Origin of the sequence: Pseudomonas sp. FW305-25, assembly GCF_017351415.1 — a bacterium.
In the GTDB taxonomy this organism is placed as follows: domain Bacteria; phylum Pseudomonadota; class Gammaproteobacteria; order Pseudomonadales; family Pseudomonadaceae; genus Aquipseudomonas; species Aquipseudomonas chlororaphis.
Map to the genome: position 1 here is coordinate 1 of NZ_JACNDE010000021.1, position 57,671 is coordinate 57,671.

Below are 57,671 nucleotides of genomic sequence, written 5' to 3' on the forward strand. Positions count from 1 at the left end.
GCCACAAACACTGATGTTAATCGCCGACTCCTTAGAGAGATTGAAGTCGGGGCTCAAACGGCGCTCCTGCGCCTTGGGCAGCCCGTCATGCAGGTACATGTCATGCATCAGGCCCATTGCAGTATCAAATACGCCAGAGTGTTGCCTGACCACCTTGTCAATCGCATCCGCTATTTTTTTATCGGCTTTATTTGCAGATATTCTGGTTACATCGCATGTCGATTCGTAACGATTCACCCCCTTACGCTCATAGGCCAGCGTTGCGTTTTGGAGTTCTTTGAGCGCCTCCTTAAACGAAGGATCTTGAGAGCTCCCAATCTCTTTACCCAGTACGAAAAGATTGACTGCATACTCTCTCAGCTTCGCTCCGTCGCCAGTCTTATCCGCCAGTACAAAATTCGCGTTATCCCCAAGGAGCTCCTTGCACGCCTGCTGCTCAAGGTGGCGAAGCGCGTCCTTCGATTCATGAGGCCTGTCCGCACAGGAAATCTTAGCCAGGCTTACATCTGCCTTGTTCTTACCCTCTAGCAGAAAACCCGTAATGCTTCTGACATTACCATTGCCCCCCCGGAGGATCGCCACCGGGATTCCACTTGGACTTACACCATTTAGACTCATTTCAAACCACCTTGCCGGTAGCCACAACGAACACAGGCGTCCGCTGCCCACCCTGTAAGCAATACGTTTATCGACAACAATCGCGCACCTCGAAACCGATGGGCCCGCACCTCTGTTAAGGCACGGGTTCCCATCAGCTCAATGCCAGGCGACTGATTTTGTTTTGCCAAAGAAAACGAGTGCGTCAGGCAATTCCGCTCGCGATCGCCTTGAGCATTTCCGCGTACTGGCTCAATTGCGAGGAGAGGATCTTGTTGAAGTTCTCGTGGTAGGAGTTGGCGCTACCGTACTTGGTCGTGAATAGCTGCAGCTGGTTCTTCAGATCGCCTTCCTGACTGTTGAAGCCGGTTTGCCAGGCCTGGAACTTTGCGGAGTCCCAGGTCGTCGTACCACTGGGGGCCGCGCTAACCATCGCCTGCAGAGGCGACAGGTCCATCATCACCCGGCAACTGCCGTCAGCAAGCACCCGAACACATGTATCAGGCAAACCCATGGCCTTGGCCCACTTCTCTGCGTTCTCCTTCGTCGTACAGGTCCAACCGTCAGTGGGGTACAGAACACCATCCGGGGCCTTTTGATACTTACTCAGCAAGGTCTGTAAAGCATTGCGCAGCCCCGAATTGACTTCAACTTTCTTGCCATCCTCCTTACCTTCTATCCACCCCCCCATCTTCGCCATGATGGTTTCGTTGAACTCCTTGTAGAAGTCCGAGTACTTGGTCAGCAGACTCTCATAGACCGACAGATAATCGTCCTTGATAAAACCGATCATATCCGTCAACTGCTGAAAGAATTCAGCGTTGCCATTGGCTTGACCCTGGCCACTCTGAATACTCTGCGGCGCACCTTGCAGCCCGCGCAGTTGTTTGCCTGCCTTATCGGCGAACGAAAGGTTCGACTGCTTGAACTCAGGGGCGCTACTAGCCTCAAGGGCTGCCAACTTGCGTAATTCGGCTTCCACCCGATGTGCCGGCACCTTGCTGGCCTCGAGCTTTTCCAGCAGCCCTTGCACGGCCTGTTGCGTCTTGATGCCGTCGGCATGGCGCGCCTTGAAACCATCGCCCAGACTATCGGCTGGTGCAGCAACAGTTGATGAACTCACCGCCTTCGCCGCGACACTGACCTCGTCGAGACGGGCATTCAGGCCGTCCAGCCGGGACACCACCGAGCGCACCGATTGCTCTAGTGCCGATGGGAGATGACGCTGATTGACCTCAGTACCATGGACCTGGGTATCCGTCACCTGAGCAGGGCGCGGGGTGCTGGAGAGCTGGGGCCGGACGCTGGTGCTGATATTCGGTTGAATCGACATGACTCACCTCCCGATCAGGCACGCGCAGAGGCGATGCTGTTCATGGTCGAGCCACGGCTGTCGACCATCTGCTGGATAGCGTCGAGCATTTTGCTGACCAGCGCTGTGTCTTCGCTGACACTCTGGCTAGCAACATCGCTGACCGCCTTGTTCAGGTTCTGCTCGGACTGATGCAGCACCTCGCTCTGGCGCTGCGAATACTCTTGCAGACGCAGGATGGAGGACAACCCGGAGCTGGTGATCATTGCCATAGAGCTGATGGCACCGCCAAGGGTCAGGTTGCGTTCGTAGGTTTTTGCCTGCAGCGCACTTTTCATACGCGCTTCCTTGGCCTCCTTGACCGCTTCACGGATGTTCGCCTCAAGGGTTGTACGCTCACTCGAACTAAGCTGGCCGTTGCCGCTTTGCAGCTCTACCGTGACGGTTTCGCCCTTGGCATTGGTGCCCGTCACCTGTTTTGGACCCGACGCAATCTTGACTGCCGGCTTCGTGTTCAGCTTGACCTGCATCTGCTCGACGTCCACATCGAGCTTGGCCGCTTTGGTCTGATTGGTCTTGATATCGGTGTGCTTCTGGCTCTGCCCACGTACGGACAACGCGGCACCGGCGATGGACATGGTGGCCGCGACAACCGCGCCACTGACCGAGGCCCACATGGCGGCCTCGCCCCCAGCCATGATTGCGACACCTTGCGCAATGGCAGCCTCATAGGCCATCTGGGTGAACTTGCCACTGATTTCAGCACTGGACTTGCGTGCGATATTGACCGCGACAATGGCCGCCACCAACACACCAATGTGCTTTTCCCAGGCCCCGGGATCGAACGACATCAGATCCTTCACCGGATCTTTTTCCGCGACCCCAGACTCCGCCTTCTCCTGCTGGACCACAGCGGCCAGAAACAAACCCATCATCGCCTGGCTTTCGCTCTCGCTGAAGCCGCTGGTGTCCAGGTACTGATTCAGCTGTTGTGGCGTCATCGTTTCGATGGACTGCGTGGCACGAGACATCAACACTTGCGCATCGAGTCGCCCACCGACACTGCTGAGGGACAATGGCTGTTTTTGATCGACGATAACCTTGCCGGCCACCTCTGCAACCTGACTGCCGATGATTGCTGCAGAACGACTTTTAATTGAAAGATCCATACTATCTAACCCTGTTGAATTGATTTAAATGTTGCGTGCCATGCTCAGATTGCTGCTGTCGATACCGTCCTGAATGCTGAAGGCCTTCTTGATCGCGTTATCCTTGGCTTGCATGGACTGATCGAAGAGTTGAACCATCTCGCCCAGATAGCTCTTCAGCGACTCGGAGATAACCTTGGCGAATTCAAGGTCGGCCAGATGCTCGGCCGCATTGCGCTGATGAATGCCAGACTTGATCCCCAAGGCAGACTGGGCAGCCGCGCCCGCGGCCTCGGTGACAGCCACCCCGCCCCCCAGCATTGACGCGTACTTGGCCAGTGAGTTGGGGTCCGACTTGAGACCTATGCTGCTACGAGCCTTGGTCATGGCCTTGGTAAAGCCCTCGCTGATCTTGCTGGCAGCGCGCGAGGCCATCTTGACCAGCTGCGGCGCTATCTTGCTGGCCACCTTGCCGAGGACCTTGCCCATTGCCTCAGCGACCTTTGCCGCCGCAGACTTACCAACGACCGCGACCACCACCACGACCGCAACCATGGCCACGGCAGCGATAATCGCGCCCAGGATCATGCCGGCCATCTGGGCCGATGCGTCGTCGACGCCGGCCTTTTTCAGAAGCTCCGTGATCGCCTTGCCGATGGCCTGAATCAACGGATTGAGGATGTTGTCCATCAGCGGCTTCATGGCCTCCTCCATGAACGACACCCCTGTCAGCTCCTTGACCAGCATGTCCGCGGCCATCAACGCGACACCCACCGCCGCCAGCGCCAGGCTGGCCCCGCCGGTAAAGGCAGCCCCGACAACACTGACCACGGTCAGCACCGCACCGAGAATCTTGCCGATACAGCCCATGGTTTTGCTGGCGGCTTCGGATTGGCGCACTTGCTCCAGGTATTCTTCGGACTTTTTCTCCATGAACTCCTGACGCGCGGCCTGCATGCTGCGAAACAGCTCCTGCTCCGCCTCCATCTTGTTTTCCGCGCTTTGGCCCATCAGCTCGGCAAAACGCGTCATCAGCAACACCATGGTCGCCGCTGCGTTCAGCTGAGTCTTGATGCCATCGAGCACCGGCTGGTCGCTTAACCCCGCGTTTTCCACCTGCCTGGCCAGCGCTTCAGCTTTTTTGCCAGCCTCATCAGCCACCTTGATTGCCGCCCTATGCTCCGCCTCGGCCTTGGTCAGTTGCTGCTGCGCGCCAGCCACCTTCCCCTGCGCCAGATCGCGAGCCTCCAGGGCCTTGGCATGCGCGGGAGTACCTGGCTCGGTTTTACCCAGCGCAGCTTCCGCATCGACCAGCTCCTTTTGCGCACTATCGACATTGGCCTTGGCTGCTGCGAGCTTCTCCTGGGAGCTACTCGCCGAGGCGGTTGCCGCATCAAACTCCGCCACCGCATTCTGGTAGCTGTCCGACAGTGCTTTATTGCCTTCAGCAGCGGCTTTGGCTGCTGACTTGAGGATCTCCATGCGCGACTTGAGCGACTCCATGCTGACATCACCCAGCAAGGTGATGAGCGAGGCCATCAGCAAGGTGAATTTGTCTTCAGCACCCTTTTTCGCCCCTGCGGTGCCTGGCGGCGGCGCAGCCAGAGATGGCCTGCCCAGCGCAGCCGCCCCCCCCCCCTGCGACTGGCTCGCGTACTTCACACCTTGCAGGTTGGCCAGCGCCGTGTCAGCAGCGCGCTGATAGGCCTTGGTGTTGGCCGCCTTAGCCGCCGCCTCGGCATAGTTTTCATTGCCGGCCTTACGAGCCAGCGCACTTAAGTTCAGCGCTTCAATACCCATTACAACTACTCCTCCGAATGATCGGCATCGACACTGCTTAACGCATCCAGATAAGCCCGAGCCTGCGCCCTCATTCCCGACTCTTGAACACGCTCAACGACATACTCAAAACACAGCTTGGCCTTACCGACCTTTCCCAGCGCAAGCTGGCACTGGCCGGTGTAGAGCATCGGCCGGTAATCCTGCTTGCCCTGGGCAAACGCCACGGCGTACAGATCAACCGCCTTCTGATAGTTCTGCTTGAGCTGGTGCACCGCCGCCAAACCCATCCAGTACTGCGCGTTATAGAAGTCGTAGATGCACAGGAAGTGGAAAAACTTTTCTGCGTCGTCCAGACGCCCCTGCTCATAGAACTCATAGGCAAAGGCGTAGAGGCTATCCATCTGCTCAGCACTGACACCGCGCAGATCCTTGAGCGACGCACCATCGAGTACGGCCTGTATCACCTCCTCAGCAATCCGCGCCTCTTCCTGCTCTGTGTGCTTTCGACTGTTCATGACTACTTACTCCTGAATGTTTCTTCAGCGGTGCTGACAAGGCTATTGAGCCAGTTAAAGGCAAGGGGGCACCGTCACAAAGCGCTCATTGCGGGGTTCATGAATCGCTTATGCCAGCCAGTGGTTTTGCCGGGAGCTCATCAGGCCTGCTCGACCTGCTCCAGCCAGACCAGCAGGCGCAGAACGTTTTCGATTTCCTGCAACTGGATGAAGGTGTAGCGCTGATGGGTCTTGAAAATGCGCCTGGCCAGGGCAATGTCATTGACCACCGGCACACCAACTTCAGCCGCATACTGGCGCACGGCCAATGCCCGCTGGTTGGTTTCCATCAGCGAGATAAACGGCATCAGCGTGACTTCCGGGCGGAAGTAAATTCCCACGGCGATGTGCGTGGGGTTGGCGACAATCACTCGCGAACCACGAATGTCGGATTTGATCTGCTCAGACAGCAGCTCCTGATGCAGCTCGTGCCGCCGGCCCTTGATTTCCGGGTTGCCTTCCTGCTCTTTGTGCTCGCGCTTGACCGCCTGCTTGTCCATCTTCAAATCCTTGATGTACAGCCAGTACTCACACAGCGCATCGAGAATGACGACCAGCAATATGCAGCCCAGAAAAGCCAGCACCAGTACCAGCAACAGATGGGCCCAGATCGGAAACAGGTCGACAGGTCGCGCATGCAGTTGCGCAAACAGCAAATGCCGCTGAGTCGCCCAGACCATCCAGAATGCGACCCCGAAACAACCCAAGTACAACAGGGCCTTAACGGTATCCTTGAGCGTTCTAAGGCTGAACAGCTTTTTGAAGCCGTTAACCGGATTCAACGCCCCGAAGTTCAGCTTGAGGGCTTCACTGGCGATGGCCAGGCCGGTTTGCAACAAGGTGGGCAAGGCGCTGGCGAGAAAGCACACAAGGATCAACGGGGCCACGACCTTGAGCATCAACACACCGAGTTCGGCGGCATAACGCTGCTGATCGGCAGCGAACCCCGAAGCGATGATGCGTCGATAAACCTCCATCACCTCCAGCAAGGTTCCACTGCTCGCCAGGTAGATGATTGCGCACAGCATCAGGCAGGAACTGGAAAGGTCCTTGGCCTTGAAGGTCTGGCCCTTTTTCGCTGCGTCGCGGCGCTTCTTGGGGGTGGGTTTTTCAGTTTTCGAGGCGCTGGACATATCAGCGGGCCTCCGGCTGGACGACCCAGGTCGCAAACTGATCCGGCTTATTGGCCATGCGCAAGATTTCGTCAGGCGCGTGCGCGCCGAAATACAGGATCAACACCAGTAATGCGATGGCTCCCTTGACGGTGAGCGACACCGAAAACGCGTTCATTTGCGGCGCAAAACGCGCCAACAGACCGAGCAGCGCCTCGCTGAGCAACAAGGTCGCCACCACCGGCGCGCTGATAATCAGGGTTTTGCTGATCAACGGATCGAGCAGCCCGAGCAACGGCTGGATCCGTAGTTCACACCCATGTACCGGCGAGCAGAGTTGATAGCTGCGGCTCAGGGTTTGCGCCACCAGTTTCATGCCTCCTCCCTCCAGGTAGATCACCGCAGCGAACAGCTGGAGAAAATTGGCCAACTCCGAGGTGTCGTCGCCGTTGGCCGGATCGACCGTACTGCTGAGCATCGCGCCGCGTTGGTTATCGATCAGGTTGCCCATGGCGTGCAACACCCAGAACGGCCAGGACAACAGACAGCCGAGAATCACCCCCACCCCAGCCTCCCGCAACAACAGCGCATAGAAGCCAAGCGAATCCAGGCGAGGCAGCGTGCCAGCGGTATACGGCCAGAGCGCCATGCCGACCAGCACGATCACGGCGTTTCGCGGTGCGCCAGTCAGTGCGCGACTATTGAGAAACGGCAACATGAAAAAAACCGGTGCCAGACGGGCGAAACAAACCATCGCACCGGCCATCCAGCCATGCAGGTCGAAAAATAGGCCGATATTCATGGAGCCTCACTTCAGGGCCAGGCGCATGACTTCCCGACTGAAACTCAGCAACGTCTCGCCGTACCAGCCAGAGAGCAGAAACAGACAGATCGACACCGCCAGCAGCTTGAAACCGAAGGGCAAGGTTTGCTCCTGCAGCTGGGTCACGGTCTGAAACAGACCGATGAGCAACCCCACCAGCGTGGCGACGATGATCGGCCAGGCCACCAGGATCAATATCAGGTACAGGGTTTTGTTGCCGGCAAACACCAGATCATTCATTGCGGTTTCTCATTGCGCCAGAGACAGGTATTGCCCGACCAGCCCGGTGGAAAGCAGGGACCAGCCATCCAGCGCCACGAACAGCACCAGCTTGATCGGTACGGAGATGATCACCGGGCTCATCATCATCATGCCCAGGGCCAGCAGGATGCTGGAGACCACCAGGTCGACGATGACAAAGGGCAGGTAAAGGTAGAAACCGATCTTGAAGGCGGCTTTGATTTCGCTCAGCGCATAGGCGGGCAGCAACGCGAACAGCGAGGGCTCCAGCTTCTCATCGGGATCGATATCGTTGGCCTGTGGATGCTCCCGCGCGATCTGTGCCCGCTCGAAGAACTGTGCCAGGTCCGGGTCGGTGTACTTGATCAGGTACTCGCGGTAGCTGCCCAGCCCGTTATCGAGGAACTCCACCACTGCATCGATACTGGTGAACTCCACATGGTTTTCCTTGTAATAGTCATACCCTTGATGCACCACGGGACTCATGACGAACATCGCCAGCAACAGCGCAACGGCGTTGAGGGTCATGTTCGACGGCACCTGCTGCAACCCCAGGGCGTTACGCACGATAACGAAGACAATCGAGAACTTGATGTAACAAGTTCCGGCAGCAATCAGGAATGGCAGCAGCGATGCCACTGCCAACAGCCCGATCATTGAAACGTCATTCATTACCGATGCCCCGACCAACCTCACGCAGCTCGACACCCAGGCGGTCGCCCAGCTGGACTAGCTCACCCACGGCAATGCACTTGCCACCGGCACGCACTTCAACCTGACTCACGGCCGTAGCCTCCAGGGGCAGAACCTGACGCTCGATGAGCTCGTTGAGCTGAGCCATGCTCAGGGTGAGTTCGCCCAGCACGAATTCAAGCTTGACCGGTAGCTCCGATAGCGCACAGGGAACGCTCGGTGAAAGGTTATCCGGGGGAGTGAGTTGCATATGCAGACCTTCCTTGACAAAGGTGAACTGGCCGATGCATCGATCGGCCATAAAGAGTTTTCGGGTTTGCTCAGCAATGACCAGTACATCGCCCTTCGCCAGCTGCCGATGGGGCAATCGGCCCAGCTCGCTGCTGCCGAGTACGATTCGCAAAACCTGCGACACCGCCTGCACCCACGACTGCAGTGGGCGTGACGGCGGCTTGCGTTGACTCGGCCCTTCCATTACCCACAGCTCACTCTGAGGCGTGCTAATACATGGCAGACATACCCCTTGCAGCGACTCTCCTTGAATGAGCCCGAAGCCAAACAAGCGCTGGTAGTCCAGCAGATCAGGCGTGATTTCGACAGGCCGGCTCACCGCTGAGAACAGAGCAAGAATCTCCTGTTCTGCATCCTCCCGATGCAGCCATTGCGACCACTGCAAACATACGGTCTGCAGCCACTCACGGGCCCCGACCATGCCTCGCCAGAGACCGTGACAGCCTTGTGCCCAGAAGGTTATGTAACGTGTCTGCGGCGACGGCTGGCTCAGTTGCATAAGGTGTCCGTCACGCTGCCAGCAGGCCACCGCATGGCGCCGCTCATAGTCAAATGGCGCAACGCGGCGCAAGAGTAGAGTAGAGGTCACGTCTGCTGCCCCCCGTGCTCAGACTTGTCGCGAAGCACCTGACGGCGCTCCTCTTCGGCCTCTTCATCCGCTCGCCCCTGGCCATGACCCTGACGCGGTTCATTCCCCTGCTGATCCGTCAGACGCCAGCGTGGATCCGGCGCCTGCGCCAGGTTGTCGCTCAAATGACTGAAAACCAAGGCACTGCTTGGATTGAGCAGCAACTGCTCGGGACGTTCGGCCCCCGCCTTGCTGATCGTGATCAGGCCAACGGCATCACCTTTGCTGAAGGGCACCTGAAGGTAGTTCTTGCCCTCCTTGGCGATGCTGGCTTCAGGCGCGGGCTTCGGCTCACGGGTAGCTTTAGCAGGCGCCGCTGATTTCTCTACATGATGCGAATGCGAGGCCTTGTCCAGCAAAGGCAATGGCTGCGCCGGTAATGCTTGTGGGGTTTCCTGCTTGACCAGCCTATCGGCGACGGCTTGATCGGGAGCGGTGAGCGCACTGGCAACAGGTGCCTGAACGAGCGCCTGCGCGGCGACCGGTAACTGCGTAGCCGACGATGCGACTTTCTGCTGGACCGATGCATCAGCGGCGGTTTGGTCGGACGCAGCGGGCGCTCTGACAACAGGTGCCTGACCGAGCACGGCAGCGAAAGGCTGCACCGGAGCTGAGGTTGGAATCTGAACAGGCACTTTAGCCTGGGTAGCCGACAACAGTGCTTTGTGCTTGAGCAATACATCGGCGGCCCGATCAGGCATGGCAGGCACACTGGAAGCAGGCGCCTGAGCAAGCACTCGAGCCGGTGCAGTGGCCAACGGCCGCGTAGCCGGCAATGCCAACCGGGCATCGCCCGGTGCTGGCGATGAAGACGCGAGCGGCTGTTTCACTGAAGGCTGCACTGCCTGATCTACCGATGCCTTGGCCACCCTGGGCTCAGCCCCCCCCCCCACACGCAGCGCTGCCAGCGACAACTTCGACGAGACCTCACGCAGTGGCTGCAACTGCGTCAACAACACGAGCACGCCCTGCGGCATCTCGTCCAGTTCATGACGGTCTTCAGAGACCAATGGTTGGTTTTTATGGTCGGGCTCGTCACCGGGCAAAAGATCCTTGACCGGACGGGCTGCCGCTACAGGAGGGCTCACTATGCTCATTTCCAATTCACCAATAGTTCATCAATGTCATTTTCTTCCTGGCGCCACAGACGTGAACGACGCTCGACCAGCAAACGTTGCTCCAGGCTCTGGTACTTCAAATGCTTCTTTTGCAGAACCTTACGATGCCGTTGCAAACGCTCGAGCCCCTGGGCCAGCTCCTGCTGCTCGTCCATCACGCGGGCACGCTCCAATGCCAGGTTGCCGATCTGCCGCCGAATGACCGCCTGACGCCGTAACAGCGCCAGCAACTGCGCATGGCTCAAGCGCTGGTCCTCGGCACGCTGGCTTATCAGGAGCTCATTGAGCCCCTGGGCCTGTTGCTCGATCTCGTACAACTCACGCTCAAGCAGGCCCAATGAGCGCAAGGCCTTATCCAGCCCTCGCTCGCACTCATGCTGCCGGTGATCGCTGAACTCCAGCAGGCGCCGGACATTAGCCAAGGAGACCATGCAAGCTCTCCAGCGCAACCTGAGGCGCACACCCTTCGTTCAGATCCTGGCGCAGCCACTCCGTCAGCGCTTCGCGGCAGGCCATGGCCTGATCGTTGGCGGCGTTTTCCCCTGGCCGGTATTCACCCAGATCGAGAAACACCTGCAGCTCCTCGATGCGGGCCAGCACCCCCCGGGTACTGGCCGCCAGCTGCTGAACATCGTGCCCGGTGACCTGATGAGCCACCCGACTGGCGCTACGGAGCACATCAATCGCTGGAAAATGACCGCCGGCAGCCAACTTGCGGCTCAGGTAGATATGCCCATCGAGAATGGAGCGAATCTCCTCGGCGATAGGGTCCGGCTCATCGTCGCTTTCCAGCAGTACGGTGTAGAACGCCGTAATACTCCCGGTGGCCGTCACGCCCGGACGCTCCAGCAAACGCGGCAGGGAATCGAACACCGATGCCGGAAAACCACGCCGCGCCGGCGCTTCCCCCGCTGCCAGCGCGAGGTCGCGACGGGCACGGGCATAACGGGTCATGGAGTCAAGCATCAGCACCACCTGCTGGCCTTGATCGCGGAAATACTCAGCAATTGCCGTTGCCTGTAGCGCCGCATTGCACCGGTCGATCGAGGAGAAATCCGAAGTCGCGTAGACCACCACGCAACGCGAGCATTTATCCGAATCGCGCAACGCCTCGACAAACTCCGTGACTTCCCGGCCCCGCTCACCGATCAGCCCGATAACGAACACGTCCGCTTCGCTGTGGGCGATCAGCATGTTCATCAATGAAGTCTTGCCTGATCCCGCTGCGGCAAAAATGCCGATGCGCTGGCCGATGCCGCACGTGAGCAGTCCATCGATCACTCGCACGCCAGTGGCCAGCGGCTGGCTCACCGGACGGCGCTGGTCGTAGCTCGGCGGAGCGGCATCCACCGGACAGTCGCGGCCCTCGAAGGCATCGCCGGGGGCCAAACGTTCGACTATCCGCCCCTGGGGGTCGATCACGCTCCCCAGCATGGCAGTGCTGCAATGGAGGCTGAGCAACGCACCCGTGGGCACGATCAACGACTCACGGGACAACCCTCGCGCATCGCCCAACAAGCTGAGCAACACCGCATCGGGGCTGAAGCCGATCACTTGCGCTCGAGCACTCACCGTGGCGTCCCGCCAGTTGCCTCGCACCTCGCACACTTCGCCGATAACCACATCGTGCAGCGCCGCTTCAAGCAGCGGCCCATTCAAGCGCAACGGGTGGGCGCCGCGGCGCTCCAGCAATGCCTGGCTCATTGGCGAACGAGATCGCACAGCGTGGTCAACGCCGCCAGATAAGCATCCACCGTATCCGCCAACGACTCCGCGTTCGCATAGGCCGAGTCAGCCAGCAGTACCCGCACTTCCAGCATGCCGTTGGCCTCCACCAGTTGCATCTGCTCGGTCCGGGCGAACACACAACCGCGCATCAAGAAACGCAACAGGTCCTCGGAACGATGTGCCAACAGCATGTTGCTGCTCTCGATCAGCCCACTCCAGAACCATAGGCCGTCATCGACCACGCCAATGTTGATGGCGGGTAAATTGGCCAGCTCCAGCTCAATCGTGCTGTGGCCGTCAAAATTACCAATCTGCTTGTCGTTGCAACCGCTGAGCGTCAGCGCATCTCTGAGCAACGAGGCGATATCGATGTTTTGCATAGAGGACTCTCCTAAAGGGTCTTGATCACATTCACTGAAATGGCATCGGAAATCTCGCCAAACGAAACCACGTCCAGCTCCCGAAAACGGCCCTCGATCAGTTTCTTGATGTAGCGCCGCACATCCACCGAGGCCAGGACGACCATGTCCTTCTGAGGGATGTGCAGGTTATCGAGCCCGACCGCCAGCCGATCCATAAGGTCTTCGCTGGCCGAGGGCTCCAGGTTGAGGAAGCTGCCCGCAGAGGTCTGACGGATGCCCTTGCGCACCACGTCTTCGAACTCCGGCGAAAGCAGCAACACTCGCAGGTCATTGCCGTTGGCAAACTTATTACTGATGTAGCGCGCCAGACCGCCACGCACGTGCTCGACCAAGGCGATCACGTCTTTTTCGCGCGAGGCCCAGTGAGCGAGCGTTTCAAGGATCAGTTTCATGTTGCGCACCGAGATACGTTCGGCGATCAGGCGCTGCAGGATCTCGGCGACTTTCTGCACCGTGGCATGGCGATAGACTTCCTTGACCAGGTCCGGGTAGCGAGCTTCCATCTCATCGAGCAGGACCTTGCTCTCCTGCACGCCGAGAAACTCCGAAATATTGCGCGCCAGCAAGGTCACCAGGCAGCGATAGAATTCGTCATAAGCCGGGCGCAACTGATACCCCAGGCTCTGCAGCTTTTCGCGCTCGGTGCTGTGCACCCAGACGCTGGCTTGCTTGTTGCTGTCCGCCCCCCTGGTCAGATCCAGCCCCAGATGCTCAAGCTCCGGCTTGTAATCGACAACACGCAGAAGATCGAAGTGGATATCGAACTGATCCGCACGAACCTCATTGATCAGCACCGCGACCTGCCCCTGCGGCAGCGAGTCGGCACCGCGCAACCGAGGCTCGGGAATCCGGATGCCGTAATCGATGAAAAACTGACTGCGAAAACGTTCGCATAGCTGGGTCTCACGCAGCTCTTCGACCCGAGCGCTGGGCACCAGCAGCATAAGGGCGATGGTTTCGGTGGCCATGTCATCGACGCTTTCGATCAGGCCCAACTCACTCTCAGGCTCGCCCTCTTCCCCCGCCAGAGGCGCGATGGCGGTAGTAGCCGAGGCTTTTTTCTTCAGCCGATGACGGAAGAACAGCAACGCCACCAGCGCGCTGGCGATGATCAGAAATACCGCGGCCGGGAACCCCGGCAGCATCGCCACACCAACGGCCAGCAAGGCAGTGATACCCAGCACAAAAGGATGACCCAGCAGTTGGGTCATCATGTTGCGCCCCAGGTTGGCCTCGTCGCCGTTGACCCGGGTCACGATGAAACCCGCACCGATGGCGATCAACAGCGCAGGAATCTGCGCCACCAGACCGTCACCGATCGTCAGCAACGTGTAGGTCGACAGCGCCTGGGACATGTCCATGCCCAGTTGCCCGACACCGATCGCGATGCCGCCCAGAAAGTTGACGAAGATGATGATGATCCCGGCGATCGCATCCCCCTTGATGAACTTCATGGCGCCATCGAAGGATCCGTACAACTGACTTTCGCGCTCCAGCGTACTGCGCCGCTCGCGGGCCTCCTTGGCATCGATGACGCCAGCCTTGAGGTCGCCGTCGATGCTCATTTGCTTACCCGGCATCCCATCGAGGGAAAACCGCGCCGCCACTTCAGCTACGCGCTCCGAGCCCTTGGTAATGACGATGAACTGAACGATGGTGACGATGGCGAAAATCACGAAGCCCACCACCAGGCTGTCACCGATCACGAACTCACCGAAAGACGCGATGATCTCACCGGCATCGGCCTGCACCAGAATCAGCCGGCTGGTACTGATCGATAACGCCAGACGGAACAACGTGGTGATCAACAGCAACGCGGGAAAGGTGGAGAAACTCAAGATCCGTTCGATGTAGAACGAACCCATAAAGACCAGGATCGCAATAACGATGTTCAGGCCGATCAGAAAATCCACCAGCGGCGTCGGCAGCGGAATGATCAGCATGGCGATGATCATGACCATCAGCGTCAGGATCAGCAGCTCTGGTCGAGAAGTGACATTGCGCAAGAGTTTGTTGAACATGATGAGTACGGACCTTGAAAACTAGGAGGTGAAACGACTCGCCAGGGTGGCGTGCTGCTCAATGGTTTCGCGGGCAAACACCAAATCGGCCAGGTGTGTGAATTGCCCAGCAATCCGCTCTAACGCCTCGTCATCGCCAAACAGCTCCAGCGGCAGCGCCAGGCAGATCAATCGCAGCAGTTGCAGCAATTGCGCGCGCTCGTGGTGTTCCACCAGCAACAACCGCTCCCCCAAGACACCGGACAGCAATTGCTCAAGCTCATCGGGAAACTGCAACAGCCCCAGCAAGAACACCAACCAGTCCGGCTCGCTGGCGTTGTGCCGACAAACTAGCTGGTCGCCGAGCAAGCGCCGGACAAACATGGCATCCACCGACCGCAGGCGCTTGAGATCGCCGAGCTTTTTCAGCAATTGGCCAAACTCGTCGCGTGAGCAACTGGGGTCCTGGGCATCGATGTCCGTCAGCAACGCAGCCTCGATGAACTCCAGGACCGAGCTACGATGCTGATAGCCGTAGATGGCCACCCAGTCTTCATAGGACTCGACCGGACCGCCTTCGGACTCCAGGAACGAGCGATAGGTGTCACGCAGCAAGGCTGCTCGCAACGCCAGCGCCTTGCCGAACATCTTGGCCTTGAGCGCCGAATTGATGCCGGCCTTCAAGCGCTTGGGAGGGGACTGAGCAAGCACCTGTTGCAGCAGGGCTTCCAAACGCTGACGGGTCGCCTCGGCCATCACTTTTGCCCGCAACAGCTCGCGCAGCACCAGCACCAGATCGCTGTCATCGGGAAACAATCCCCGGGCCTGCGCCAGCAGCCATTCGATGCTGCGCTCGGCAAGCTTGGCCAGCGACTGGATCTGCCGAGCCTTGGGAATCACATCTTCATCCAGGACCCGCTCGAAGCTTTCCGCCAAGCCTTCGAACTTGCTGCCGAAATCACCTCTGCGGCGAAACTGCGAACGCAGCGAAGCCGCCATCTCGTCACTGTTCTCGACGAAGCGCTGGACACTGGCTGCTGGCGTGGCGTCGTCGTCTGGCACTTCAGCAGCCTTTACCTGAGGCTCGTTCCCCTGCTGCGCACGCAACATCTGCGTGCGCGACGGCACCCCGCCAATAGCGGCCATATCAGCGCTCCATCGCGCGCAGCACCGCGCGGTCGGCCGGGTCGCGGTCGACGTTGCCGATCACCTGCGAGCCAATTTGCGCGGCACCTGGCTCCAGCGGGCTATCGAGCTCTTTGGGCTGAATCAGGAACACCCGGACCGTGTTGGATTTACGGGTCTGGTGATAGCTGAACAAACGCCCCAGATAGGGAATGCTCCCCAGCACCGGGACACGCTTGACCACCTCCCCGCTCTCGTCACGGGTGAAACCTCCCACCAGCAGACTTTTGCCGCGCGGCACCCGGGCGACAGTGCTGATACGGGTACGCCCAACCGTCGGCAGCGCATCAGGCCCCGCTGATTGCTCCTTGGCAGAGTCGACCACGCTACCGTCCTCGATATTGAGTGCCATCTCGATTTCTCCGGACGCCGAAATCCTTGGCAGAGCACTGACCAAGGTGCCGTAAGTGACGTGTTCGAGCTCGACACTGCGCTCACCGATCAGGCGCGCATAGAAGGTGCGGTTATTGTCGAAAATCGCCGGAACGTTTTCCTGAGTCAGTACCACCGGCCGCGAAACCACCCGTGCGCGGTTATCGGTTTCCAGCGCCGAAATGGCAGCCATGAATGAAGTGCTATCCAAGGTGCTCAGCGAGCCGCCATTGAGCGATGCGCCCGCCCTCGAGCCGAGCTTGAGCGAGCCCTTCCAGTCGACCCCCAACTCATTGAGATCGTCTTTCTGCAGATCGATGATCCATAGGGAGAGCTCGACATGGCGCTTTGGTTCGTCGAGCGCCGCAACCAGGTTCTCGATAAACCGCACCTGCTCCGGGAGCCCCTTGACCAACAGGCTATTGGTATCGGGGTAGGCCACTACACGAATATTGCCGGCAGCCAGATCACGGGCAATAGCCCGCGGTGCGGTCTTGTCGGTAGATGCCGACTCGGGAACACCCAACCCCTCCAACGGAAAGCTCGGCATGCCGCCCTGACGCCCTCCTCCATCCTTGCTGATCGTCGTGTCGACACCACGGCTTTCGCCCTTGAGCAGAGTCTCGATGGCTGTCGCAATACCTGGCACGGTGATCTTCTGGTCACGCAACTCGTAGCTGCGATCACCCACGAAGGTGTTGCGCAGATTGATGACGCCAATGCGCTGCTGCCCGAGTTGCAGGTCGGCACTTTGGTTGTCCATGAAGTGCGCAGCCTGCACCACCAGATCGACATAGATCGGTGGTCCGGAAACATAAAAGGTCCGCAAACCATCGTTACGCAGAGGATAACGGGCATCGCGCAAGCCGGAACGACGCAGGAAGCCATCCAGCTTCCGGACATTGATGGTGTTCAGCGAGACAACCGCGCTCTTCGCCTCGGCTGCTTCGTAGACATACAGTGCCTGACCATCGCTGTACCAGATCAGCGCCATTTGCCGAACAATCCGCTCCAGCGTCTGTTGCGGTGCGACCAGCGAGAACTCTCCGCTGATAGTGCGACGGGCAGCTGCCTTGCTGAGGATGATCGGCTTGCCCAGGGACGCTGACAGCGCATCGAAGAACGTCCGCAGGCCCTCCTGACGAGCCACATAACCCTCTCCAGTCCGCGTCGGCGCCGCCAATGCGGCCACGGGTAACACACAACAAAGCGCGAGCACGACCACTCGCGGATAGGTACTTTTAAACATCATGAATTCATTCGCTCGAAAGGCGGGTTATATCGATCAAACTACTCGGCGCCACCCCGACCAGCTCTCGGATCTCTTTGGAAAAATGCGAGGAGGAGGCATAGCCAAACTCCAAGGCGACATCTGTCAGGGAGGCAGCACCTTCAGTCATGCACAGCAGGGCTTGCGCTGTCCGCCAGCCACGCAACTCGGGCTTCGCCGCTCCACCCAGCGCCTGACGGCAAAGTCTTCTGAAGTGCGAGACCGATACGCCATAACGGCCAGCAAGGTCCTGGAGCTTTTCGCTGGTTGATCCCTGCTCCAACAAAAAACCGAGCAACTGATAACTCTCACCGCCACGCAACTGACGAGCAAAGGACCGATAGGCAGCATCCCCTCGCAGCGCAAGCGTGAGATACCAGGACTCCAGACCCGAGACCGCCCGCCCTCGAGCGCGCCCCTCGCTCAGGACTGCCCAAGGCTCGTTTCGAGCGGCCTGCGCCTCAGGCACAACACCTTGGTCGATAAAGAACTGCAACTTGACAAGATTCATCTGCGACAGAGGGAACACCCAGGCATTCCCACAAACCACCTGCAGACCCGGACGCAACGCCAGCAAACCCTGCCAACCAGGAGCCAGGCATAAGCACGCCGAACTTTCGCGGTGCGCCAGACATAAGACCTTGCAGCCATTGCGAATACGAAGAACCTGCTCGCCAGGCCTCACGACGGTGCACCATTGCTCCAGCGTTACAGCCCACCCTGGCTCTTCGTCCATCCTCGACATCAGCTACCTCATCGTTGCCACCAGAAATGTTTTCCCGAGCGCATAGTGAACAGCCATCCCGGGACAATCTTGATGAGAAACTGATGACAAGCCTCCCCCCTCCCACGAAGTACTACAGGAGAAAGTGTCAATGGCTTGAGGGAGTGACGAACCAGCCAGGTCGATGATGCAGTGAGAAGTTTCCGAAAGCACCAGCAGCTAGAAGTGGAGCTCTTTTGCTAGAACCTTATTGGGAGCTAGTTGTATTTTCAATAAGCACACTCACCTTTTCAGGTTGTTATAGGGGCATATGAAAAGCAGCAAAGCAATAGCACTGAAAGAGCATTTAAATTAACCCCCCACAGCTTAAATATAAAAACATCAAGACCAAAGAAGCCTATATTGTTCGGAGAAAAAAATTGCACCCCCTTCTTGAGATGTCCACCTTCAACAACACCCTACTTGTAGACGCCTCACTACAGATAGACTCAAGCAACATCCTAGAAAAAAAAAACACCAACTTCGAAGAAACTAAAAAATCGGCTGGGGAGTGCAAACAAAATGTTTTTACCGGCTGATGCTGCGTGTCGTGCCTGTTGAACAAGTGACAAAGCCGCGAATCGGCGCCTCCCTCCATTAAGCTTTCTGAACATGACACGAACCGCCGGGATACTGAGCACCGGCAGTGAGCTGTTATATGTTGCAAATCAAGCGCAACCTGCCTTTTTTCAAGCACCGATAGCGAATACGGATGTACTCGTCCAGGAAAGAATTGATCTGGTGTTCTGCCTTGAAGGAAAACACACCTCTATTAGGGTCGAACATCAGGTAAAGTGAGTTTTTACGATCAACAAAAGCCCCCATGGTATGGCTTGTTGTTTTCGAGTCCTGATCAATTAGATTTACAAAATACTTTCCATCGCCCTCGATTTCTTCAAAGCACTCTGTGCTCTTATCCTCCCAGGCAAGCTGCCTATCTCTCATATACCTGCCTATAGCGCCATGATCCTCCACTAAAGACATCAACTCTTTACGACCTTCGCAGGTATTAATATTATTAAAAAAACCATAAATTGCCCTGAGCCTTGATCCGCCAGCCACTTCAGCACTAATGGATAACAAAGGCCCTTTTTGCTTAAATCATCAGCGCCTGAAAAACCCTCTTGACTGAATTCAACTTCCAACACCCCTTCATATACAGCTACCATGTTGTGATGCAGCTCAGGAAATGTTTTTTGCAGCACGCTTATTAACTTATAAGCCTTGTGTGGAGAAAACGAACTGTGCAAATCAATTTTTTTCTTTTCACATCGGCTTTTGATAAAAGTTTTGGCCCCCTCCGTCGGCATGGCTTCATGTAAGTCCATATAAGTTCTCGGCAGTGACTCAAACGTGGCACCTAACAACTCGAACATTCTTTTCAGATGTTCAGGGACTGGTATTTTTTTGTTTTTTGGATTATTGCTTGAGTCTATCTGCATCGATCTTTTGCAGTCAGTATCTACAGGAGGTTCATCATTGATGGCAGGCCTTTCAAGAAGGGTAATGCAATTTTTTCTCCAGGCAATATAGGCTTCTTTTGCCTTTCTGCTTTCTTCTTTAACTCGAAGGGGGGATTTGCCTAAGTTCTCTTTTGAAGCTAACGCCTTGGCAAGCCACACTTCTGCTGCTTTGCTGATTTTCATATGTTCTGAAATAAGCTGGAATGTGAGTTTATTGATGAACTGAAAAGATCCTTTTTTCCTGAGTCTTCAAAAAAGCCAGTGCCCCAACAAGCTGGGGCATTGGCTTTTGTCCTTAGCCTTGGTAGATCGCGCTTTCAAGCCCTCTGAAAACCTGCTGACCCGTTGGCTGATGTCTAGAAGATATTGAGTGGGTAGTCGACTATCACCCGATATTCATCGGTGTCGCTACCCAGTGCCCCATAACCATTGCCGCCACGGTTGGTCGCCCATTGCAGGTCTACCGCCAGATCCTTGGCCTTGCCGCCCTGGACTACGTACTTGAGATCGATATCACGCTCCCAGTGTTTGGCATTCTCACCCTCTGCATTGTAGAAACTGGCATAACCACGGCTGCTCGGATCAACCTTGCTCAGGTCCAGCGTGCCACGGGAATAGGACATGGCCGAGGTCAGGCCCGGCAGGCCGAGGCCGGCGAAGTCGTAGGCGTACTTGAGCTTCCATGAACGCTCGTTGGGGCCGTTGAAGTCCGAGTACTGCTGCGAATTATCAAGGGGGATGCTGCCCTGGCTAATGTAGTCGAACGGTGTGTTGCCATTTACCCGCTGGTAGGCAGCGGTGAGGCTGTGATGGCCAACCCCCAGGGTGAAATGCAAGCTGTAGGTGTTGTTGTCGATGTCGCCCAGTAGCGCGTCGCCGGTGTCCTGGGTGTGATAGAAGTGCAGGCCTGGGTTCAGGGTTACCAGCTCATTCAGCGCATAGCTGTAGTCGAGGTCGTAGTAGTACTGGTTCCAGATGTCCTTGAGTTCGGAGGCGTACAGGCTGCTGGTCAGGCCCGGCAAGCCGCTCCAGGCCACGCCGGCCCAGTTCAGATGGCGGCTTTCGTCGCTGTCCGCCAGTTTGCCATAGGACGTGCCGATACGCCGGTGGCCGCTCTGGTTGTAAAGCTTGGTGAGGCTGGCCTGGCCGCCTTCGAGCAGCCAACCGTCGAAGCTATGGTTGGTCAGGCTGATGCCGCGGAAGGTCTGTGGCAACAGGCGGGTCTGGCCAGCAATCACCGGGTTGTTAAGAAACAGGTCACCAGCTTTCAGCTCGGTGTCCAAGGCCCGCATTTTCAGGGTGCCACCACCGGTTGAAAACGAGCTTGGCGCTTTGCCGTTGCCATCGCTGACCGGCAGGATAGTCGAACCATCGGTACCGCCCCCGCCGTCGAGTTTGAGCCCGAGCATGGCGTTGGCGTCAAGACCGAAACCGACCGTACCCTGGGTATAACCCGACTCGAAGATACCGATGAAACTCTGGCCCCACTCGATGTTGTCGTCGGTCTGCTGCTGACGGTTGCGGTTCATGTAGTAGTTGCGGGTGTCGAGTTTAAGGCTGGAACCTTCGATGAAACCTTCTTTACTGGAATGCTCTGCGGCCTGGGCACTTGCACCTATCGCCGCGGCCATTGCAATGAATAACGGACTGAGTTTGAGGATGATGCTCACGTGGGATATAGCTCCTTGGTTCGCTAATGGAAGTCTCTATTTTAAATACGGGCCCACTATTCCTATATAAATTTAGAGTAAAGAAAAACCGCTTAATCAGGCTCTGCAGAGGATGTTCTCGCAACAAAACTTGCAGTAAAAAAACAACACAACTCTCTGGCGCGCCCGAAGGTCAACATGATGTTTCCACAGTTCATTCGATCGAAAGAAATCTTGAGGCACGTGATAGCACTGCCGCTCAATAGTGGCCGCTTAACCAATAGCGACTATCATTTATTGGTTTTCCTGAAGCCTTGCAGGAGGAACTCTAGACGGGAGCTAACTGACAGCTCAGCACGAGTCGTACATCACTGCTACATGACGGCCACTTCAAGCAGATCATCTCCAGTAAAGATCAAGTAATACTGAAGAACACACAAACTAATTGTGAAATTTTGCCAACTGTGTAAGAACCGCTGGCACTGCCTCGGGGGCCCCCACCATGCTGGAGTCGGTGAAGTATTTATTATTCACCACAAAACTTGGTACCACCTGAATGTTATAGCGCTGGGCAAGCTTATCGCCCAGGACCATCCAGCTTTTAACCGTGAATGAATGGATTTTTTGCTCAGCTACTTCTCTTTCCACACAAAGCCCGACAAAAAAGTCGGCAATCGCCTCGTCCGTTTCCAGTTTCCCGCCACGGCGCGCCAGTTCGAATAGGGCGTGATTGGCAATCACTTGAAGATCGAGGGTTTCAGCGACATAAAACGCCTTGGCATAGCCTTCCCATTGCTTGCTGCCAAACGTGACGGGAACCCGAGTCAAAACCACGTCCTTCCCAGCCTTGGCAGCCCACTGAGTGATGCTCGGGTCGAGTTGTCGACAGTGAGGACAGCCATACGAAAAAAACTCGAGCACTTTTGGCGACAGACTCGCCTGTTCATCCGTCACCCTATAGTTCTTTCCAGCCTGTAATGAAATAACCGGGTCTGCCATTCCCATTGGAATATAAAGTACCGCAGGCATAACCATAGCCAGCCAGAACTTACGCATAAGAGCACCTAACCTATTTATGAATGAAGTGTATTTGTGGGAGTTGTCGTGCGAAAACAAAGTCCGCTCGTTGTGTTCTACACGTTCAACACGAAAAACGATCGGAGGTTACAGTCGTTACTTTATTTTTCCCAAGCGCAGCCAATGGCTGCTTCGCGCCTATAGTTCTCTCAACAAGCAATGTACTGGATCAGTAGACCGCTGGCCTCAGACGCTCAAGTCTGAGGCAGCTATATAGATAAGTTGGTTATTTAGCCAGGGAGGCGATGCAGGGCGAGACGAAAAGATTGCCTCGATACGCACCCGCGAGCGTCCTGCAAGCCACGATCGACCACATGACCGCCAGCACCAACACCAGGCATCCGCCAAAGATATTGAAAAAGCTGGAATGCAGAACCGAGCCCAACTTGAGAGTCGTAAGCGAATAGACCCCGATAGGAAAAGTAAAGCCCCACCACCCCAGGTTAAAAGGAACACTCGCTTTGAAGTAACGGATTGTGATCAAGGTAGCCATTGCCATCCACCACAACCCCAGGCCCCAGAAGAGAATGCCGGAAATCAATCCAATGCCTTGAGCCACCTCGCCAATACCTTGCAGCCCCTGTGCCGAAAAGATCGCGGGAGCGTCGCCGCCTATGACCAGCATACCCAGCGCGCCTGTACCGATAGGGCCCAGCGACAACCAGCTGGATGCCGCCATGCTTTCGTGGGGAAGTTTGTGCAACGCCATGCGCAACAGCAGGATGACCAGAATGCTCAGCGCCACGGGCACCGAATAGGCCCACAGTACATAGCTGGTGATCAACATAATGAATTGCGCGCCCGTATCAAGCAGCTGCGGAGCCAGCAACCCACCACTGGCAGCTGCCACTTCTGCGGCAACCACGGGCAGCAGCCAGACGGCGGTCATTTGATCGATGCTGTGCTGTTGACGGGTGAACATCAGGTAAGGAATCAGCACACCGCAGGCAAGCGCCATGGCCACATCGATCCACCACAGTGCCTCGGCAACGGGTATGACGCCGGTTCCCCATCGAGGCACACCAAACACCAGAAGTCCGTTGATGATGGTCACAAGCCCCATCGGAATAGTGCCGAAGAACATCGAGACCGTGGAATGCCCGAAGATCTGCTTGGCCTCATCGAAAAACATGATCCACCGAGCCATGTACAGGACACTGAAGGTGCAGAACAGCGCGATGTTCAACATCCACAGCCCTTCGGCAATGGAGCGCAGGCCTGGGATGGCCAGCGGAAACTGAGCCAGGGCAAGGGCAAGAATGCCGGTGCCCATGGTGGCGGCGAACCAGTTCGGCGTGAATTGGCGTATCGCCTCCCGTGGTCGGCTCAAATGGCTAAGGGGTTTGGCTCCCGCATTGATAGCAGCGAGATCTCTAAGCGACATGGTGATCTTCCTGATGGGTGAATGACCGTGTGTTCATTCTAGGTGATTTCCTTATCGGCTTTTCGCCGTATTATCGTCATACGTTATCGATTTTACCGATAAGGAATTTTTCTACGGTGACGCGCTACACAACACGTACGAGTCAAACTGGTAATTTTGCCAGAGCGGGCGGTGAGCAGCGAATAGGCGGATTGGGCAATGGCCCAGACAAACTGGTCATACCACGTCGTTGGTTTTGACAGGAGCGAACCTGATCCCAGCCTGGAACTATCAATTCAGGGACACCTCCTGGTTGACGCGATGGCTGCAGTCGGGGCGAGCCCTGCCAGCACTCTCCGGCTACAGCGACAAACCGGTAGGGAAGCAACTCACAGGCTGGCTAACGACCTTCAGCAACCTGGTTTGCTGACCAAACAAGGTTGGCTAAACTGCAAGGAAATTGGCAAACTGCTGCCAATCGTAGATAGCGAAACGACTTGATAACATCGAGCCATTTCAGATCATTCCAGCAGCGGGCGAAACCATTCGCCTCATATACTCCTCCACAGTCACCCATTTGTGACACCCACTCTTGCTCATATCTATTTCAACATACTTTGCTGGTATATCTCCCCCCATGTAGAACACTTCTTTCTCGTTATTCCCAAGATGGGAAATCACATTAACGATAGTTTGAAAACGAATTTTTTTATCATTCACCAAATTGGCGGACCTCTCCTGAACAAGCTCCGCCATACTTTTAAAATCCTCCTTTATTGAATCGGTACGAATTCTTACCAAAACATTATTTGAGCGACCATTAATAAATCTACTCACAACAGAAGGCTCGGCTGTTAGAGATAGAACATTACCTCCCAACCCACCAGAACTTGCCGAATGTTTGAATATCTGCGCTACAAAGTCATCTTCATATTTCGGATCCTCTGCATCTCCTGCCCGTGTCAGACCTCTCGTACTAATTGCCGAGTCATGGTGAGAGCGATAAAGGAACTCCGGAATATTGACTCTATTGCTTTCTATCATATGTCTCACAGCGTTCACTGAAGAGTGCCCACCGACCTCAGACTTGACAATTTTCTTTATCACCCCATCGAATGTGAGAGCACCATCATCGACTTTAGTTATTGAGCGTCTACCCCAGCCAAAACAGGATAATAGGCTAGCCCCCTCAGCCCTCTCTTCCTGATCAGCGTCAAAACTCACTCTATTTGAAGGAGCCACTCTCGTTGACCTACAAGTTTTTTTTGATAGATCCATAAGTTTATTCGGCATATCGCCCCCTTGAAGAATATCATTAAAGTTAAAAGCTTTTTATAGCCACCCTGCAATTGTCGCTATAAAAATCGAGTCAACCTCTTAACAGATGCGGACTATTCATCACTGATGATGGTTAATCAAAGAATTGCAGCAAACTCTTATCAAATCATCACATGCCCTGGTTTAGACATACTTTCCAACAACGCAACTACCTGATCCTCATCCCAATTCCCTGACCCCGTTGAAGCTGTTGGGGTAAAATACTTATCAAAAATTATCATATCCTCATCATACTTCTTCCCTGTACGGCCGAGTGCATCCAACGATTTCTTGAAATCCGGATTTCTAGCCAGTAACTCTTTAGAGAAATGATAAGAACCCGCTGTTTGCGATACCATTTTAAAATGATCATCAGGATTATCTGTTTCTGGCACCTTCTTATAAATAGACCGAGCCAGTGAAGAGTACTTTTTATAACTTTCCTTGTTCATTTCCTCTAGTAAAGAATTATTCTTATAACTAGCGAAGGTACTTGAATGAACACCTTTCATCCCCCCCCACCGAGCAAATGTCACAGGCCCAGCAGTAAGGATTTGGCTCTGCCTAACTTTCAAACTTTCCGGCAACGATACCAGTGCAACATTGTCGACATCATTCCATACCCCTCCTTTATGGTAAATCAACTCCGTCTTTATGATATCTGCGCCTGATGCCAAGTGGGCACGCCCCCCTGTTCTTGAAGCAAGGAACTGACTGTAGCGCAAAGAAGACTTAAATCTTTCATACCATTTTTCGGAAGTAATATCCTTCACTCGAATATTAGCATCGGAGCCTAGACGCTCGACTACATCTTCAATCCTGACACTATCACTTGGATAAACATGTAGGACTATTTTGTAATTTGGGTTTAACCTTGCCGTTTTACTTACATTTGCCAGATGATCCATAAGTTTTTTTTATATCGCCTTGCCAAAAGCTATGAATTTTATTTGGCACCACATAATCAGAGTCAGACACCGCCCCCTGGAGGCGCCTTTCCTTAGACGAACCTTTAAGCTTCGCCAGTATTTTTGATGTTAGCGGCATCGCACTTTCCTCATTCTGTTCTAATGCACCTGACATTCAACCGTAATTACAACCCTGACAATGCCACGCTACCCTCTGAAGCAGAGCCTGATGCATACCTCATGATATCTATTCGTTCAACATCATAATTCAGCCGGCGGACATGCTTCATTTCCGAATAGGTGATCGGCAAGTAGGAGGCTATGCGATTAACAATAAAATATGGCTTGCTACTTAAACTCTTTTCATCCTCCTGGGTAAAACTACGCCAATGCGCCTGATCATTGCTTTTGTCATTATCTTGTTTCACCTCATCAGAAAAAGCCCCTTCGACAAATACAGTATGCAGTTGTGACTGCGATCTTGCCCAATCCAGGCCTAACTTACTTACTTTTCTAAAAAAAGCCATACGAACAGCGTAACTTATATACACATTCGACTTCATAGCCTCGCTAATGCTCACCTCCGGACAAGGACCGTTTAGCAACGTCCCAAGCGCCACGACTGCACTGATCTCCTTTTCTTTATTGTGTACCCCCTCCGGTGAGTTTTTATTAAAAAATCCAAATAGTCGTCTTGTAGCATCTTTGGGTGAGGCCACCCGCATTTTTGATTCTTTTATCAAGGATGTAATCTGTAACTTATCAGCATTTTTCGATAAAAATTTCCGCCAACTCAAGATAAGCAACATTGCATGCTGAGGACTTTTTATGCCTGTTTTTTTCATCAAATCATAAGCTTCATCCGCATAATGATTTTTTTCTGCCTGATTAATATCTCCGCCCATATTCCTAATTGACTCAATTGTACCCGCATAATCTTTATTCACTCTATTGACAAGATCAAGACTCTCATTAAGATGATCAATAATGATTATCTTAGTCTTTCCACATCTGCGAGTTTCCTGACCGGCATAGTACTTTCTAAACGATGTAAATCCATACAGCAAGGTAATAGGTGCCAAGGACTGACTTCCGACATTATTGCTCGCTCCCCTCAACCCTATCGATTTTTTTTGAGCTGCCTCAGATATCTTCGCTTCATATTCACTTTCCATACCTACCTCACCCTCCACCCATATCGAAATCCATTAAACATCCAACCTTCAAGAACACATCCATTCGGCCAAATCACTTCTAAGACTCCTCAGAAACCCATACTTCAATGAAGCTCGATCACACCTTCAACTGCAACGCCAGGGCAAAACATGCAGAGCATCCGTTGTCGCTGCCTTGCTCACACTTGGCAAATACGTCATTAACTTTTGGTTGCTAGAGCGACTAAACCTCACCTTGATCTATTTTAATGATCCTAGCGCTCAAGTTAGAGGGCGTTCCTGGATGGTGACATAACCATTTTTCCCTCCACCAATGCACCATCTTTCCAATGGGAAGGTAATGGTGTGTTCATTCACCTATAAAACTCAAAGAGTTCTTGCCTACCCTCCAATATTTCCCAATAGCCTCTGTTCACAACAGCCACAGGAAAAGGGCCAGAATTGGCAACCACACCTAAATCCCCATTAATCTCTTACAACCTTTCCGGAGTTGTTTGCACTCTCTCCTCCGCCCGACCGTTTTTTTGAGCGCTCTCGGGCATCACCGTTTCATATTCTCCATCCATACCTAACTCGCATTTTCCCTATATCAAAACCATCTTTCTTCTCGCCTTAAGACAAACAACTACTTAGCTTTCCTATCTAGATACCTCTGATATGCAACCTTAAGTTCCTCTTTATATTCTCGATATTCTTTATAATTGGAAATGTAATTAATATCATAAGGTGATAAACCTTGCCCAGCCAAATCATCCTTGGCATTTCTCGACCCCCTGTCCCAACGCAGCCTAAGCCGAACCAACCAATCATTTTTATTGTAAATCTCTGTAAGCAGGGTTGCTTCCGGTAACGCCTTAACTTTATTCTGTATAACAGTCGCTCGTGACTTGATTAGCCTCCAAGAATCCAGTGAATTTCTGATCAGTGATAGCTCTCGAAAACTTTCATCCGATATTCTCTCCGCGCTGTAAACGGCAATAACATCTGATGCTTCGACCCCATTATAAATAAGCCCTTCCTGGGAGCCCTTGGCAAAATTGATTGCCGGGTGCTTTTTAGGGTCGAGATCTATTTCTTTTCCCGTCTGTTTAGTATAATCACTTAAAAATACTTGTTGATCTCTAACTGTAGTAAGATCATAAAACTTCCGTCCCTTCGGGACTTTGAACTTTACCACCCTCCCATCAAGATCTTTTGCGGCCCAACTTCCGGCCACCTTTAACGAACGGCTATATGAGACCCAGCGAGATTTAACTTTAGCCTTTGAGCCAGCACGAACATGGGCAAATGCTGGTATTTTCGGGTCTGAGTTCGCGGGCGGTTTAATGCCATTTATTAAGGGTTCTTCATCCTTTCTGAGCGCCCGATATCCGATCTTACTGCATTCACTTTCTGATTCACCTTCAGAATCAGGGTGCCGTTTCCTCACCCTTGGTGTTTGTTTCTTTAGTGAGGCCTTATCTTTTGAGGCTTGCACCTTCGGCATCGTTTAATCTCCAAGATTGGCTACCAGTATATTTCCAACTCTATCCTCTAGAGCATCACTTACCGATATTAGAAAACATGGCAGGTGGTATGACTTTATAGTTTATGCTCAGCCACTCGACTGCAAAACACTCTATTTCGCACACCTAAATATAAAACTGATGAGACTCAGGACTTCAATTCGAAGCGACGGTACTCAAGCGTCTCAATCTTCCTGATGGTAAAACGTTGACTCAAGGACGAAGCACCGATGATCACTTCATAGTCCTCAATACTTCCAGTGGAATCTATACTATGTGGTCCTTTATAAATGAAGGCTCGCTCTGAAAGAGCATTCATTAGCGGCAAGCCGCCAAGATCCAAGTCCGACCTCGAAGACGCAAGGTAACTGCGTACAGCATCTGCCTTGCTTTGCCCTGTGAAGTCTGTAGAGCCATGAGAGGGTTTATTATTGACAATCATGCGAACAGGGGAGTTTGCTATCGCCTCATATAAATACACTTTTCCATTTCCATTATCATCAAGATAATCAAAAGCGTACCCCCGAGAAGTCTCCGGATCGTCAGCAAAATATTGGCCAACCCAATCCTTATCGACATTATTAACATCTGCCAAACGGGCTTGGTCACCAGCCTCTGCAAGAGTAACATCGAAAGTTTCGTATGGAGACATCTTATAAAGCTTTGCACCGGCTTCAAGATCGATAAATTTTACGTCACTACTGCTCAATGCCAGACCTTTCGAGATTGTATTGCCTGCCCCTTCCTTCGTGCCCCACAGCCTCCCGATATCAATTGAGCTATCAATATCATCTTGCGTATCGTTACTGAGATCATGCTGGCTACCAACCTTCCCAGAATTTTCTTGCACAGCCTCTTTATTACTTACACTGTGGCATACCTGCTTATACATTCGAATACTACTCCCAGGCCTACATCGCTGCAGTCAACTTATTGTCGACGCTATCAACAAATAGCGCCCCTCCCTGCAATTCACCAATAGCCTTAGCCTCTGCTTTCCAGGCATCGACAACACTCTGGATTACAGCCAAATTGGCCTCCAGCACAACACCAGACAAAACAATATCAAGATGCTGATCAGGCAACTTGTCATCAGTAAAAGGAGTCCCCACGCAGGCAACAGTCACCTTCTTCAACTGTGCACGAGCGGTATCATCCAACGGGCTCTTCGCATCCAGTGCCGCGACCAGCGCTTCCCACACCACCGTTCCAGCTTGCCGATAAAAGTCAATACCGGGCTTTTGCGCAATCGCGGCCGATACGGCTTTCACCGGGGCCAATACCGGACTGCGACTGGCCAAGGCGATCGGCACCGTGACTTCATAGGTCAAGCACAACCGTGGTTTATTACCCAACGACTGCCAGAAGTTGCCCAGGCTATTCAGTTGTTCCGAGGGTGGGATCACTCGTCCATAAAAATCCGACAGCCCCGGATAAGTACGTGCGTTGATCAAGGCATTGAGTACATCGTTCATGATCAACACGGCTTGGCTATCGGCCATGGTCGCGGGGGAATCGCTGCTGTTGCTGGCTTTCATTTCCCAATAAGTGATCAGGTAACGGCAGCAAACATTGATGCTTCCTGGCATCAGCATGCCAGTGGACGGTGAAAACTGGCGGCTAGCCCCGGTTCTTAGCGACAGGTCTTCATGCACATCGTAAAGAAATACGCTGATCGTTGGTTGTGCCGGTGGCTCACCGGTATCCGGCAAGGTAAAAATAATGTCCACGGGACTAGGCAGATACTCTGCCAGCATTGTGCCAATGGTTTTGTTCACTTGAATCAGTGTGGTATCGGCAATACGTTTTGGGGACGGATCATCCTGCAAGTTAGCCATAAAGAAACTCCAGATAAACGAAATTCAAATTAACGGGATAGGACAAGCCGGCCGACCTTTCCGAGCTCACGCTGCAAGGCTCGTTCGATATGGTGCATCGCAACATGCGGGGACTGTTCTTCTGCCGCCAGCCAACTGGCCAGCATGGCCGCATTACGGATATTGGCGCCGGTGATCTCTGCCCGTCGGGCCAGGGAAGAGAAGTCGACATCCTCGGCCACTGGTGTTTCTGCCGGCCAGATAGCCCGCCACATCCGCTCGCGCAGGGTTTGATCCGGGAAAGTAAAACGCAGAATGAACGTCAAACGCCGGCTGAAGGCATCATCCAGATGGCTACGGTTGTTGGTGGCCAACACAACCAGGCCTGGATAACTTTCCAGCCGTTGCAACAAATAAGAGACTTCGATATTGGCATGCCGATCCTTGGCATCCTTGGTTTCACTGCGTTTGCCAAAGAGCGCATCGGCTTCATCAAAAAACAGCACCCCGGCATCGGCCTCGGCACAGTCGAAGATGCGCGACAGGTTCTTCTCGGTCTCGCCAATGTATTTATTCATGACCGTGGAAAGATCGACCTTGATCAGGTCAACGCCCAGCGCCCCGGCCAAGACTTCCGCCACCATGGTTTTGCCAGTACCGGAATCGCCATGGAACAGCGCGCTGATGCCGGTGCCGTAGCCGACCTTACGACCAAAGCCCTGCCCTAATACCTGCTCCCGTTGGCGAATCGCCGCCAGCACTTCATTAAGGTGCTGCTGCAGATCATCACTGATGATCAAGTCATCGAAACCGCGTACCGGGGTAATACGTTGCGCCAGGTTGCCGAAGTCCTGTTGCGACCGCAGCCCAAAGGCATGGTAGAGATCAGTATTGGACAGCAGTGCATTCTCCCCCCGTTGCTGGCAGTAGGCTTGCGCTTCATGCAGCACCGACACCAGGGTCTCGGAAGAGGGATGGAAACGTTTTACCAGCCCTGCAATATCGATATCCGGCTGTTGCGGGATGCCCTCCAACCGGCTGGCCAACAAGGCAACCTGATCGGCGAACGCCGGCGTGGGCATGGCGATCACCACCTGCGCCATCCCTTCCAGCCACATCAGTGAGGCGTGGGGTTCGGTCAGGCAAAAGATCGGTAGCTCAGACTGGCTCAGCGCCTGGCCCAGCCATGTCATCAACCGTGGATGGGCCGTGCTGAAATCCGCCAACGAACGCAGCAGCAGGCACCCCGCCTGCAACCGCGTTTCGCGCAACGCCACGCTGAGCACGCTCTGGGCGGTTTCATCGTCTTCCGGTAATTGCGCCAGATCCAGCGCCAGTACCGCTTTCCCCACGCTGGCAGCCGCGCGGGCGATGGCCATTGCCCGCCCGCTGCCCGGGCGCCCCTGCAACTGCACCAGGGTTTTCACCTCGACGCCTGCATCCGCGCAATAAGGGGCCAATCGTTGAGTCAAGGGCACAAGCAGGTCGGCCAAGGCAGAAGGGGTCAGCCAACTGGCACAGGAGCGCAGCTCACCGGGAAAAGCCGCGTGGCCGATCAACCAGCTGTAAATCTCGGTCGCCGGGTGCAGCAGGGCATTACCCCAATGCTCGCCACTGCGCTGGGTGAATGTGAGCAGGCAATTTTTCAGCAAGCGGGCCTGCGGTAGCAGGCTCGCCAGCTGCGCGGTCTTCTCGACAACACCCGGGCAGAGGATGTTCAAGGCGAAGTCCACTGTCAGGGATTTTTTCTGGTTGTTCTCCTGCATATAAGCAAACAGCAGCGAGTAGCGACTATCAAACAGCGGCAACAAGCAGAGCAACAACACGTCCCGTTCAAAATCGCTCAAAGCGAAACGGTTGACCAATTGGCCCAGACGACTGCGTGGATCAATAGCTTCAGTCGAAAGTTGCTGATCGCTCTGCTCCAGCGCCCAGAACGGAATCCCCATCCGTTGTGTGTTCAGGTGTTCCAATTCCTCCGGGGAAAGTGCCAGCCCCTGGAGGGCTTCTTCGGGCTCGGCAAAGCGTTGTTGCAGGGTGTGCAACTGCTGTTGTATCAATACATCCAGCCGCTCGAATTGGGCCAAGAGTAAATGCAAATCTTCATCCTGGGATAATTCAGGCGCCAGCTCGTCACAAAGACGCAGCGCATTATGCTGTTTCGGCATGCTGACTCTTCTTTATTGATCATTGAAATATCACCGGGCACAAGTAACCGGCATGGCTAAGCAGACTGATAAAACAGTCAAGGCTTCCAGCTAAACAGGTTTATCTATTCAGCACTGAACCTGGGTTCCGCACTTATAAGTAGCAATAGCGCTTACTGCGTTTTCTAATTCAACTAACCGTCGGCAACCATTTCACCTGTAGAGGCTGTTCCATCCAGGGCAACCGGATAAAGTCCAGGGCCCACGGCAGTTGCGACAGTAGAAAGTCGCTGGCATCCGTCTCTACCGACAGTTGCCAGCCCGACCGGGTTTGCAGCAGTTGCCCGGGGCGTTGTAGAAACAGGCTGCGCAGATCATTGGCCTGGCACCGTTGCAAACCGGGTAACTGCGCGGGAATCGCCGCCAACCAGTCCTGCAACTGCTCCCTCACCTCAGGCTCTGGCGTCGACCAGGGCACCAGTGGTGATTCCAATGGCAACCCACAGAGCAACTTGCTCAAAGGGGTGCGCCATTCCGCCATCGCCTCATCCCCCCAGACCAGTCCATCCAGCCAGCACACGGCCTCCAGCTGGGCCTGTGGGCTGTTGAATTGCTGTTCCTCGAGGAGGCCCACCTGACGCCATAGCCCGGGCAGTAGCGGCCATAGTAGTACCAGGCCGGCGTTGGCGACCGACAGCGGTTCCTGTTCCAGTAATGAGGCGTTTGAACGCCTTGGTAGCTGAATCGGATTGCTCCTCGTTACGGCAGCCTCTGTGTATCTCTGCCTCTCGCCCATTTCCTTCTGAGCGTGCTGTTTGGCGTTCCCTGTTTGCAATTGAGATCCGCCCAACTGTCCGATACCAATGGCTGGATGCTGGCGGTCCTTCTCCGACCAGCCTGCTACCGCCGCTTGGGGTGCCCGTTTGGCCATCTCACTTTGTGGCGCCCTTTCCTCCATTTGGTGTTGCACGTGGATAAAGTCAGGTTTGGATAACCCCGACGCTAATAGTTGCTGCACCACAGGTTGCTGCCAGAATGGCTGCAACCAGGGTAACGACGCCGCAGGCAATGGCGGGTGACCGAACACCAGCAACAACCAGGGCGCCAACTCGGTCAACAGATTGCTGTCCAGCACCAAGGAGGCAGGTACCGGTAAAGCCCCTGTCGAGGGTTGCCGACAAGCCCATAGACTACTAAGCAACAAGCAAAGCTCTAATGCGGGTTTGCCTGCCGGTGGCGTCAATTCCGGTTTATCGTCCAGAAACAAACGGCAGACAGCCTGCAAACTCGCAGCACTAAAGGTTTGCAACAACCGCTGGCGTGGCGCCTCCTGTAAACAATACCCTGCAAAAAACTGGCGCTGTGCGATGGATGAAGTTGCCAGGTGCGAGCGTAGCCAGTTATCCGCACCACCAGACGCATTCCATTCAGTCAGCAGCGCCTGATGCCGGGATGCCAGATAACCCGACTGCAAATAGTGGAACAGGGGGACCAGTCCTGTTCCAGCCTGAGCGTCTACCAATCTGGCATATTTGTTCGGTTGCTCAGCGATTTCGGCCTGATTGACACCTTCGACTGTTAAAGCGGTCCCCCACTCCTCTTGATATATCTCCCCACCACACGATTTGACGATGGCCGTATCCTGCTGCACAGAAAACATTTCGCCCAACATCGCCTGCGACGCAGCTTCCAATATCTGTTGCTCCAGCTGGTGCAATAGTCGTTGGCTTAACTGTTCCTCAAACTGTGCCAGAGGAATTTCACCCACATCGATTCTCAGCAGATCAATAGACAGTGTACTTTCTGACAGAGTCTTTAGTGACTGAAACAACCTACAAAGCTCTTCGGCCAAGCTCTGATAAAATAGATCACTACAGCGCTGCTGCACTTGTTCCACAGTATCCGGAGAAGCATAAATAATAAAGCACAAAGAGGTTAGCTCATCTATGAATTCCACTTTAATCACACCAATTTACTGATGACATGCAGCACAACAACATCAATTACCCATCAACCTTAATGATAAAAACCAAGACATAATACGGGGCAGATACGGAAACAGCATGGGAGTGAGACGCTTGCGCCGCAGTACCACCATGGCTATGCTCCTTCCCCCACCCAGCTGTAGAGGTTCTTGCTGCAAGAGTTACTCCCTCCGTTGTAGCTTTAGAACCGAGATTTGTTCCAAGGCCACGCTCTTTCTGCCACAGACCATTAGAATACCTACTATCTATATCATCACTCCAAAATAACTTCAGCCCTTCTGTATGTTCATGATTCGGCATCTCATCTACGGTTAACCGATGCCCAGAAATACTCAAATTAATACTAGGCGTTTGAGAGTCCGTTATCTCAGTCCACACCTTATTATTCTTATCACCAGACAGGGATATAGAGTTCCTTCCCCCCAAGCTATCAAGTGTGCCCCCCAAAATAAACTTATCCACCAGGTTTGGTGTACCACCTTCCCCATTGCATATCGCCCATCCTGATGGAATGGTCGAACCTGAAAACATCATGATCATTCCTGCTGGGAAAATTGAGTGAATATCAGAACTCACCCCATCACTACCAACCTTAATACCGTATCCAGCCTTGACCTCTAGCTTTCCCTCACCAGTCACCGCAATGCCATTACCAGGCTCATTATTTGACTGGTCGGCACTCAACCCCACAGCCTTGCGGCCGACATCGGCAATCTTGATCAGGTCTTTAAAGTCCACCTCCAACGGAATCGACTGTTCTTTAAACTTGCTGGTGAGCTCCGCTACTTTTGGCCCAACGGCCTCGGCACTTACCGCTTGTACAGGGGGGGTCTTTTCATTAGCCACAATGCTACTCCAGTTATTTAAGTTACTAAAAGCATGACAAGGCCATCACGCCGACATGAATCCCGGCATAAGCACTTGCAGAAAAATTAACGACAACCACAACCAAATAACACTGAAAAATAAAAACTAATAAGTCACTCAATTATTAATTTCAGTTTTTCGGCACGTAGAACAGCTCGTTTTCCGATATGTAGTCCGGGTTCCAGCCTGGCACCGTTGCGGCCTGCTGTTGAGCGGCTGTGGCAATGCGCATATGCCCGAGACCATCCAGTACACTCGGCGTTCGCCCCAGGGTCAGTTGTTTTAGCAGTTGATAGGAGCGATCCCCCAAGGGCGACCCGTTGTTCTGCCAGCCCTGATAGGCAACGCCGAACTGAGCGAAGGCGCTGTCATCCAGCCAATGCACCAGTGCGGAAATATGGCAGGGGATTTCGTCCAGAATGCACTGTTTGATCCATGCCTCTGTGGTGCTGGCGTCCGTAAGGTCCGCTAGAAGTTTGCGTGGAAAGACCAGGCTGACCATAAAGGAGAAGCGGTCACTGATGGTTTTATCCTGATGATCGATATACCAACGGTGATTATCTCCTTTCTCAGGGAGCGTACTACCGTCTTTGGCTTTAATGACAAAGCTGCCATTGATCCAATCTCTCGATACCACTTGCGCATAAACAATGGCGTTATCATCACTCTCCAACAGTGGGGGCTTCGGAGAGATATGGCGGCGAATTGCAATCTGATCATCCTGCTGCAACATCACCGGATAAGGGGCATCCTGTGTTGCCACGATACGTTTTTCACCTTCGTTGAGCAGTTTTGGATCAGCGTCATAATGCAGCGGATACCACATATCCTGCAGCCAGGTATTGCTGTTTTTCCAGCGTAAAGTTCCTGCATCCATTGCATCTGAAAGCTTATTTAGGTTGCGCAATAGCTGCTCATTGTGTTTTGGGTTTAACTTTAAATAATAGAATTTTTCTGTTCCAGACTCCTCAACCGCTTCCACCACTATATTATTGACAATATAATCGCACCCGCCTCCTCCGTAATTTTTAATAATAAGATCAATCAGCATCCCGGTATGAAACAAGCCATTAGGCGACGTATTCTCTACCTGCAGAAGAGTAGAATCATCAGCAGCCTCAAAGTCGATTGCTGGTTGCTCAACATTATAGTGCTCATCCGGCGCCACCGGCAATAACGCCCGATGCTCTACCAGATAAAATGGCAGCTTATCCAACGCTGACTTCTGATCAAAAAGTTCACTGCCAACTCCAATACGCGCAGCAACCCGCTTTTGCAATGCCGAAACTTTCTGAATCTGAATATTGCTACGCTGATATCCCAAATCGGCATGCTGACGCAAATATCCACGCTGCACTTTCAAAAAATCGGAAAATGGCCTGGAAAGAGTGCGCGGCGCACGCTGGCTGCCAAAATAGCCAAGGAGGTAGTCAATAGTTGCCAACTCCTTATTGTCCTTTTGCCTGTGGTCTTTCAACATCAATAACAATTGGGGTTTATAGGCTTGATGAACCTTATCGGACAGACTTTCTGCAGCGAATGGCCATTGAATACCCCATACAGGGGTGGACTGGGAACGATCAAATGCCAATAGATCCGGCAGTAATGCCAATTGCTGGCAACCATTGGCCAAGGCTTGCTCAAATGGCAGGAGAAACTGATGCAACTGTTTCTGTGTATCTTCAGGTGACGGCTGCTGCAATCCATAACACGGCGGCAAGCGCTTGCTGAGGGAATGGAACTCAGCCGGCTTGCGATTGTGGCCATAGGGCATTACCACGTCTTTTTCGCAGATCAGCGGTGCAACAGTGATGTATTTCTCAATACCCGTACGATCACCCAAGCAGCGCTGGCCTTTCTTATAGAGATAAACAGTGTTCTTGTCGCGCTCAAGAGAAGCAACTGGATCACTCCCCCACAACTGCAGATACTTATTGGGATCGACCGACACATGCCAATTACCGAGTTTATTGCCTCCCAGGTCAGTAACGCTCTTTACACCATCAATAGATAACCAGATGTTTACCAGTGGACTGAGATCCACCTCGAGCGGCTGGCTGTAATCGCGTGCAGCCGGTAGTCGGGTAATCCAGCCATGCTGCAATTGTGGCCCTTGATAGATCACCTCATTGTCGACGCCTTGTTCCGACAACTCAGACGCGGCTACCCGCACAGCCATTGGATTGAGATAGCTGTCAGACAGCATATAAAGCTCTGCCAACACCCGATTGTAATCGGTACAGTCATCTTCCAGCTCCAGCGTTGAAAGAAGCTCAAGAGGCAGCGGCTCAACCCAGGTGGTCTCCCGTACCGCTTCACACAGATTGCGATTAACTTTCAAAAAATCGTCAAGGGCTGTCTGCGCTTTGGCTTGATCAGCACCACGGGCCAACTCGACGTAAAGATGATAATTACCCTTCAGGGTCAATTGCGTCGGCTCGGCCATACTGGCTGGCCGAGCAAAGGTGAACTCCCGCTTATCGGGGTCATACCAGTACTGATACTGCTCCGCTTCACTTTCAGGGGTCAGTTGCACATTACGGAAATAGAAGCCAACTGGCGTTTCTCCCTCGGGGCTGTGCAGATCCAACAGCGCACGGCGGTAGTCATCCACCGTAACGGGCCCGCAGGTCAGCACCCGATGTGGCCCGAATGACGCAGGGAAGATCCCGTCCCCGGAAGACGTGTCCGCAGGGGTCAACAAGTCCACCAGCGGCAAGGTGTGACGATAGGCCAGGTCGGAAACGCCATAGGACAGGTCCTGCAGCAGGGTCACACCTGGGTCCTGTTCGCCCTTATCGGTCCACACCTGCCCGGAATACTGCTCGATCGCCTCCATCCCCTGCTCCAGCAGGGTGTCGAAGTGGATAAGGCTTTTGACCTCGTCAGGTAACATGCTGTTATTGCTCATAATAATCCTTAGCGATGATTGTCATCTGGCAAAGTCAGGACCAATACTTGGGTATCGGCACTGACCAGCGAAGCGGCTTGGCCATCGAGGGTCAGACTATGCACACACTCGACCATGGGTAATTGCTGGATAAACGCCGCCATGGCGTAGTAGTCCAGCGCGGTGCCCACGATGGCACTGCTCTGCCCATCCCATCCCCAGGGCATGTACTCACGCTCCAGTGCCTGCCTCAGCTGGCGCTGGGCAAAGTCCTGGTTGGTGCCTGGGATGAACGTCACGCTGTAGGTCACTGGCACATCCCTGTAGTCGGGGTTGACCACGCTGATATCGACCCAAGGGCTGCTCAGCCCTTGCAGGTACGCCTTCATCGCCGCCAAACGGGCCGGAGCGAATTTCGGGCGCAAGGCATCGCTGTTGTCCTGTTCGCCATTGGCCGGAATCACGATCAGCTGTTGCGTACAACGGGCGGGCAGGCTGAACAACTGCTCGGACAGGGGAATATGCACATAGCCGATTTCGGGATAGCGATCTTTGAGCAGCGCCGCCATATCGGACCAGGTCTGCGCCCGGCCGCGGTGGACCAGTTGCCGGGCTACCCGTGGCAGAAACTGCGCATCCGACTCGGGCGCGCGCCCGCCTTGTGATGGCCAGGGTTGGGTAACCTGGGCCAGCCCACTGAGCTTTTGTACGGGCTGACGAACAGTGCCGGCTGGCAACGGCTGGGTAAAATGGCTGTTGTCCAGCGACTCGCCGTTAATCAGGGTCGCCGTCACCGCATTGGCCAGCAGACCATGTAAACGCGGATAAGCCGAAATGCAGGCATCGGCCCCGCTGGCTTGAGCGGGGGGAGTCAGCACCGCGCGGACCCAGTAACGCCCCGCCGGCATCTGTACACCCTGCGCGGCATCGTCCGGCAAAGGCGCCGACCACAGGCCGGAGGCGAACAAACCGCCAGTGCCGTCGATCACCTGGGCATCCAGAGACTGCCAGGTATTTTTCTGATCGAGGTACTGCCATTTCAGGTCTTGGGGCTGCGGGCTTTGCAATTGCCAATGCAGGTTCAGTTGCTGGCCGGGCTCGATATCGCTGAAGCCGAGGTACAGTTGGGGCTTTGTATCATCGGCCAGGGTAGAGCTGACTTGCGGCTCTGAGCCATAACCAAAGGCGGTCAACAGATATTGCTCTTTGACTTTGTCATCCGTTCCGCTATAGCTGACGGCCAGCGATTTGATCTGCGGGGTATAGGGCGGGTTCAAGTCTGGTTTTGCCGGCAGGCGCTTCCAGTATTGCTGGTGGAGGAAATCGTGGCCGCTTAGTTCCAGACGCAGGTAGCTTTGCCAGTCCTTTGGGTCAACACTTGCCATGGACAAACCGGAAAGGTTCGTCACTTTTAGCTGGATAGCATTTGCCGCAGGCTTATCATCAGTACCGCCAGAAAACAACGCGGTACTGCCAATCATATAATCTGAAGTCACTGTGAAATCAGCATTGCTGCCAATAGGGCTTTTGCCATCTTCGGCATACCCCATATACCACTTACTAAATGACTGCTCCGGCAAATCCAGCCATTCCGGTGTCAGGCTAATCGTCAGTTCCTGCGGCTTATTGCACCAGTCCGCGGCCACCAGGTTAAATCCGTTCCCCATTACCGGGCTATTGCCGAACGGATAACTGGTGCCGGAGAGTTTTTCCACTCCCGCATCGCTGCTGTACATCACCTGAGTGAGGCCGGATACGGCCACTGCAAGCGCTGTCACTTCAGGCACGGACTTGCCATCGATTCGGCTCAACTTCAGCAACGGCATGGCCGAGGTAAAACCATCCAAACCGCCAGGAGGGGTGATCGCACCCTGCGTAGCCGACAGTTTCAGGCTGAGGGACTTGTCGTCATTTCCTTTGGTGACAGCCAGGGCCTGCCACTGCCCCGCACCGCTAGCACCCGCAGTGATGGCCTTGATATCGTCATCCGTCACTGCCGTTTTCAACACCACAGTGATAGTGCGGTCCCCGCCAGACATGGCTAACAGCTCGGATCCCACGACCCGCCCGGTCACCACTGGCTGGTCCTCGGCGTCGGTGCGGTTGAACAAACGGACACCGGACTCTGGCCAGGCGACTTTATTGGCCTGGTCAAACAGGATTCGGGATACCCTCTGACCGGCGGCGCCCGGCTGGCACCAACGCAGGTCACTCCATTGCCCCTGATTGGCCAGCAATAGGTTATCCAGTGCGTACTGCACGGGGTTACCCTGATTGTCTTGGCCGCCATCCATCAGGGTTCCGGCCGGTAGCAGGCATTCATGAACACCTTTTTCCAGTTGACAGGCCAGTGCCACCTGATCAGGAACCATTGCCCGCGGTTTCAGCCCCAACAGGCCACGGTAGTAGAGCTGGCGGTGCATCGCTGGAAGGCGATTCAAGAGCGCCTTGGGGGTTTCCAGCAGGCGATAAAACGCCAGCAATAGCGCCTGCTGCGGCGCGAGCGAACCGTCGGCCAGCTCGGGTTGGCGATAAATCGCGGCCAACCGTTGCGCGTTGGCTGGTGCCAGGAAAATCTTGTCCCATTTGATGTTCTCAGCAAATGGAATCAGCTGGCTATAGTCTTGAAGGAATTGCAGCAGACCTTCGACAGTCCGGTCATCCAGGGCAAATCCGTTATCTGACGATGCATCGGCTTTGCTCTGATGAAAGGTACTTAAATCAAACATGCTAATTTTTCCCTTACCCTGCGGTAGCAAATGATTGTTTAGGGATAAAACGTCCTTTCCCCATACTCGGCGCAGGCACGTCCGGCACACCACTGGCGCTATTGATTGCCGGTTGTGTTGGGGTGAAACGGGCAATGAATTGTTGCCCCTTTAACAGCAATGCCGCGCCGCTGGTACAACGAGGTGCCTGCTGATCACTGCCCAGCGCGGCGATCGTCAGCAACCCCATGCCGGGGCTATAACCGGGAATCTGATATTGCGCGGGGATCTGCACCTTTTTTTCATCCCCCACCACGCACATTTTCTGTTGGTTGATACTTGCCAGGCCGGAGCCACTGATGATTGCAGGGCCGACTGGCGTAACCTGGCGATTACCGAACATCGGATCAAACTGCAGTTGATCGCCATTGACAATAATAGTGTCGCTCATAACATCCTCACGCCCTGGCCATCAGCGATATCCAATTGCCCTTTAAATTTCTGAACGATATCGCTGCCGCGCAAATGGTAAGTTACCTGCACCTGTAACAAACTTGGGCTTTGTCGATTCTGAGCAACTTGCACATTATCGACAGCCGCCCGTGGTTCATAATGCAACAGGGCATCAGCAATGCTGGTTTTTACCTGCGCCAATAACTCTTCACGGATATTGGAGAACATATAGGTTTGCAGATCACAGCCGTAGTCAGAGCGCATAATCCGCTCCCCCGGCTGGGTACTGAAAAGAATGTGCAGACTCTGATGCACAGCCTCTTGGCCTTCTGCCATTCGTACGCCATCTTGCATGGTAAAACTGGGGGGAAATGCCCAGCCACGCCCATACACTTGCGTGAGGTTATTATTCATCTTCGCCTCTGATAATAGTTTGCCAACAACCCTGGGAGCCGGTTAGTTGGTTAAATCCACTTTGGCACCCTTGACCTGTACGCCACTGTTGCCTTCGGCCTTTACTTGCTGCTTGGCATTCAGTGTCAGGTTCTGCGCTGACAGCGCGATATCCTGCTCACTGGTCAGCTGCATACCTTGATGCAGGGTCAAGGTGTCCTTATGCACTTGTAGAGTGGCGCTGCCTTTCTGACGATCGAACATCAAGAGTTGCTTATTGTCGCCCTGGCCGAACACCAACCCTTTTTGATTGTTTTCCGCGCTGGGTGGGAACGGGGGGAGATTCTTCGGGTTGTGCATGGCTCCGAGAATCACCGGATAACAGGGATCATCGGCAAAGAATCCGACAACCACCTCATCCCCTGCTTCCGGGTAAAAACACAAGCCACTCTCTTGACTGGCATAAGGCGTGGCAAACCGCGCCCAGAGTGGTTTTTCGTTTTGCATCAATGCAGGGATCTTGACCCGTAGCCGGTTGAGCTTGCCTGGGTCTTCCTGATAGCTATCCACCACACCAACCAGCACACCCGCGGCTCTGGGGACCACTCCCGCATCGACATCCTGCAAGAGCGGCTGACCGATCAGCAACGTGGTGCGCCAACGCTCTTTGCTGATCTGGTGCTGTACCCCGGTAATTAACGCCGAACCATCAAAAGAGCCGCCGAACCCTGATAGCGCCAAGGTTTGGCCCAATTGGTATTTAGTGTCTCCCTCTACGGTGAAACGCCCTTGAATACCCGCTGCCTGTTGTGCCAACCAACGAGCGTTGGCCAATGCGCCCTGCTCTTCAGTTGTCAGCGGTTGACTCTTGGCCAACGACCAGGTGCTGCTGTTCAGCGCAGCCAAGTTTGCGGAATCGAATGCATCACGCCCGATCGACAGCGAAGCCGGTGTAGCAATGCGAGACATTGCCTGTCCCGACAGATCCCAGGCGCAGACGGTCAACTTCTTGGGTTGCTCCTGGCAGGAAAACTGCCACTCGGCCTCCTCGATACCCGGGCCTTTTTTGCCATTTTTGTACAGCGTGTGGTCTGCTTGCCCGGCTAATGCAGGCTTCATTACATTGACACTATCCCGTTCAGGTACCAGCCAAACCCGGTTAGCCCGCAGGCGAGCCGTCATAAATTGCCAGTCGGAACACGCAAACTGCACCATCTGCTGATGAGTGGCGTCGACGCCCTCCAGCTTTTTGATAGTGATACCTTGCGCCGAACACAACTCGCGCAGAATGGCGTCTTCTTTGGTATCCATAAAAACCTGGCTGCGCAAAGAAGCGGTCAGGCGCTGTAATGGATGTTTAATGGTCAGCGTTAATTCTGAACTGCCTTTTTGCAGTCGCATTGATTGCTGCACCAGAATACCGCTGAACAAGGTTGAGCCCTTGTGGGTAGCAATACGAAACTCACTGCCCGGCTTACACAGTGCTACTTCCGCTTCTGCTTTAGCCAGCGCGTTATCTGCAACACTCAATACCAGCCGGGCACTTGGAATATGATTGACCTCCGTATGAATTTCCACCCAGGTAGCTGCTAGTACCGATAGCTGTTTCCCGCTTGCCCACAGCGTGAAATCCTTAAGCGAACTCATGATGCCCCACCCCGGTTCACCACTAATGTTCCCCCAGGTTGAGTATCATCCAGATTATCCAGCCCATTGGTCACCGCCAAAGCCAGATAGTCCACTGCACTGGCAGCGGCAATCAGCGCCAATGGGCTGACATCCGGCACAGTGACTATGCTCATGTCCGCCTTGGAAGAATCAAAAGACAGCGACTGCGCCTCAAGGCTTTTATCCGCTCTCAACGATAGTGTTGCTTTGGCCCGCAGTGGCGTGGCATCACGATCAAATAAGGTATAACCCAAGACTAAATTGGCCATACGCCCGGCAAAATAACCGTTGCCATTCCAACTCATCTTGCCCCATCTAACCTGCAAAAACCGCGGCGCATTATTTTTGCTGTCTACATCGCAACAGAGCGCGCGCAAGTTAGCCAGTTGGCTGTCCAGCGAAACGTTATTTCCCGGTAAACGGGCATCAAACAGCAGTTCCAGATTCAAGCCCCCCGGGCGAGCCTTCTGGTATTTGCTGATGTCTGCATCACGGTTAATGAATGAATCTTCGGTAAAGTCAGTGTGATAACTCAATTGAATACTGGCGGGGTTATACATCGCCTTGATTTCCCCGACCTTGCTTTTCATCTCCCTGTCGCTGAAAGCAGTGATGGTGAGTTTTGCCAGCCCGACATCCAAGAGTCCCATTAGCGACTCCCCCGCTCGCTGCGCAGTTTTTCCAGCACCGCTCGAGTGATTTCCGCAACCAATCGAGCCCGTTCCGGGTGCCCCAACTGGGGCAAGGTTGCTACCAGGGGAGCGGTGGTGTGTTCGGGCGAAGTCACCCGAGCCTGAATTACCAGTTCTCTGATTTCGATGGTCATGCTTTTACTCCCAGCCAATGCATATCCCGATAACGCAGCTCCAGGGTATTGAGCAAAATACTGTTGCTGTTAGCGTCCAGGTTACTGGTACTCCATTTCACTGGTAACGCTTTACTGATCGTCCAGCTGCATACCGGCAAGGAAAGATGATTCATCAACATCACGACAACGTTGCAATAACTCACCGAGGCACCACTGAGCACTGAATCGAAATTCAAGGTAAGTGGCGTCACCGCCATCACCCCTCGCTGTAGCACTAACGAGCCGTGCTGGATATTCTCCGGCAAGTACAGGTTTCCACTATTGTCCCCCCCTTCACGATAAGCACTAACATTCAACTCTCGGCTCAAGCCGGAAATCTGTTGAAAATAAATATCCACTGGACTGGGTACAATACCGCCAAAGAAAAAGGTCGCCATAAAACGGTGAGAGACTGAAGGTTCGAACAACTCGGAAACTATACTCATCAGAACACCCCTTTATTCAACGCCAATGTCCCTTGATCACTATTACTTTCATTGGTAGTGAACTGAAGATCCAACTCAATAAACTCAGCAGGCGAGAGCAGCGCCAGGGAAACACGCATGATCAAGCGACCTGCATTGACATCCTCACGAGTCATGGTTTCATCCAGACCCAAGGATAATTTGAACGCTTCACTTTCCTGCTGACCATAAAGTGCACCTTGTTGCCATAGTTCACGTAGCCAGGTCGTTGCCTGCCCTTTAAGTTTCAACCAAGTGATTTCATTGTTGGGCTCAAACACTACAAAACGTGCAATATCGCTTAGCGTGGACTCAATATAAGAAACCAATCGCCGGCGCTGAATGTAAACCCACGGAGCTCGCGCACCGGTATTCGCATTACACAAGGTACGAGATCCCCATACCCGCACACCACGGCCCGGAAAGCTACGAATCACATTCAGCGATGTACCTGAACGATCAAACAGCGATAAGCCGTCCTGATAGGCCTGAGTGGGCTTGACCACTTCACTCAGTGCCGCATTAGCGGGCGCAGTCCAGATACCTTGTTCGCGATCGGTCTTCTGGAACACCGCTGCAACTGCTGCGGAAGGTGGAACACTGATCCGCTGCTTATCCTCTGCAACATATGAGGTCGCCAATCGAGGCCAATAGGCCGCGCCGGACATGCACTGACCAGAGTCCCATTTGGCACTGGTATCGAGGCACTTTTTCGTCTCGATGACGCTCTCAGGAGCATCCAATACAGCAAATAGACCGCGACGACGTTGACAGATCTGCAGCAGCGCCTGCCAGCCGCTTGACCAATTAACTGCTACTGATGCGCCTTCACCCAGCAACTGCAGATCCGGCATTGCCACCAGGGTAATTCTCGACTCAGCAACAATCAGCTGCGCCACCGCCTCGGACTTCAAAGCCGTGATCAGTTGTTCGGGTAACAAACCGTCAATCGCACTATAAGTACCGAGGCATAAAACAAAACAGGGGCCACCACCATTATCAAAATAGTGTTGCAATGCATAATACAAAGCCCCTTTAACCGCTGCACCGCTACGCTTATCCGCCCCGCCCAGCTGTCGCTGGTAATCCGTCCAGTTAGAGATGGGATAGAGCGTATTAGTCGTACCTTTCTCACAATATCCGATAAACACAGGTACTGCCGTGGGTACGTCCGATTGCGTCTGGCCAAATGGCGTGTCAGAAAACTGAATACCTGGAAAACTCATCTCCATCACAATCACACCTCATACATTGTGGGAAATAGCACCCGCAGGTGCTATTTCATGTCACAGAGATAAATTTTATTGTCCAACGTTCTGGGTGAATTGCAGAATAATGAACTCTGCCGGGCGCACTGCGGCCATACCGACTTTGACGATCATCTTGCCTTGTTTGATATCGTCCTCGGTCATGGTCACGCCTTTACCGATATGAACAAAGTAAGCCTCGCTGGCTTTACTGCCAGACAACGCTCCTTGTTGCCACAGGCCATACAGATAATGGTCAATTGCGCTACGTACGGTTTCCCAGGTTGGTTGGCTGTTTGGTTCAAACACCGCCAGCTGCATGGCGCGCTTAATGTCGCGCTCAACACTGTTGAACAGACGACGTACGGGGACATAGCGCCAGGCATCCGTCTTATCCAGAGTACGGGCGCCCCAGATCAGCGTGCCTTTACCGGTAAAGTTACGGATGACGTTAATACCTTTGTCATTCATGGTGCCCTGATCAGCATCAGTGACAACTGTTACCGGTGTCGCGTTGTTGAGGGCCACATTGGCGGGCGCTTTCCATACACCTCGGCTGGCATCGGTACCCGCGTAAGCACCGGCAACGGCCGCGCTCGGTGGCAAGGTGATAGCTGTTGTCGGTACCTTAGCTGTCGCCCACGCTGCATCAACTACAATTTTCGCAGCCGCATATTCATCAGCTGAATTGGTTTGCAGTACAGCCAGGTTTGTAACTTTAGAGTCCGTATAGCCAGTCAAGACAATATTGGCGTCCGCAGGGCGACTGCAAATAAAGGAAGTCAGCAAGTCAGGGTAATAGACAGCTGTCTTTTCTGCGTTCGTTGAAGGAGTATCACTTCCATTGGTGCTATCAGCAATCAGGAAGTAATCCACTTTGTTCAGCAATAGATCATTCAGCGCGCTATAGACATCCTGCTTTGTGCATGTTACCAAGGTTGTATCCGTTTCCGGACAGACCAGCAACGTAATCTCTTGTTGCTGTTCGATCAGACCCGGCAGGGTTGCCAGTTCATCTTTTGCTTTATCCTTATCAGGCTCAACCAGCGGCAATACGTAACAGACGCCACCACCATTATTAAAGTAGTGCTGTACTGCAAAAGCACCGTTAGAAGGCAACGTTACGGCGGCAGTGTAGGTATTTTTTGCGTCCGCCCGCAATGGCGCATCAGCCTTATTCAAGGCGGATTCACCCTCTTTAAGAGCTGGCGGAGCTTTGGCCGTAGCCGTTACTGAGATTGTCGGTGACAGCAAAAATTGCGAGGTAAAATCCAACCAACTGGAGATTTTAATACAACTCCCCTTCGCTGGCGAACTACCGTCTTTCTTGAGGAATTTGCCAATAAAAACTGGAATGGCCGTTGGGCTGTTGTTGATCGACAGCGACAGTGAAGCGTCTTCCTCGATGTAAACACCGGGAGTGGCATAAGAAGGCATGCTTGTTTCCTAAATCAATTTATATATTTGGCGGCCCTGGCAGGCAACCACTGTTTATCAGGCCTCGCCGACCGATTGGCTGAACTGCAGGATAATAAACTCTGCCGGGCGCACTGCCGCCAAGCCGATTTTGATGATCATCTTGCCTTGTTTGATATCGTCATCGGTCATGGTGACACCTTCACCAATCTGAATGAAGTAAGCCTCCTCCTGTTTAGTTCCCGCCAGGCCACCTTGTTGCCAAAGGCTGTAAAGATAATTGTTGATGGCGCTGCGCACCCGTTCCCAGGTGGGCTGGCTATTAGGTTCAAACATAGCGAAGCTCATGGCATTTTTAATATCTCGCTCCACGCTGTTAAACAGCCGGCGAACCGGGACATAACGCCATTTGTCAGAGTCCTCGAGAGTACGCGCGCCCCATACCGTAGTGCCGGTATTAGGAAACTCGCGGATCATATTGATGGCTTTACCGTTGTTATAGGTGGCCTGCAGGTCATCCGTTACTTTGTACTTGGGCTTGACACCGCCTTGCAGTACCACATTGGCTGGAGCTTTCCATACGCCACGGCTGCGATCGACCGAACAGTAAATACCGGCAATGGCACCACTGGGGGGAATGGGAGTAGCAGGGTCAGTCGCCCAATCGGCAGTCAACCAAGGGTAATAAACGGCAGCATAGGGGTTTTTATCATAATTATCCCGAGACGTACCGTCGGATTTTAGTTCATCACTTGGGCCGTCCAGGATGGCAAACAAGCCTTTACCTGCCTGACATAGCTGAGCAACTTCCGTTTTGATATCCAAACCGGCGGCCACCAACACTGTAGCTTCACTCAACTTCGGTACTTCTTGCAAAAGCTCATCTTTATATACAATGTAGCACCTCCCGCCGCCATTATCAAAATAGCTTTTCAGGGAAACATGGAGGGTATGCTTTGGACTAAAAGCCCCAACGCACGCAATAAAATCCAACCACGAGTCTAGCTTTTTAGCTCCTTTCAACGTATCAAGTTCACAGGCAAATACCGGCACAGCCGTTGCACCGCTCGATACCGACAGTGACAGCTCAGCACTTTCTTCAACATAAATACCTGGATACTTTACATCTGTCATTACATCATCCTTTTAAGAGCCACCTAAACTTAAGTGCCAGGTAACACCTGACACCCCTAAACCCTGCTTAATCAATGAAACTCAACGGTCACCCGATCAGCCTTCAGACTCATTTCCTGCACCGCAACTTCGTTGCTGCTCGCGTCGAAGCTCGGGGCCGTGAGCTTGTCCGGGAAGGCATTGGAAATATTCCAGGTGATCAGCAGATTCGAACCTGTTTCATCGGTCAGGCTGATGGAAATATCTTTCTTCTCGACTTGATTAAGGGAGATGGAATTAATCCAGTCATAGAGTTTGGATTGTCCCTTGAACACACCTCGTTTCAGGGTAATGGTCGGCCGCTGACGCTGACCCGGCATTTGCAGCCAGTTACCGCCACCATCACGGTATTCAATAGTGTCATGACTGATATCCAGACCCGATACGCTCTGGAAACACATCTTTTCATCACCTACGCTGACAGCGAAGCGATAGGTTGGAATAGGGTACTGAACAGCAATTTGATCGGTGGTCGTAGACATCGTACTTCCTTTAAAAGTTGAGTTGCTACAATAAAAAGGCAGTGACTTCTGCCTCTTCGGAGCAACAATGCTTCCCACCAGCAGAAAATAAAAGTGATAAACCTATAATAATTATTAGCTCACAATCAAAAATATAAAAAAACAAAAATCATCAATATTACATAACAAAATCAATTATTTGAACCCTATAATTTCCTTGCATTAGTACAAGAATCATATAAATTTTCAACGCGTCCAGGCTATCCAGGCCAGACCTACTCATAGCGGATGCACAAACACTAAACAATGAGGGACTGCGTAATGTTAAGGCTGACAAAAAATGTTTCTTTAGACAGCAATCTAAACAAAATCTCCCATGGAGATAGTGTCTTCCCAATTACAGAGAAAGAAAAGCAACTGCTACTAGCGCTATGGGAGCATGCACAAGAAGGGAACATATTAAGTCGCGAACAATTGATTCAGTTAGTCTGGCCTGAGCGTAAGAATGGCGTCGAGGAAAGCAACCTATTACAGCTGGTCTGTAAACTACGCCGCACATTACGCTACTGTGAGCTGGGTGAAGCTATACATACCGTATATCGCCAAGGTTATCGCTTCATTCTGCCTAAAGAGGATGATGAGCAGATAAAGGCGGATGATAGTTGCTCTGAACAGAGCGTATTCCCCCTCCTCCCCTCACCTTCGCCCGATAAGCCATCCAAACGACACAGAGTCCGGCGTGTTGCCTTTTTCATCACACTGAGCTTCTGCATTATATATGCTTACCAGATATTCATATCTATCACACAGGCTCCCCTTCTTGTTGATTTAGAGCAGCTTCCTGTCGATGGGGTTGAAAGTGTTTACGTAACCAGAACGATAAATGGATATGACTTATGTTTTAAAAATGAGAAAAATACCGATGAACATATGACTATAAGCTTCTAGCCTTATGGACACCTGCCGAGAAAAACCACATTAATACTGAGCAAACTATGCTGCACGTGTGACATCTACAAGCTTGCCTCACGTGAGGTGAAGCATAGTTAGCTCATCCATCTCATTCAACCACCTCCCCTCCCAATGCTCGAAGCACTTAAAGCCCACCCAACTAATAATTATATACAATATATAGATTGCCACTACACACATCGCGCCTCTACATTTTCCCAGGCCAACAATATAGAGGTGACAAAATGCTTTCCTTATTTAATGACATTAGCATTGTCTGCGCTGGGTTATTTGCCATTTCCATTTGGAGCGGCATTGTGGCCTATATCATTCATATACGAGACACCCATGAAAAAGCGTCATGCGCTTTGCTTATTTCTCAAATCTTTGTCTCCTGCTTTACAGGGATCCTGGGTGGGCTATTGGCATTGGATAACCATCTATCCATTCCCATTACCTTTAGTATTGCCGGGATCTCCGGCACCCTGGGTATCGCCCTATTAAAAGCCCTGCAAAAGAAACTGCTATCGATTATTCAACGCTATACGCCAAAGGAGTCATAAGCATAATGACCTACACACTATCCAAACATGGCCTGTCTGCTATTAAGGCTTCTGAAGGTTGTAAGCTCAGCGCTTACCAGGACAGTGCCGGGATCTGGACCATTGGCTATGGCACGACAGGAAAGGTGAATGGCCAATCTATTAACCGTGGTATGGCCATTGACGAAGAGTGTGCCGAACGCTTACTGAGAACTTCATTGCTAACCTTTGAAAAAGATGTCAACCGCTTAGTGAAGTTTATTGGGTTAACCCAGAACCAGTATGACGCCTTGGTTTCCCTGATCTATAACATCGGTACCACTAACTTTAGCCAATCAACGCTGCTGAAGGAGTTGAATAAAGGAAATGTTCTGCAGGCCGCGGAACAATTTTTAGCCTGGTGCAAGCTGACTGATGCGAAGACGCGACAGAAAATCACCTCTGCCGGCCTACTTAACCGCCGACGGCTCGAGCGCGAGCTATTTCTGCTATGAGCTGGCTATTACGAAACTGGTCCTGCGCCCTGCTGGGCGTAGGAGCCATTGTCATCGGCGGACTATGGCTGCAGCTACGCTGTGAGCAGGCAGATGTTCGCACTCTGCAACAAGAAAATCTTTATCTGACAGAACAGCGGGATGAAGCCCAAGCACAGCTGGAGCAGCAGCTAAAAACCCTGCGCTTCTTCGATCAAATTACTCAGGCGACTGAAAATGCCAAGCTACAACGCCAACAACAGAGTGAACAGGTGCAATCCATTATTAAAACCGTGCTGGTTAAAGAGTCCTGCGCTCGGGAGCCTGTTCCTGCTGCTGTTGTTGAGCGGTTGCGCCAGCACGCCGAACACACTCACACCACCGCCTCCAATTCCGCTGCCCGCCAGCCTGCTGGTTGAATGCTATGGGCCGACTATCCCTTCAACCATGACCTACGGAGATAGCCTGATACTGAATGAGCAACTGCTCAATGCGCTGGAGCGCTGCAACCAGCAGATTCAGGGGATCAGGCGGTTAGAAACCTATCGCTCGTCCCACTGAGCAAATCCGAGCAGGTCCAAAGGTACTGATGGAGTTGCTTGTCTGATGCTAACTAAAGTAAGCCGGTGGTATTTTACTCAGGCTATAAACGACCTTAATCCGACCCTGCCTCTTTCTTGAGTATCAGCTGCTACCAACTCAAAACAAGCTCTACGTGCAAATATGCCAATATATTATCAACAACAATTACAAAAACCTCTTGCCACTTCAAGGCCTTTTCAAAGCGAAAATTCTGAATCTGCGCAATTAGGAAAAACTCAAACGCAAACCATTCCATCAGCCCTCCACTGAACAGCCAGTGTACTTTATAGAGAACAAATAATGTACCATGCCAAAGATGCTATAGAAGAGTCTCCTACCAAAACAAGACCTTCAAACAAAGATGACTCAGAAGAGTGGATGAGCGACGTTTTGTTTCGCTACAAAGAAGAAACAAATAAAAAAGACGGCTATTTATTCAATGAAAAAATGGCGAATTTTGTAGAAACAAAACTCAGAATCATAGAAACTCTGCAGCGTGCGAAGAAAACAGAAAGCACTGCCGAGAAAGTCAAACAAACGATAGAGAGCCACATGGATGATTTATTAACAATCATCCCCGAACCAGTAATAGATGGAATGACTGCAATTGAAAATAAGGGTGATATTAGAAAAAAAGAAGCATACAAAACACTTTCTATCGAAAATGGACGATATCACATCGACTCAAACTCTCTAGCGGACGGCTGGTTTTGCTATACTATTCTAATTAGCCGCCCTTGGGAGGTTAGGCTGGGGGAGCGCATAAATGGCGGACACACGGCCATCTCCAGAGGTGCAGCAGTTTATTATGCCGGAGAAATAGAGTTTGCAAATGGCAAACTTATCTCATGGAATAACTCAAGCGGCCACTATATGCCACCCGAAAACCTCCACAAACAAGTCCAACGACTTAAAGTAGGCCACCTACTCCCAGAAGACAAATTTAAAAACTACGGAGAATAGTTTTCACGAAGAGGTGTCTGGATAAAAATCGCTAAAAAAAGAGTTTATTTCATAGTGGACACCTCTAACTTACATGCCAAACCCTCTTAAACCCCATGCCCCCTGAAAAATCTCTCAGTTTAGATTGACAACCATTAAACCTATCTCTATTGTCTCATGCACCTCTCAAAAACAAATGGGAGAGGTATTTCTCATATCCGAATGAGTGCGCCACTCATATGATCCAAGCATATAGCTATTAACTTCTCATGACACTCGGGATAGAGCAATGCTCTTTATTTTTCAAACACCACAAGAAAATTGTATTAAATTTCTGCACATCGCTTTTAATAGGCCTATTTCCAATAGCTTGCGGTATAGTCACCCTCTACTCATTGGCAAATCGAACATTAGAGCAACAATCCGAGTCGGTCGCCAAAGCAGCTATTCAACAGTTCAACTCTATGCTCGACAACGCCGAGGGAGCCACATCAAACACTTATCGTCTGGCTGGAAGCTCTTGTGACGATGTTCAGTTTCTGCTGAGAGAGCAAACTACTCAACGACTTTTTGTTCGAACAGTTGGGGTAACATTGAATGATAAATTTTACTGCAGCTCACTATTTGGAAGCTTTTTCGAACATATTAATTCAAAAGATTATGTAAACGGGCAGCTTTCTTTGTCACCTGGAAATGTAGCAACTCCTGATATCCCAGTATTAACATACCGAAAGAGCGAAAATGAAAAAGGCGCGCTTGCCGTCATTGATGGACGCTACTTGAAGGATGTACTTCAGTATGGGAGCAAAGGCAGTCATCCAGTCCTGATCGTGGGATCAAAATGGATGTCTTCCAATGGCCATGTATTTGCCGCAGAGCGCAAAAGGTACCCCGTAGCAGAAACACAGATCACCTCAAAGAAGTATGCTTTTAGTGTCGCTTCAGGATTCGAAAATGGGGAAGTTTTAAAATATATAGAAAAAAATTATATTGAATTGTTTGCAGTATTTATCTTCCTTGGCCTATCAACTGGTGGGGTCATCTACTGGACTCTCGGGCGCGCCTCCCCGCTCTCCCAAGAACTAAAAAGAGCATTGAGCGCTGGAGAGTTCATTCCGTATATGCAACCCATCGTTAGTGCCGAAGACGGGACCTGGATAGGGGCTGAAGTGCTGATGCGCTGGAATCACTCTAGAGATGGTTTAGTGCACCCAGATCTATTCATACCTTACGCTGAACATTCAGGTCTTATCATTCCTATGACACAATCAGTAATGATGCAAGTCACTAAAAAATTAGCACCTATAAGCAAGAAACTCGGCAAAGGCTTTCACATTGGTTTCAACATAAGCAACCGTCACTGCCACGATCTTGAGTTGATTCATGACTGCCAACTTTTTTTAAACGCCTTCCCCAAGGATTCGATTACCCTAGTGTTAGAAATCACCGAGCGCGAAATCATTGAGCCAGGCGCAACCACCTATGAGCTGTTTGACAGGCTTAACAGCGCAGGAGTAAAAATTGCATTAGATGACTTTGGGACCGGGCACTCTAGCCTTGACTACCTTAGAAAATTCAAGGTTGACTATCTTAAAATAGACAGAAGTTTTGTATCGATGATCGGGATGGATTCGTTATCAACGCACATAATTGAAAGCATCTTGGAGTTATCAGAAAAAATAAATCTCTCAGTCGTTGCAGAGGGAATAGAAACACCAGAGCAACAGAAGTACCTAAAAGAGCGAAAAGTCAAATACTTGCAAGGATATTTGTATAGCCGCCCTTTGCCCCTTGATATATTCATTGAAAAACTCAACCAAACAGGCACAGTAAATTAAGTATTCGCGATTCATCAACCCCTTAGATGCCTCGCAGTGAGGGTAAGTACTTCATTAACTGCAACAATATGCTCTTCAATTTTCAAAATCAGTTTTTCAACAGCTGGCAAGGATTGACTCTGCGCACAAGCACTTTCCAGTTCCTGGCAACATTTTATTAACTCGGTAGCAGTTACAATAGTTGCCCCCCCTTTTATTTTATGGGCCAAACAAACTATTGAAGGATAATCGAAGGACTCTGTTAGCCCATGCAATATAGCCAAGTCCTTCTCATTATAACTAGCCAGACTTTCCAGAAGGCTCGCCACCATTCCTGGGTCGTCGCTCAACAGGTGCTTGATTCCATTTAAATTTATGACCTCCGCTGTCTCACCTCCCTCCCCCTGATCAGAACCCGAAATACTTTGTACCGCCAGTAGTTTTTGACTTAAATCTGAAAGACTGATCGGTTTAAACAAACAATCATTCATACCAGACAGCAAACAACGCTCCTTCTCTTCAGTTTGCGCATTTGCTGTAAAACCAAAAATGGTACAAGGAGCTAAAGCACGGCATACTTCATCATCACGAATAGCTTTAGCCAATTCATAACCGCTCATATTCGGCATGCTGCAGTCCGTAATAACAACATCAAAGTGGCTTGACCGCCAGATACTCAATGCTCTTTCAGCATTGTCAGCCTGGCTTACAAAACAACCAAGATATTCAAGTTGCCGGTTTAGCAGCAACAAATTTGCCATATGGTCATCAACAATCAATACTTTCAGCTTTTGAGTGGTTGCAATTTTGTTGTCCACATCAGGGACAGCTACAATCGGCAATGGATCCAGAGTCGTCAAATCCAGAGAAATTTCTACGCTTGTGCCAATACCCAAGGTACTTGTTAAAATCAGCGTTCCTCCCATTATTTCGCAGAGAGTACGACTGATCATTAACCCAAGACCCGCTCCATCTTTCCTAGCTCTTTCCGAGCCATGTACTTGAGAAAATGCAGAGAACAATTTCAATTGGTCCTCAGCAGAGATTCCAACGCCTGTATCACATATAGTCAGTTTTATACAGATTTCATTAATGCTTTTATCTTTAGAGGGTATGACATCAAGCAGGATCTCAACCTTGCCATGCTCAGTAAACTTGATCGCATTGCTCAGGAGATTAGAGATAATCTGTTTGAACCTAAGAGCATCGATAAGAACATCAGTCTGTAGCGTAGGATCAGTATCGAATAGCAACTGGATCCCTTTTTGCCGGGCCAGACCGTCAAAAACCCCAACTACCGACTCAATCAAGCCTCTTAGATTGGTCCGTGCGGGACACAACTCCATGAGGCCAGACTCGATGCGAACCACATCCAATATGTCCCCAATCAACCCCAGCAGACCATTCGCGGAATCGTAAGCGACTTCAAGGGCCACGCGGTCAAACTCTCCCTGATCAGCTTTCCTTAACGACATTTCCAACATTCCGATTACAGCATTAAGCGGGGTTCTTATTTCATGACTCATGGTAGCTAGAAACGTAGTCTTGGCACGACTGGCCAAGTCGGCTTGATCTTTTGCGAAACGCAAGTTTTCTTCCATTTTTTTTCTGTCTGTTATATCTATCCACCCACCAATTATGCCTTTAACAATCCCTTCGGAGTCATGATATGGCAAGATCCACTGATATATGTCAAGTACCTGATCTTTTGTGGGCACGTAAATACTGCGGTCGGACACGAGAGGCACTTGATCTTTCATCACGCGCTTATAATCAGCCTCATACTTGGCTGCTTCCTCCTTATTCACACCCGTGACTTCTGTAAGGCGTCTGCCAACTACATTGGTTCTGTCAACCGACAATGACTCCAGATAAGACATATTGCATATTACCAACCGCCCAGCTCTGTCTCTTACATAGATAGGATTTGGCGTTCCATCAATTAAATCCTGCATAAGCTTCAACTGATCACATAACTCTTTCTCTACCGCTATACGCCTAATCACTTGGCATCTGAAATAGACGGCCCAAGCAATAGAGATTGCTAATAACAACCCGAATAAAAAAATTAGCTCTATGATCAGCTTTCTATATCTCTCCCAAAAGCCCGAATCCCTCCGAGAATCAGCAACCCAATAATCAATAATCGAGTTTATTTTAGAGGCTGGTAGACTGACTATTACCTTATCTAAAATCGATCCCAATATTTTAGATTTATCCGACATAGCGAATGCAATACTTTCTGGTCCCTCCCCTAAAACCGTGACAACTTTCAACTCCCCCTTGTACGAGTTCGATATTTTATAGTCAGCCGCCATCCTATAATCTATTGCCGCATCAACCTTTTTTTGTACAACCAATGAAAAGGCTTCCGCCGTCGACGCTACTTCGACAAACTTTATACCTGGGTACTTATTTTTTACATACTCAACTGCTGCCCTATGCCGCACTGATGCGACTGTCCTCCCAAGAAGCCCCTCTAATGTTCTAATATTCACATTGCTTACATTTGAAACCAAAACCAAAGGATCGACTAGATAAGGCCGACTAAAAATCCTATTGAGCTCTCTCTTCTCATCGGAGGATTCAGCCCCGATCAAGTCTACTCTTCCCGACTCAAGGCTTTGTAACACATCCTCCCACGAATCTACTGAGACAAACTTGAACTTAATTCCTGTTTTGAAGCTGACTTCGTTGAGTAGGTCCTTGCTTACTCCTTGAACCAGGCCATCTTTTTTAAATAAAAATGGTGCGTTCCCAGCATCTACGGCAACATTGACTATCGGGTGCTTGCCTAGCCATTCTCTTTCAATCGCACTAAGCTCAATCCGCTGATCGCCGAAAAAATATACTCCATTGTGATCCCAGCGCCGAATAATAAGCATCTTCTCATTTAATGGAATAGCCTTTAGTGCTCGATCGACAAGTCTTTTTAGCCTTTCACTCCCCCTCAATAAAGCAAACGAAAAGTTCGAAACCTTCATCTTTGAAAAACCAGCAGACTCTATATCTTTAAAGAAGCTATTGCTTGCCAAATAACTACTACTAACAATATCACCAAGATAAACATCTGCCTGACCAAAAACTACCGCTCCAATTGCGTTGCTTGTCGAAGTAAACAATTCCAATTTTGATTTTGGATAAAAACGACATACAGCCTCTAGAGGTAAATAGTGGTTCAGCATAGCGACTCTTTTCCCCTCGAGTTTGGAGTCAACCAAATGACTCTCTCCTACCCGAGTGAATAGCACTGGCTGGTCATTTAAGTAAGAATTACTTAACACAACATCAGAATAGGCGGCATCATAATTATTAGCGCCGCCTAGAATGTCA

51 protein-coding genes (1 of these 51 running past the window's edge) are annotated in these 57,671 nt (G+C 52.3%); 6 read left to right on the plus strand and 45 right to left on the minus strand.

The features are described 5' to 3' along the window. The 44 genes from J4E58_RS19330 to J4E58_RS19545 form a co-directional block, all read right to left on the minus strand. The coding region (locus J4E58_RS19330) for a hypothetical protein (RefSeq protein ID WP_207240258.1) at window positions 1-618 on the minus strand (618 nt) is incomplete at its 3' end. Window positions 619-802: 184 nt separating this feature from the next. After that, complete coding sequence (locus J4E58_RS19335; RefSeq protein WP_087092679.1) at window positions 803-1,930, minus strand: IpaD/SipD/SspD family type III secretion system needle tip protein; 1,128 nt, start codon at window positions 1,928-1,930, stop codon at window positions 803-805. A 14-nt stretch (window positions 1,931-1,944) separates the two neighbouring features. Further along, a complete protein-coding gene (locus tag J4E58_RS19340; RefSeq protein ID WP_087092678.1) occupies window positions 1,945-3,078 on the minus strand; it encodes an IpaC/SipC family type III secretion system effector in 1,134 nt (377 codons plus the stop codon). 24 nt (window positions 3,079-3,102) lie between these two features. Continuing rightward, the gene (gene sctE / locus J4E58_RS19345; protein WP_087092677.1) at window positions 3,103-4,857 is read right to left on the minus strand and encodes a type III secretion system translocon subunit SctE; all 1,755 of its coding nucleotides are present in this window, start codon (window positions 4,855-4,857) and stop codon (window positions 3,103-3,105) included. 5 nt (window positions 4,858-4,862) lie between these two features. Then, window positions 4,863-5,354 (minus strand): type III secretion system translocator chaperone SicA, encoded by a 492-nt coding sequence (gene sicA, locus J4E58_RS19350; protein WP_087092676.1) that lies wholly within the window; start codon window positions 5,352-5,354, stop codon window positions 4,863-4,865. 140 nt (window positions 5,355-5,494) lie between these two features. After that, window positions 5,495-6,526, minus strand: a complete 1,032-nt coding sequence (locus J4E58_RS19355; RefSeq protein ID WP_087092675.1) for an EscU/YscU/HrcU family type III secretion system export apparatus switch protein — start codon at window positions 6,524-6,526, stop codon at window positions 5,495-5,497. 1 nt (window position 6,527) lies between these two features. Then, on the minus strand, window positions 6,528-7,307 hold the full coding sequence (gene sctT / locus J4E58_RS19360) for a type III secretion system export apparatus subunit SctT (RefSeq protein WP_087092674.1): 780 nt from the start codon (window positions 7,305-7,307) through the stop codon (window positions 6,528-6,530). 6 nt (window positions 7,308-7,313) lie between these two features. Further along, window positions 7,314-7,568 carry an EscS/YscS/HrcS family type III secretion system export apparatus protein gene (locus J4E58_RS19365; RefSeq protein WP_087092673.1) on the minus strand — a complete coding sequence of 85 codons (255 nt, stop codon included), beginning with the start codon at window positions 7,566-7,568 and terminating at the stop codon, window positions 7,314-7,316. Window positions 7,569-7,577: 9 nt separating this feature from the next. Beyond that, window positions 7,578-8,240 carry an EscR/YscR/HrcR family type III secretion system export apparatus protein gene (locus J4E58_RS19370; protein WP_087092672.1) on the minus strand — a complete coding sequence of 221 codons (663 nt, stop codon included), beginning with the start codon at window positions 8,238-8,240 and terminating at the stop codon, window positions 7,578-7,580. Next, the gene (locus J4E58_RS19375; RefSeq protein WP_256583189.1) at window positions 8,233-9,051 is read right to left on the minus strand and encodes a FliM/FliN family flagellar motor switch protein; all 819 of its coding nucleotides are present in this window, start codon (window positions 9,049-9,051) and stop codon (window positions 8,233-8,235) included. Before J4E58_RS19375 ends, J4E58_RS19370 begins: the two co-directional genes overlap by 8 nt. 86 nt (window positions 9,052-9,137) lie before the next feature. Next, on the minus strand, window positions 9,138-10,277 hold the full coding sequence (locus J4E58_RS19380) for a hypothetical protein (protein ID WP_102675884.1): 1,140 nt from the start codon (window positions 10,275-10,277) through the stop codon (window positions 9,138-9,140). Next, window positions 10,274-10,729: a hypothetical protein gene (locus J4E58_RS19385; RefSeq protein WP_087092669.1), complete on the minus strand. Its 456-nt coding sequence runs from the start codon at window positions 10,727-10,729 to the stop codon at window positions 10,274-10,276. Before J4E58_RS19385 ends, J4E58_RS19380 begins: the two co-directional genes overlap by 4 nt. Further along, a complete protein-coding gene (gene sctN / locus J4E58_RS19390; RefSeq protein ID WP_087092668.1) occupies window positions 10,713-12,002 on the minus strand; it encodes a type III secretion system ATPase SctN in 1,290 nt (429 codons plus the stop codon). The genes J4E58_RS19385 and sctN overlap by 17 nt, the downstream gene beginning before the upstream one ends. Beyond that, on the minus strand, window positions 11,999-12,406 hold the full coding sequence (locus J4E58_RS19395; RefSeq protein ID WP_087092667.1) for a hypothetical protein: 408 nt from the start codon (window positions 12,404-12,406) through the stop codon (window positions 11,999-12,001). The genes sctN and J4E58_RS19395 overlap by 4 nt, the downstream gene beginning before the upstream one ends. An 11-nt stretch (window positions 12,407-12,417) precedes the next feature. Beyond that, window positions 12,418-14,469: an EscV/YscV/HrcV family type III secretion system export apparatus protein gene (locus J4E58_RS19400; RefSeq protein WP_087092666.1), complete on the minus strand. Its 2,052-nt coding sequence runs from the start codon at window positions 14,467-14,469 to the stop codon at window positions 12,418-12,420. A gap of 21 nt (window positions 14,470-14,490) precedes the next feature. Then, on the minus strand, window positions 14,491-15,594 hold the full coding sequence (gene sctW, locus J4E58_RS19405; RefSeq protein WP_087092665.1) for a type III secretion system gatekeeper subunit SctW: 1,104 nt from the start codon (window positions 15,592-15,594) through the stop codon (window positions 14,491-14,493). Between the two features lies 1 nt (window position 15,595). Then, entirely contained in the window at window positions 15,596-17,254 is a 1,659-nt protein-coding gene (gene sctC / locus J4E58_RS19410; protein ID WP_087092664.1) for a type III secretion system outer membrane ring subunit SctC, read from the minus strand. Between the two features lie 7 nt (window positions 17,255-17,261). After that, the gene (locus tag J4E58_RS19415) at window positions 17,262-18,020 is read right to left on the minus strand and encodes a helix-turn-helix domain-containing protein (protein WP_256580971.1); all 759 of its coding nucleotides are present in this window, start codon (window positions 18,018-18,020) and stop codon (window positions 17,262-17,264) included. Between the two features lie 672 nt (window positions 18,021-18,692). Then, complete coding sequence (locus tag J4E58_RS32315; protein WP_087092663.1) at window positions 18,693-19,022, minus strand: YopT-type cysteine protease domain-containing protein; 330 nt, start codon at window positions 19,020-19,022, stop codon at window positions 18,693-18,695. Next, window positions 19,022-19,684, minus strand: a complete 663-nt coding sequence (locus tag J4E58_RS19425; protein WP_143481930.1) for a hypothetical protein — start codon at window positions 19,682-19,684, stop codon at window positions 19,022-19,024. Before J4E58_RS19425 ends, J4E58_RS32315 begins: the two co-directional genes overlap by 1 nt. A gap of 173 nt (window positions 19,685-19,857) precedes the next feature. Continuing rightward, entirely contained in the window at window positions 19,858-21,132 is a 1,275-nt protein-coding gene (locus J4E58_RS19430; protein WP_087092724.1) for an OprD family porin, read from the minus strand. Window positions 21,133-21,591: 459 nt separating this feature from the next. Beyond that, window positions 21,592-22,206 carry a thiol:disulfide interchange protein DsbA/DsbL gene (locus J4E58_RS19435; protein ID WP_087092662.1) on the minus strand — a complete coding sequence of 205 codons (615 nt, stop codon included), beginning with the start codon at window positions 22,204-22,206 and terminating at the stop codon, window positions 21,592-21,594. Window positions 22,207-22,453: 247 nt separating this feature from the next. After that, window positions 22,454-23,611: a TDT family transporter gene (locus J4E58_RS19440; protein ID WP_087092661.1), complete on the minus strand. Its 1,158-nt coding sequence runs from the start codon at window positions 23,609-23,611 to the stop codon at window positions 22,454-22,456. A gap of 495 nt (window positions 23,612-24,106) precedes the next feature. After that, window positions 24,107-24,883, minus strand: a complete 777-nt coding sequence (locus J4E58_RS19445) for a hypothetical protein (RefSeq protein ID WP_143481929.1) — start codon at window positions 24,881-24,883, stop codon at window positions 24,107-24,109. 146 nt (window positions 24,884-25,029) lie between these two features. Then, window positions 25,030-25,815, minus strand: a complete 786-nt coding sequence (locus J4E58_RS19450; protein ID WP_143481928.1) for a hypothetical protein — start codon at window positions 25,813-25,815, stop codon at window positions 25,030-25,032. Between the two features lie 185 nt (window positions 25,816-26,000). Further along, the gene (locus tag J4E58_RS19455; RefSeq protein ID WP_143481927.1) at window positions 26,001-26,990 is read right to left on the minus strand and encodes a hypothetical protein; all 990 of its coding nucleotides are present in this window, start codon (window positions 26,988-26,990) and stop codon (window positions 26,001-26,003) included. Window positions 26,991-27,615: 625 nt separating this feature from the next. Next, a complete protein-coding gene (locus J4E58_RS19460) occupies window positions 27,616-28,476 on the minus strand; it encodes a hypothetical protein (RefSeq protein WP_143481926.1) in 861 nt (286 codons plus the stop codon). 167 nt (window positions 28,477-28,643) lie between these two features. Next, complete coding sequence (locus J4E58_RS19465; protein ID WP_143481925.1) at window positions 28,644-29,387, minus strand: hypothetical protein; 744 nt, start codon at window positions 29,385-29,387, stop codon at window positions 28,644-28,646. Between the two features lie 19 nt (window positions 29,388-29,406). Continuing rightward, on the minus strand, window positions 29,407-30,333 hold the full coding sequence (locus J4E58_RS19470) for a DUF4255 domain-containing protein (protein WP_087092659.1): 927 nt from the start codon (window positions 30,331-30,333) through the stop codon (window positions 29,407-29,409). A 29-nt stretch (window positions 30,334-30,362) separates the two neighbouring features. Continuing rightward, the gene (locus J4E58_RS19475; protein ID WP_087092658.1) at window positions 30,363-32,480 is read right to left on the minus strand and encodes an ATP-binding protein; all 2,118 of its coding nucleotides are present in this window, start codon (window positions 32,478-32,480) and stop codon (window positions 30,363-30,365) included. A gap of 169 nt (window positions 32,481-32,649) precedes the next feature. Beyond that, on the minus strand, window positions 32,650-34,425 hold the full coding sequence (locus J4E58_RS19480; protein ID WP_087092657.1) for a contractile injection system tape measure protein: 1,776 nt from the start codon (window positions 34,423-34,425) through the stop codon (window positions 32,650-32,652). Between the two features lie 37 nt (window positions 34,426-34,462). Continuing rightward, window positions 34,463-35,290, minus strand: a complete 828-nt coding sequence (locus J4E58_RS19485; protein ID WP_207255323.1) for a tail fiber protein — start codon at window positions 35,288-35,290, stop codon at window positions 34,463-34,465. A 151-nt stretch (window positions 35,291-35,441) separates the two neighbouring features. Continuing rightward, window positions 35,442-38,222 carry a hypothetical protein gene (locus tag J4E58_RS19490; protein WP_087092656.1) on the minus strand — a complete coding sequence of 927 codons (2,781 nt, stop codon included), beginning with the start codon at window positions 38,220-38,222 and terminating at the stop codon, window positions 35,442-35,444. Window positions 38,223-38,230: 8 nt separating this feature from the next. Continuing rightward, on the minus strand, window positions 38,231-40,930 hold the full coding sequence (locus J4E58_RS19495) for a hypothetical protein (protein WP_087092655.1): 2,700 nt from the start codon (window positions 40,928-40,930) through the stop codon (window positions 38,231-38,233). Between the two features lie 13 nt (window positions 40,931-40,943). Then, a complete protein-coding gene (locus J4E58_RS19500) occupies window positions 40,944-41,360 on the minus strand; it encodes a hypothetical protein (protein WP_087092654.1) in 417 nt (138 codons plus the stop codon). Beyond that, on the minus strand, window positions 41,357-41,776 hold the full coding sequence (locus J4E58_RS19505; protein WP_087092653.1) for a GPW/gp25 family protein: 420 nt from the start codon (window positions 41,774-41,776) through the stop codon (window positions 41,357-41,359). The genes J4E58_RS19500 and J4E58_RS19505 overlap by 4 nt, the downstream gene beginning before the upstream one ends. Before the next feature lie 42 nt (window positions 41,777-41,818). After that, the gene (locus J4E58_RS19510) at window positions 41,819-43,402 is read right to left on the minus strand and encodes a phage baseplate assembly protein V (protein ID WP_087092652.1); all 1,584 of its coding nucleotides are present in this window, start codon (window positions 43,400-43,402) and stop codon (window positions 41,819-41,821) included. Then, window positions 43,399-44,073 (minus strand): hypothetical protein, encoded by a 675-nt coding sequence (locus J4E58_RS19515; protein WP_087092651.1) that lies wholly within the window; start codon window positions 44,071-44,073, stop codon window positions 43,399-43,401. Before J4E58_RS19515 ends, J4E58_RS19510 begins: the two co-directional genes overlap by 4 nt. After that, the gene (locus J4E58_RS19520; protein ID WP_156376432.1) at window positions 44,073-44,249 is read right to left on the minus strand and encodes a DUF5908 family protein; all 177 of its coding nucleotides are present in this window, start codon (window positions 44,247-44,249) and stop codon (window positions 44,073-44,075) included. Before J4E58_RS19520 ends, J4E58_RS19515 begins: the two co-directional genes overlap by 1 nt. Further along, the gene (locus tag J4E58_RS19525) at window positions 44,246-44,716 is read right to left on the minus strand and encodes a phage tail protein (protein ID WP_087092650.1); all 471 of its coding nucleotides are present in this window, start codon (window positions 44,714-44,716) and stop codon (window positions 44,246-44,248) included. The genes J4E58_RS19520 and J4E58_RS19525 overlap by 4 nt, the downstream gene beginning before the upstream one ends. After that, window positions 44,716-45,966: a phage tail sheath C-terminal domain-containing protein gene (locus J4E58_RS19530; protein WP_087092649.1), complete on the minus strand. Its 1,251-nt coding sequence runs from the start codon at window positions 45,964-45,966 to the stop codon at window positions 44,716-44,718. Before J4E58_RS19530 ends, J4E58_RS19525 begins: the two co-directional genes overlap by 1 nt. A gap of 69 nt (window positions 45,967-46,035) precedes the next feature. Continuing rightward, on the minus strand, window positions 46,036-47,418 hold the full coding sequence (locus J4E58_RS19535; RefSeq protein ID WP_087092648.1) for a phage tail sheath C-terminal domain-containing protein: 1,383 nt from the start codon (window positions 47,416-47,418) through the stop codon (window positions 46,036-46,038). Window positions 47,419-47,475: 57 nt separating this feature from the next. Further along, window positions 47,476-48,531 carry a phage tail sheath C-terminal domain-containing protein gene (locus J4E58_RS19540; protein ID WP_087092647.1) on the minus strand — a complete coding sequence of 352 codons (1,056 nt, stop codon included), beginning with the start codon at window positions 48,529-48,531 and terminating at the stop codon, window positions 47,476-47,478. A gap of 71 nt (window positions 48,532-48,602) precedes the next feature. Then, on the minus strand, window positions 48,603-49,052 hold the full coding sequence (locus tag J4E58_RS19545) for a phage tail protein (RefSeq protein ID WP_087092646.1): 450 nt from the start codon (window positions 49,050-49,052) through the stop codon (window positions 48,603-48,605). 300 nt (window positions 49,053-49,352) lie between these two features. On the opposite strand from J4E58_RS19545, the gene J4E58_RS19550 reads away from it, so the two are divergent. The 6 genes from J4E58_RS19550 to J4E58_RS19575 all read left to right on the plus strand — a co-directional run bounded on the left by J4E58_RS19550 (window position 49,353) and on the right by J4E58_RS19575 (window position 54,359). Beyond that, window positions 49,353-49,979: a winged helix-turn-helix domain-containing protein gene (locus tag J4E58_RS19550; protein ID WP_087092645.1), complete on the plus strand. Its 627-nt coding sequence runs from the start codon at window positions 49,353-49,355 to the stop codon at window positions 49,977-49,979. Window positions 49,980-50,227: 248 nt separating this feature from the next. Beyond that, complete coding sequence (locus J4E58_RS19555; protein WP_087092644.1) at window positions 50,228-50,545, plus strand: phage holin family protein; 318 nt, start codon at window positions 50,228-50,230, stop codon at window positions 50,543-50,545. A gap of 5 nt (window positions 50,546-50,550) precedes the next feature. Continuing rightward, complete coding sequence (locus J4E58_RS19560; RefSeq protein WP_087092643.1) at window positions 50,551-51,018, plus strand: lysozyme; 468 nt, start codon at window positions 50,551-50,553, stop codon at window positions 51,016-51,018. Further along, window positions 51,015-51,416 carry a DUF2570 domain-containing protein gene (locus tag J4E58_RS19565; protein ID WP_087092642.1) on the plus strand — a complete coding sequence of 134 codons (402 nt, stop codon included), beginning with the start codon at window positions 51,015-51,017 and terminating at the stop codon, window positions 51,414-51,416. The genes J4E58_RS19560 and J4E58_RS19565 overlap by 4 nt, the downstream gene beginning before the upstream one ends. A gap of 463 nt (window positions 51,417-51,879) precedes the next feature. Beyond that, window positions 51,880-52,542 carry a hypothetical protein gene (locus J4E58_RS19570; protein WP_143481924.1) on the plus strand — a complete coding sequence of 221 codons (663 nt, stop codon included), beginning with the start codon at window positions 51,880-51,882 and terminating at the stop codon, window positions 52,540-52,542. A 329-nt stretch (window positions 52,543-52,871) separates the two neighbouring features. Then, entirely contained in the window at window positions 52,872-54,359 is a 1,488-nt protein-coding gene (locus tag J4E58_RS19575; RefSeq protein ID WP_404943270.1) for an EAL domain-containing protein, read from the plus strand. Window positions 54,360-54,373: 14 nt separating this feature from the next. On the opposite strand, the gene J4E58_RS19580 is transcribed toward J4E58_RS19575, so the two are convergent. Next, window positions 54,374-57,671 carry the 3' portion of a transporter substrate-binding domain-containing protein gene (locus J4E58_RS19580; protein ID WP_087092640.1) on the minus strand. The gene runs 365 nt beyond the window's last position, so only the last 3,298 of its 3,663 coding nucleotides appear in the window; its start codon lies beyond the right edge, outside the window; the stop codon is at window positions 54,374-54,376.

What these genes read in the sequence shown, in the direction of transcription:
- J4E58_RS19335 (WP_087092679.1), bottom strand. Translation starts at nt 1,930, where the DNA reads ATGTCGATTCAACCGAATATCAGCACCAGCGTCCGGCCCCAGCTCTCC.
- J4E58_RS19340 (WP_087092678.1), bottom strand. Translation starts at nt 3,078, where the DNA reads ATGGATCTTTCAATTAAAAGTCGTTCTGCAGCAATCATCGGCAGTCAG.
- sctE (WP_087092677.1), bottom strand. Translation starts at nt 4,857, where the DNA reads ATGGGTATTGAAGCGCTGAACTTAAGTGCGCTGGCTCGTAAGGCCGGC.
- sicA (WP_087092676.1), bottom strand. Translation starts at nt 5,354, where the DNA reads ATGAACAGTCGAAAGCACACAGAGCAGGAAGAGGCGCGGATTGCTGAG.
- J4E58_RS19355 (WP_087092675.1), bottom strand. Translation starts at nt 6,526, where the DNA reads ATGTCCAGCGCCTCGAAAACTGAAAAACCCACCCCCAAGAAGCGCCGC.
- sctT (WP_087092674.1), bottom strand. Translation starts at nt 7,307, where the DNA reads ATGAATATCGGCCTATTTTTCGACCTGCATGGCTGGATGGCCGGTGCG.
- J4E58_RS19365 (WP_087092673.1), bottom strand. Translation starts at nt 7,568, where the DNA reads ATGAATGATCTGGTGTTTGCCGGCAACAAAACCCTGTACCTGATATTG.
- J4E58_RS19370 (WP_087092672.1), bottom strand. Translation starts at nt 8,240, where the DNA reads ATGAATGACGTTTCAATGATCGGGCTGTTGGCAGTGGCATCGCTGCTG.
- J4E58_RS19375 (WP_256583189.1), bottom strand. Translation starts at nt 9,051, where the DNA reads ATGCAACTGAGCCAGCCGTCGCCGCAGACACGTTACATAACCTTCTGG.
- J4E58_RS19380 (WP_102675884.1), bottom strand. Translation starts at nt 10,277, where the DNA reads ATGAGCATAGTGAGCCCTCCTGTAGCGGCAGCCCGTCCGGTCAAGGAT.
- J4E58_RS19385 (WP_087092669.1), bottom strand. Translation starts at nt 10,729, where the DNA reads ATGGTCTCCTTGGCTAATGTCCGGCGCCTGCTGGAGTTCAGCGATCAC.
- sctN (WP_087092668.1), bottom strand. Translation starts at nt 12,002, where the DNA reads ATGAGCCAGGCATTGCTGGAGCGCCGCGGCGCCCACCCGTTGCGCTTG.
- J4E58_RS19395 (WP_087092667.1), bottom strand. Translation starts at nt 12,406, where the DNA reads ATGCAAAACATCGATATCGCCTCGTTGCTCAGAGATGCGCTGACGCTC.
- J4E58_RS19400 (WP_087092666.1), bottom strand. Translation starts at nt 14,469, where the DNA reads ATGTTCAACAAACTCTTGCGCAATGTCACTTCTCGACCAGAGCTGCTG.
- sctW (WP_087092665.1), bottom strand. Translation starts at nt 15,594, where the DNA reads ATGGCCGCTATTGGCGGGGTGCCGTCGCGCACGCAGATGTTGCGTGCG.
- sctC (WP_087092664.1), bottom strand. Translation starts at nt 17,254, where the DNA reads ATGTTTAAAAGTACCTATCCGCGAGTGGTCGTGCTCGCGCTTTGTTGT.
- J4E58_RS19415 (WP_256580971.1), bottom strand. Translation starts at nt 18,020, where the DNA reads ATGTCGAGGATGGACGAAGAGCCAGGGTGGGCTGTAACGCTGGAGCAA.
- J4E58_RS32315 (WP_087092663.1), bottom strand. Translation starts at nt 19,022, where the DNA reads ATGTCTTTAGTGGAGGATCATGGCGCTATAGGCAGGTATATGAGAGAT.
- J4E58_RS19425 (WP_143481930.1), bottom strand. Translation starts at nt 19,684, where the DNA reads ATGAAAATCAGCAAAGCAGCAGAAGTGTGGCTTGCCAAGGCGTTAGCT.
- J4E58_RS19430 (WP_087092724.1), bottom strand. Translation starts at nt 21,132, where the DNA reads ATGGCCGCGGCGATAGGTGCAAGTGCCCAGGCCGCAGAGCATTCCAGT.
- J4E58_RS19435 (WP_087092662.1), bottom strand. Translation starts at nt 22,206, where the DNA reads ATGCGTAAGTTCTGGCTGGCTATGGTTATGCCTGCGGTACTTTATATT.
- J4E58_RS19440 (WP_087092661.1), bottom strand. Translation starts at nt 23,611, where the DNA reads ATGTCGCTTAGAGATCTCGCTGCTATCAATGCGGGAGCCAAACCCCTT.
- J4E58_RS19445 (WP_143481929.1), bottom strand. Translation starts at nt 24,883, where the DNA reads ATGCCGAATAAACTTATGGATCTATCAAAAAAAACTTGTAGGTCAACG.
- J4E58_RS19450 (WP_143481928.1), bottom strand. Translation starts at nt 25,815, where the DNA reads ATGGATCATCTGGCAAATGTAAGTAAAACGGCAAGGTTAAACCCAAAT.
- J4E58_RS19455 (WP_143481927.1), bottom strand. Translation starts at nt 26,990, where the DNA reads ATGGAAAGTGAATATGAAGCGAAGATATCTGAGGCAGCTCAAAAAAAA.
- J4E58_RS19460 (WP_143481926.1), bottom strand. Translation starts at nt 28,476, where the DNA reads ATGCCGAAGGTGCAAGCCTCAAAAGATAAGGCCTCACTAAAGAAACAA.
- J4E58_RS19465 (WP_143481925.1), bottom strand. Translation starts at nt 29,387, where the DNA reads ATGTATAAGCAGGTATGCCACAGTGTAAGTAATAAAGAGGCTGTGCAA.
- J4E58_RS19470 (WP_087092659.1), bottom strand. Translation starts at nt 30,333, where the DNA reads ATGGCTAACTTGCAGGATGATCCGTCCCCAAAACGTATTGCCGATACC.
- J4E58_RS19475 (WP_087092658.1), bottom strand. Translation starts at nt 32,480, where the DNA reads ATGCCGAAACAGCATAATGCGCTGCGTCTTTGTGACGAGCTGGCGCCT.
- J4E58_RS19490 (WP_087092656.1), bottom strand. Translation starts at nt 38,222, where the DNA reads ATGAGCAATAACAGCATGTTACCTGACGAGGTCAAAAGCCTTATCCAC.
- J4E58_RS19495 (WP_087092655.1), bottom strand. Translation starts at nt 40,930, where the DNA reads ATGTTTGATTTAAGTACCTTTCATCAGAGCAAAGCCGATGCATCGTCA.
- J4E58_RS19500 (WP_087092654.1), bottom strand. Translation starts at nt 41,360, where the DNA reads ATGAGCGACACTATTATTGTCAATGGCGATCAACTGCAGTTTGATCCG.
- J4E58_RS19505 (WP_087092653.1), bottom strand. Translation starts at nt 41,776, where the DNA reads ATGAATAATAACCTCACGCAAGTGTATGGGCGTGGCTGGGCATTTCCC.
- J4E58_RS19510 (WP_087092652.1), bottom strand. Translation starts at nt 43,402, where the DNA reads ATGAGTTCGCTTAAGGATTTCACGCTGTGGGCAAGCGGGAAACAGCTA.
- J4E58_RS19515 (WP_087092651.1), bottom strand. Translation starts at nt 44,073, where the DNA reads ATGGGACTCTTGGATGTCGGGCTGGCAAAACTCACCATCACTGCTTTC.
- J4E58_RS19520 (WP_156376432.1), bottom strand. Translation starts at nt 44,249, where the DNA reads ATGACCATCGAAATCAGAGAACTGGTAATTCAGGCTCGGGTGACTTCG.
- J4E58_RS19525 (WP_087092650.1), bottom strand. Translation starts at nt 44,716, where the DNA reads ATGAGTATAGTTTCCGAGTTGTTCGAACCTTCAGTCTCTCACCGTTTT.
- J4E58_RS19530 (WP_087092649.1), bottom strand. Translation starts at nt 45,966, where the DNA reads ATGGAGATGAGTTTTCCAGGTATTCAGTTTTCTGACACGCCATTTGGC.
- J4E58_RS19535 (WP_087092648.1), bottom strand. Translation starts at nt 47,418, where the DNA reads ATGCCTTCTTATGCCACTCCCGGTGTTTACATCGAGGAAGACGCTTCA.
- J4E58_RS19540 (WP_087092647.1), bottom strand. Translation starts at nt 48,531, where the DNA reads ATGACAGATGTAAAGTATCCAGGTATTTATGTTGAAGAAAGTGCTGAG.
- J4E58_RS19545 (WP_087092646.1), bottom strand. Translation starts at nt 49,052, where the DNA reads ATGTCTACGACCACCGATCAAATTGCTGTTCAGTACCCTATTCCAACC.
- J4E58_RS19550 (WP_087092645.1), top strand. Translation starts at nt 49,353, where the DNA reads ATGTTAAGGCTGACAAAAAATGTTTCTTTAGACAGCAATCTAAACAAA.
- J4E58_RS19555 (WP_087092644.1), top strand. Translation starts at nt 50,228, where the DNA reads ATGCTTTCCTTATTTAATGACATTAGCATTGTCTGCGCTGGGTTATTT.
- J4E58_RS19560 (WP_087092643.1), top strand. Translation starts at nt 50,551, where the DNA reads ATGACCTACACACTATCCAAACATGGCCTGTCTGCTATTAAGGCTTCT.
- J4E58_RS19565 (WP_087092642.1), top strand. Translation starts at nt 51,015, where the DNA reads ATGAGCTGGCTATTACGAAACTGGTCCTGCGCCCTGCTGGGCGTAGGA.
- J4E58_RS19570 (WP_143481924.1), top strand. Translation starts at nt 51,880, where the DNA reads ATGTACCATGCCAAAGATGCTATAGAAGAGTCTCCTACCAAAACAAGA.